The sequence below is a fragment of the Shewanella sp. SR44-4 genome (assembly GCF_014163715.1).
In the GTDB taxonomy this organism is placed as follows: Bacteria; Pseudomonadota; Gammaproteobacteria; order Enterobacterales; family Shewanellaceae; genus Shewanella.
This window is the reverse complement of the sequence record NZ_JACJDU010000005.1, coordinates 1-57,671: the sequence shown is the minus strand read 5'-3', so window position 1 is coordinate 57,671 and position 57,671 is coordinate 1. Positions and strand designations below refer to the sequence as shown.

Annotated in this window: 45 protein-coding genes and 2 tRNA genes (1 of these 47 running past the window's edge); 4 read left to right on the top strand and 43 right to left on the bottom strand. The window is 41.4% G+C overall.

All coding sequences use genetic code 11. The annotated features are described in order from the left end of the window. The 10 genes from deoD to pnp all read right to left on the bottom strand — a co-directional run. Positions 1 to 145 carry the 5' portion of a purine-nucleoside phosphorylase gene (gene deoD / locus H5125_RS04030; protein ID WP_059746461.1) on the bottom strand. The gene continues 566 nt to the left of window position 1, outside the view, so 145 of the gene's 711 nt are visible here — the first part of the coding sequence; its start codon is at positions 143 to 145; the stop codon falls past the left edge of the window. 102 nt (positions 146 to 247) lie between these two features. Continuing rightward, positions 248 to 1,465 carry a phosphopentomutase gene (locus tag H5125_RS04025; protein WP_101085719.1) on the bottom strand — a complete coding sequence of 406 codons (1,218 nt, stop codon included), beginning with the start codon at positions 1,463 to 1,465 and terminating at the stop codon, positions 248 to 250. A gap of 12 nt (positions 1,466 to 1,477) precedes the next feature. After that, positions 1,478 to 2,809, bottom strand: a complete 1,332-nt coding sequence (deoA, locus tag H5125_RS04020) for a thymidine phosphorylase (RefSeq protein ID WP_011636477.1) — start codon at positions 2,807 to 2,809, stop codon at positions 1,478 to 1,480. A 127-nt stretch (positions 2,810 to 2,936) separates the two neighbouring features. Beyond that, on the bottom strand, positions 2,937 to 3,710 hold the full coding sequence (gene deoC / locus H5125_RS04015) for a deoxyribose-phosphate aldolase (protein ID WP_182743608.1): 774 nt from the start codon (positions 3,708 to 3,710) through the stop codon (positions 2,937 to 2,939). A gap of 379 nt (positions 3,711 to 4,089) precedes the next feature. Next, a complete protein-coding gene (locus H5125_RS04010) occupies positions 4,090 to 4,974 on the bottom strand; it encodes an outer membrane protein OmpK (protein WP_162022532.1) in 885 nt (294 codons plus the stop codon). Between the two features lie 359 nt (positions 4,975 to 5,333). Further along, positions 5,334 to 6,596 carry a NupC/NupG family nucleoside CNT transporter gene (locus tag H5125_RS04005; RefSeq protein ID WP_101085726.1) on the bottom strand — a complete coding sequence of 421 codons (1,263 nt, stop codon included), beginning with the start codon at positions 6,594 to 6,596 and terminating at the stop codon, positions 5,334 to 5,336. Between the two features lie 177 nt (positions 6,597 to 6,773). Further along, positions 6,774 to 7,535, bottom strand: coding sequence for a TatD family hydrolase (locus H5125_RS04000; protein ID WP_101085728.1), 762 nt, complete (start codon positions 7,533 to 7,535; stop codon positions 6,774 to 6,776). A gap of 268 nt (positions 7,536 to 7,803) precedes the next feature. Further along, positions 7,804 to 9,384, bottom strand: coding sequence for a peptide chain release factor 3 (prfC, locus tag H5125_RS03995; protein WP_182743607.1), 1,581 nt, complete (start codon positions 9,382 to 9,384; stop codon positions 7,804 to 7,806). Between the two features lie 76 nt (positions 9,385 to 9,460). Further along, positions 9,461 to 10,372, bottom strand: coding sequence for a lipoprotein NlpI (gene nlpI / locus H5125_RS03990; protein ID WP_101085734.1), 912 nt, complete (start codon positions 10,370 to 10,372; stop codon positions 9,461 to 9,463). Positions 10,373 to 10,518: 146 nt separating this feature from the next. Then, positions 10,519 to 12,615, bottom strand: coding sequence for a polyribonucleotide nucleotidyltransferase (pnp, locus tag H5125_RS03985; RefSeq protein ID WP_101085736.1), 2,097 nt, complete (start codon positions 12,613 to 12,615; stop codon positions 10,519 to 10,521). Between the two features lie 398 nt (positions 12,616 to 13,013). On the opposite strand from pnp, the gene H5125_RS03980 reads away from it, so the two are divergent. Then, complete coding sequence (locus tag H5125_RS03980; RefSeq protein ID WP_101085738.1) at positions 13,014 to 15,050, top strand: bifunctional diguanylate cyclase/phosphodiesterase; 2,037 nt, start codon at positions 13,014 to 13,016, stop codon at positions 15,048 to 15,050. Positions 15,051 to 16,167: 1,117 nt separating this feature from the next. On the opposite strand, the gene rpsO is transcribed toward H5125_RS03980, so the two are convergent. The 14 genes from rpsO to rlmE all read right to left on the bottom strand — a co-directional run bounded on the left by rpsO (position 16,168) and on the right by rlmE (position 29,320). Next, entirely contained in the window at positions 16,168 to 16,437 is a 270-nt protein-coding gene (gene rpsO, locus H5125_RS03975) for a 30S ribosomal protein S15 (protein ID WP_011636467.1), read from the bottom strand. Between the two features lie 142 nt (positions 16,438 to 16,579). Further along, on the bottom strand, positions 16,580 to 17,533 hold the full coding sequence (truB, locus tag H5125_RS03970) for a tRNA pseudouridine(55) synthase TruB (RefSeq protein ID WP_101085740.1): 954 nt from the start codon (positions 17,531 to 17,533) through the stop codon (positions 16,580 to 16,582). Next, positions 17,533 to 17,964: a 30S ribosome-binding factor RbfA gene (gene rbfA, locus H5125_RS03965; RefSeq protein WP_101085742.1), complete on the bottom strand. Its 432-nt coding sequence runs from the start codon at positions 17,962 to 17,964 to the stop codon at positions 17,533 to 17,535. Before rbfA ends, truB begins: the two co-directional genes overlap by 1 nt. 66 nt (positions 17,965 to 18,030) lie before the next feature. Beyond that, the gene (gene infB, locus H5125_RS03960; protein ID WP_182743606.1) at positions 18,031 to 20,676 is read right to left on the bottom strand and encodes a translation initiation factor IF-2; all 2,646 of its coding nucleotides are present in this window, start codon (positions 20,674 to 20,676) and stop codon (positions 18,031 to 18,033) included. A 25-nt stretch (positions 20,677 to 20,701) separates the two neighbouring features. After that, complete coding sequence (nusA, locus tag H5125_RS03955) at positions 20,702 to 22,201, bottom strand: transcription termination factor NusA (RefSeq protein ID WP_101085745.1); 1,500 nt, start codon at positions 22,199 to 22,201, stop codon at positions 20,702 to 20,704. A 31-nt stretch (positions 22,202 to 22,232) separates the two neighbouring features. Beyond that, entirely contained in the window at positions 22,233 to 22,688 is a 456-nt protein-coding gene (gene rimP / locus H5125_RS03950) for a ribosome maturation factor RimP (protein WP_041413431.1), read from the bottom strand. 169 nt (positions 22,689 to 22,857) lie between these two features. Continuing rightward, positions 22,858 to 22,933: transfer RNA gene (locus tag H5125_RS03945), tRNA-Met, on the bottom strand. Positions 22,934 to 23,014: 81 nt separating this feature from the next. Beyond that, positions 23,015 to 23,101 (bottom strand) — tRNA-Leu (locus H5125_RS03940). A gap of 13 nt (positions 23,102 to 23,114) precedes the next feature. After that, the gene (gene secG / locus H5125_RS03935) at positions 23,115 to 23,450 is read right to left on the bottom strand and encodes a preprotein translocase subunit SecG (protein ID WP_059746473.1); all 336 of its coding nucleotides are present in this window, start codon (positions 23,448 to 23,450) and stop codon (positions 23,115 to 23,117) included. Between the two features lie 4 nt (positions 23,451 to 23,454). Continuing rightward, complete coding sequence (tpiA, locus tag H5125_RS03930; protein ID WP_011636460.1) at positions 23,455 to 24,237, bottom strand: triose-phosphate isomerase; 783 nt, start codon at positions 24,235 to 24,237, stop codon at positions 23,455 to 23,457. Between the two features lie 139 nt (positions 24,238 to 24,376). Further along, positions 24,377 to 25,714 carry a phosphoglucosamine mutase gene (gene glmM, locus H5125_RS03925; protein ID WP_101085747.1) on the bottom strand — a complete coding sequence of 446 codons (1,338 nt, stop codon included), beginning with the start codon at positions 25,712 to 25,714 and terminating at the stop codon, positions 24,377 to 24,379. A gap of 54 nt (positions 25,715 to 25,768) precedes the next feature. Beyond that, positions 25,769 to 26,548 carry a dihydropteroate synthase gene (folP, locus tag H5125_RS03920; RefSeq protein ID WP_392343409.1) on the bottom strand — a complete coding sequence of 260 codons (780 nt, stop codon included), beginning with the start codon at positions 26,546 to 26,548 and terminating at the stop codon, positions 25,769 to 25,771. A gap of 123 nt (positions 26,549 to 26,671) precedes the next feature. Next, positions 26,672 to 28,645: an ATP-dependent zinc metalloprotease FtsH gene (ftsH, locus tag H5125_RS03915; RefSeq protein WP_101085752.1), complete on the bottom strand. Its 1,974-nt coding sequence runs from the start codon at positions 28,643 to 28,645 to the stop codon at positions 26,672 to 26,674. A 45-nt stretch (positions 28,646 to 28,690) separates the two neighbouring features. Next, the gene (gene rlmE / locus H5125_RS03910) at positions 28,691 to 29,320 is read right to left on the bottom strand and encodes a 23S rRNA (uridine(2552)-2'-O)-methyltransferase RlmE (protein WP_182743605.1); all 630 of its coding nucleotides are present in this window, start codon (positions 29,318 to 29,320) and stop codon (positions 28,691 to 28,693) included. A gap of 90 nt (positions 29,321 to 29,410) precedes the next feature. On the opposite strand from rlmE, the gene yhbY reads away from it, so the two are divergent. Beyond that, positions 29,411 to 29,710, top strand: a complete 300-nt coding sequence (gene yhbY / locus H5125_RS03905; RefSeq protein ID WP_011636455.1) for a ribosome assembly RNA-binding protein YhbY — start codon at positions 29,411 to 29,413, stop codon at positions 29,708 to 29,710. Positions 29,711 to 29,777: 67 nt separating this feature from the next. Here the strand turns inward: yhbY and secF are convergent, their stop codons facing one another. From secF to dnaK, 12 genes are all read right to left on the bottom strand, one after another. Continuing rightward, on the bottom strand, positions 29,778 to 30,701 hold the full coding sequence (gene secF / locus H5125_RS03900; protein WP_182743604.1) for a protein translocase subunit SecF: 924 nt from the start codon (positions 30,699 to 30,701) through the stop codon (positions 29,778 to 29,780). Positions 30,702 to 30,705: 4 nt separating this feature from the next. Beyond that, positions 30,706 to 32,517, bottom strand: coding sequence for a protein translocase subunit SecD (gene secD / locus H5125_RS03895; RefSeq protein ID WP_182743603.1), 1,812 nt, complete (start codon positions 32,515 to 32,517; stop codon positions 30,706 to 30,708). A gap of 136 nt (positions 32,518 to 32,653) precedes the next feature. Further along, the gene (locus H5125_RS03890; RefSeq protein WP_182743602.1) at positions 32,654 to 33,310 is read right to left on the bottom strand and encodes a hypothetical protein; all 657 of its coding nucleotides are present in this window, start codon (positions 33,308 to 33,310) and stop codon (positions 32,654 to 32,656) included. A 458-nt stretch (positions 33,311 to 33,768) separates the two neighbouring features. Continuing rightward, positions 33,769 to 34,245 (bottom strand): transcription elongation factor GreA, encoded by a 477-nt coding sequence (greA, locus tag H5125_RS03885; RefSeq protein ID WP_101085763.1) that lies wholly within the window; start codon positions 34,243 to 34,245, stop codon positions 33,769 to 33,771. Between the two features lie 231 nt (positions 34,246 to 34,476). Beyond that, on the bottom strand, positions 34,477 to 37,698 hold the full coding sequence (carB, locus tag H5125_RS03880) for a carbamoyl-phosphate synthase large subunit (protein WP_059746481.1): 3,222 nt from the start codon (positions 37,696 to 37,698) through the stop codon (positions 34,477 to 34,479). Between the two features lie 23 nt (positions 37,699 to 37,721). Continuing rightward, positions 37,722 to 38,879: a glutamine-hydrolyzing carbamoyl-phosphate synthase small subunit gene (gene carA / locus H5125_RS03875; RefSeq protein WP_101085765.1), complete on the bottom strand. Its 1,158-nt coding sequence runs from the start codon at positions 38,877 to 38,879 to the stop codon at positions 37,722 to 37,724. 174 nt (positions 38,880 to 39,053) lie between these two features. Then, positions 39,054 to 39,866 (bottom strand): 4-hydroxy-tetrahydrodipicolinate reductase, encoded by an 813-nt coding sequence (gene dapB / locus H5125_RS03870; protein ID WP_101085767.1) that lies wholly within the window; start codon positions 39,864 to 39,866, stop codon positions 39,054 to 39,056. An 83-nt stretch (positions 39,867 to 39,949) separates the two neighbouring features. Then, a complete protein-coding gene (locus H5125_RS03865; protein WP_101085769.1) occupies positions 39,950 to 40,567 on the bottom strand; it encodes an FKBP-type peptidyl-prolyl cis-trans isomerase in 618 nt (205 codons plus the stop codon). Between the two features lie 79 nt (positions 40,568 to 40,646). Then, on the bottom strand, positions 40,647 to 41,453 hold the full coding sequence (locus tag H5125_RS03860) for a M48 family metallopeptidase (protein ID WP_182743601.1): 807 nt from the start codon (positions 41,451 to 41,453) through the stop codon (positions 40,647 to 40,649). 122 nt (positions 41,454 to 41,575) lie between these two features. Beyond that, a complete protein-coding gene (locus tag H5125_RS03855; RefSeq protein ID WP_182743600.1) occupies positions 41,576 to 42,808 on the bottom strand; it encodes a DEAD/DEAH box helicase in 1,233 nt (410 codons plus the stop codon). A 103-nt stretch (positions 42,809 to 42,911) separates the two neighbouring features. Continuing rightward, positions 42,912 to 44,042 (bottom strand): molecular chaperone DnaJ, encoded by a 1,131-nt coding sequence (gene dnaJ, locus H5125_RS03850; protein ID WP_182743599.1) that lies wholly within the window; start codon positions 44,040 to 44,042, stop codon positions 42,912 to 42,914. A gap of 111 nt (positions 44,043 to 44,153) precedes the next feature. After that, complete coding sequence (gene dnaK / locus H5125_RS03845; protein WP_101085774.1) at positions 44,154 to 46,070, bottom strand: molecular chaperone DnaK; 1,917 nt, start codon at positions 46,068 to 46,070, stop codon at positions 44,154 to 44,156. Between the two features lie 630 nt (positions 46,071 to 46,700). Between dnaK and H5125_RS03840 the strand changes: the two genes are divergently transcribed. Continuing rightward, positions 46,701 to 47,036, top strand: coding sequence for a hypothetical protein (locus H5125_RS03840; RefSeq protein WP_101085776.1), 336 nt, complete (start codon positions 46,701 to 46,703; stop codon positions 47,034 to 47,036). 82 nt (positions 47,037 to 47,118) lie between these two features. On the opposite strand, the gene H5125_RS03835 is transcribed toward H5125_RS03840, so the two are convergent. The 4 genes from H5125_RS03835 to H5125_RS03820 all read right to left on the bottom strand — a co-directional run bounded on the left by H5125_RS03835 (position 47,119) and on the right by H5125_RS03820 (position 53,553). Next, complete coding sequence (locus tag H5125_RS03835; protein ID WP_182743598.1) at positions 47,119 to 48,393, bottom strand: glutamate-5-semialdehyde dehydrogenase; 1,275 nt, start codon at positions 48,391 to 48,393, stop codon at positions 47,119 to 47,121. A gap of 10 nt (positions 48,394 to 48,403) precedes the next feature. Beyond that, a complete protein-coding gene (gene proB, locus H5125_RS03830; protein WP_162022517.1) occupies positions 48,404 to 49,513 on the bottom strand; it encodes a glutamate 5-kinase in 1,110 nt (369 codons plus the stop codon). A 281-nt stretch (positions 49,514 to 49,794) separates the two neighbouring features. Continuing rightward, the gene (locus tag H5125_RS03825; RefSeq protein WP_101085784.1) at positions 49,795 to 51,084 is read right to left on the bottom strand and encodes an NCS2 family permease; all 1,290 of its coding nucleotides are present in this window, start codon (positions 51,082 to 51,084) and stop codon (positions 49,795 to 49,797) included. Positions 51,085 to 52,011: 927 nt separating this feature from the next. Further along, entirely contained in the window at positions 52,012 to 53,553 is a 1,542-nt protein-coding gene (locus H5125_RS03820; protein WP_182743597.1) for a leucyl aminopeptidase family protein, read from the bottom strand. Positions 53,554 to 53,735: 182 nt separating this feature from the next. On the opposite strand from H5125_RS03820, the gene H5125_RS03815 reads away from it, so the two are divergent. Further along, complete coding sequence (locus H5125_RS03815) at positions 53,736 to 55,199, top strand: aminoacyl-histidine dipeptidase (protein WP_182743596.1); 1,464 nt, start codon at positions 53,736 to 53,738, stop codon at positions 55,197 to 55,199. Positions 55,200 to 55,308: 109 nt separating this feature from the next. On the opposite strand, the gene dinB is transcribed toward H5125_RS03815, so the two are convergent. From dinB to H5125_RS22135, 3 genes are all read right to left on the bottom strand, one after another. Continuing rightward, complete coding sequence (gene dinB, locus H5125_RS03810) at positions 55,309 to 56,388, bottom strand: DNA polymerase IV (protein ID WP_182743595.1); 1,080 nt, start codon at positions 56,386 to 56,388, stop codon at positions 55,309 to 55,311. Between the two features lie 199 nt (positions 56,389 to 56,587). Continuing rightward, positions 56,588 to 57,103, bottom strand: a complete 516-nt coding sequence (locus tag H5125_RS03805) for an ankyrin repeat domain-containing protein (RefSeq protein WP_182743594.1) — start codon at positions 57,101 to 57,103, stop codon at positions 56,588 to 56,590. 1 nt (position 57,104) lies between these two features. After that, positions 57,105 to 57,350, bottom strand: a complete 246-nt coding sequence (locus H5125_RS22135; protein ID WP_259395392.1) for a hypothetical protein — start codon at positions 57,348 to 57,350, stop codon at positions 57,105 to 57,107. Positions 57,351 to 57,671 lie beyond the last annotated feature (321 nt).

Genomic DNA, 57,671 nt, shown 5'->3' with positions numbered 1-57,671 from the left:
AACCTAGCATGTTACGTACATCAGTCACTTGCTCAACATTTTCTAAAAATGTCTCAGCAATATATTTTGCACGTAATGGATCGCCTGGAAAAAGTACCGTTTCAGCAAAAGCACCTTCAACAGCATTAATATGTGGTGTAGCCATGTTATAACCCCTATGTTTCTATTTTATTTTGTATTGCTTAGTCATGTTTACAGTTTAGCAAAGCCATTAAACTTTATATAGAACCGTCGTTTGAAAATGTGACTAATTAATAAAAGATTCACCATAATTCATCGGTTCTAACTCAAAATAACTCGCAATAGACTGGCCAATATCAGCAAAAGACTTACGACGGCCTAGCGAGCCTGCAGATAAACCTGCACCATAAGCGAGTACCGGCACACGTTCACGAGTATGTTCGGTGCCAACCCAAGTAGGATCACAACCATGATCAGCAGTGAAAACCACTAAATCTTCAGGTTGTAAAATCGCTAATAATTCCGGTAAACGAGAATCAAAGTACTCAAGTGCTTTAGCATAACCGGCAGTGTCACGGCGATGACCATAATGAGAGTCAAAATCAACGAAATTGGTAAACACAATCGTGTTATCGCCAGCACGTTTAATTTGCGCTAAGGTTTCGTCAAATAACTCTTCAAGACCAGTCGCTTTAAATTGTTGAGTAATACCGCTGTGCGCATATATATCAGAAATTTTACCGATACTCACCACTTCACCGCCAGCATCTTTAAGCTTATCTAATACCGTAGGCGCTGGTGGTAATACCGCATAATCATGACGGTTACCAGTACGAGCGAAATCAGCAGCGCCAGTGCCAACAAACGGACGAGCAATTACGCGACCAATGTTATAAGGCTCTAACTCTTCACGCGCTATTTTGCACAAGTTGTATAGATTTTCTACACCAAAACTTTCTTCATGACATGCTATTTGGAATACAGAGTCCGCAGAGGTATAGAAAATAGGCTTGCCTGTTTTCATGTGCTCTTCGCCTAACTCTTCAAGAATTTGAGTACCTGACGCATGGCAGTTACCTAAAAACCCATCTAAACCAGCACGTTCAAGAATTTTATCTGTAAGTTCTTTAGGAAATGAGTTGGTTAAGTCACTAAAATAACCCCACTCATAAAGGACAGGAACACCCGCCATTTCCCAGTGACCACTAGGAGTGTCTTTGCCTGAGCTTAATTCGTCAGCATGACCATAAGCACCGATGAGTTCGACATTATCAGCAAATCCAGCAGCAAATTTACCCGTACTTTCAAAACCAGCATGGCCTAGACCAAAGCGAGCAAGATTAGGTAATTTCAATGGACCTTGACGGCCGATATCCGCTTTGCCGTCAGCACAGGCTTGCGCGATGTGACCAAAAGTATCAGAGCCAACGTCACCAAACTTATCGGCGTCGGTAGCAGCACCAACACCAAAAGAGTCGAGCATTAAGATAAAAGTACGTTTCATTATTTGTTTCCTTTATAAATCTGAAGCGCGAATATAACGATATATTTCAGGCGTTTTCTCAGGCGCGCTATCACCAATAATAATGGCTTGCTGAATAGCAGCGGCAGCTTCGGCGAAAGCATCTTCAGATTGAGCATGGATCATCGCTAACGGAACATCTTTGTTAACTTCCTGACCCAATGCGCATACTTGAGTTAATCCAACACTGTAATCCAGTGCATCACCTGGTTTGCGACGTCCACCACCTAAGGTCACTACGGCTAAACCAAGTTCTCGTGTATCCATTTTGTAAGCAAAGCCAGATGTATTGGCATATACAGGTCGTACAATTTTCGCATGAGGTAAATACTTATCATATGCCTCAACAAAATCTGTTGGGCCACCTAAGCCAGACACCATTTTAGCAAATGCCTCTGCTGCTTTACCATTATCTAATACAGTATTTAGTTTATGACGAGCTTCTGCTTCATTCTGTGCAATACCACCCAAAATTAGCATTTCTGCACATAATCCCATGGTGACAGCATATAAACGTGGATTACGATATTGACCAGTCAAAAAGTTTATCGCCTCACGAACCTCAACCGCATTACCGGCACACGAAGCCAATACTTGGTTCATGTCAGTTAACAATGCCGTTGTTTTAGTTCCTGCGCCATTAGCAACAGCAGTAATACTGCGAGCTAATTCTTCAGATGCTTCGTAAGTAGGCATAAATGCACCGCTGCCGACTTTGACATCCATTGCAAGAGCATCAAGCCCCGCGGCTAACTTTTTAGATAAAATAGATGCGGTGATAAGTGAGATAGATTCAACGGTGGCGGTATTATCACGAATCGAATAGAAACGCTTATCAGCAGGGACTAAGTCACCGGTTTGACCAATAATGGCAACACCAGCGTCTTTAACCACTTTGCGGAATAATTCACTTGAAGGCTCAGTTTGATAGCCAGGAATAGCATCAAATTTATCTAACGTACCACCGGTGTGACCTAAGCCACGACCTGAAATCATTGGTACATAACCGCCGCAAGCTGCAGCCATAGGGCCAAGCATTAGGCTGATTACATCGCCAACACCACCAGTGCTATGCTTATCGATAATCGGGCCATTGAGGCCCAGAGAATCCCAATTTAATACGGTTCCGGAATCACGCATCGCAATCGTTAATGCAATCCGTTCGTCCATATTCATATCTTTAAAATATACCGCCATGCCGAACGCAGCAATTTGGCCTTCTGAAACCGTGTTATGAGTAATGCCATCAACAAAGAATTGAATTTCTGCAGTGCTTAATACATCGCCATTACGTTTTTTGCGTATAATTTCTTGAGCTAAAAACATGTTACGTCTCCCTTTAGGCAACCCATCACCTTTAGGGTCGCCTTTAATAATAGGATGCTATCAAGTGATAGCGCCTCAGTACGACAATGATCCAAGGCCATACTGAGATTTTTGACTATCTATGCGATTAGTAACCTGAAGTAGGCTTAGGGGTATCAACTAATTCTAATGTATGTAATAAGCTATTTAATAAGCTAGATGCACCAAAACGGAAAGTTTGTGGGGTAACCCAATCAGCACCCAAAATGCGCGCAGCCAAGTCTAAAAACTCTGCTGTTTGTGCTGCATCACGAACACCGCCGGCAGGCTTAAAGCCTACATTGCGATTTTTCTCACTGATTACAGTTAGCATAATTTCAGCCGCTTCAAGTGTGGCGTTCACCGGTACTTTACCCGTTGATGTTTTAATAAAATCAGCACCGGCATCGATAGCTAATTCTGATGCTTTACGGATCAAAGCTGGATCTTTCAACACACCAGATTCGATGATAACTTTTAAAATCGCATCATCGCCGCACTCTTCCTTACAGGCTTTAACCAATTCAAAACCGACGGTTTCGTTACCTTCCATTAATGCACGGTATGGAAACACAACATCGACTTCATCAGCACCATAGGCAACTGCGGCACGAGTTTCTAGTACTGCGATGGCAATATCATCATTACCGTGTGGAAAATTAGTTACGGTTGCAATTTTAATGTCTTCACAATCAAGATCATTTAGTGTTTTACGTGCAATAGGAATAAAACGAGGATAAATACAAATTGCGGCAGTATTACCTGCTGGAGACTTGGCTTTATGGCACAAATCGATGACCTTTTGATCAGTATCATCGTCATTTAAAGTGGTTAAATCCATTAATTCAATACCACGTTGTGCCGCTTTTTTTAAATCAGTCATAATTGCTCTCCGAAACGATAAATCAAAGTTGATAAATTTTTTTCAGGCAACACTATGTAGCTGGCATATGATTATAATTATGGCCGGGCCTTCAGTATTGCCAGTAAATCTTACTACTATTTACTAACCTAAGTATTCAATCTGATAACGAGTACCACGACTTGAATCCTTGAAGACCGGAAAAGATAAAACAAAGATAATTGTTTCAACTGTTCCGCGAAAAATCCATTTTAGCGCGTAAAAATAAAACTTTGTAGGGTACAAACTTTTATATAAAAACACTCTTATTAGACAATGATTTTAAATGAAAGTTCGATTTGCATATATTGTAAAATTTGGAGCCGCTAAACGCGGCTCCAACAACTCATATACAAAAAAACTAGATTTTGTAAGTTGCGGTTAGGAAGTGAGTCCAACCTGTTGTATTCAAACCATCAAAGAACTGATTCTTAAATGCATTGTCATTTAAGCCGTATGAGTGGTAGAAGTATTTAGCACCATAACCTAAAGCAAAACGGTCTGTATGGTAGTAAAGACCTAAGAAACCAGCGCCACCGTGTTCAGTGTTGTTATAGTTACCATCACTGTTTTGGCCTGAATATTCTTCGTCCATGTCAAATTGGTAATCAACATAACCTTGGAAAGATAAAAAGCTCTTGTCATCGAAGAAAACAAATGGCTTGAACCAGTTAGCTGAGAATTGGTAACCATTCCAGTCTTTACGGTTAATATCATAACTAGCGAACATGTTCATGCCAGTTTTACCTAACCATGGAACCATTACATCCGCACCAACACCCCAGAAAGACATGTTAACATCGCCAGCACCATTACCATCGGTATTGATAGCGCCGCCACCCCAGTTAAATAGAGTAGATAAATATACTTCTTGAACTGGGCCGAAAGATAAATCTTTACCAGTAATAGCATCAAGAGAAAAACGAGGAGCTAACTTCATGAACATTTTGCTCGCGCCGTCAGCTTTATCGCCTGAATCACTGTTGCCTAAGTTGAAAACATCAACATAACCATATAGGTCAACAAAACCAGAACGTCCACCAAACTCCATCTCTAAATAGTTATGGGTAGCTTCATCTTCGTTTGCAATTGGATGCTCATCGATTGCGTACATAATGTTAAACTGCATCCACTTATAATCATTAGCGTGAATGTCACCAGTTTGTTCAGCAGCAGAAACAGTAAATGCAGAGCCCGCTAGTGCAACGGTACTTGCTAATACTAAAGTATTTAATTTTTTCATCATCAACCCCATGTATATTATTTAACTATCTTCTTGGATAGCACTTCTTTTTAATCATTCGTATTTTACCGTTACTGATATAAATCTCAATATTTAATCGATAAAAAACGAATACAAAATTCTTTTTTGTGAACAATGTCGCGACTTTTTGTCCACACATCATTAACAATTTGACATTTCAATCTTGACTAGAGAATTTAATGCATCCTCTTTTGCAATCACTAAAACAGCATAACTTCGTATTGGGAAACGGTGGATTAACACAAAAATCAATAACAACTTTATTACAAAACTGGGTCTCTAATAATTATTAAAGTAAAGACCCAGCTGTAGGAGGTATTCCCCCTGGAATTACTCTTAACTTAGATAGCTAAGAATAAACCGGCTAATGTCGCGCTCATTAAGTTAGCTAATGAACCAGCGATAACAGCACGGATACCTAGTTTTGCAAGGTCATGGCGACGTGAAGGAGCCATAGCACCTAAACCACCAAGTAAGATTGCAATAGAAGATAAGTTAGCGAATCCACACAATGCGAAAGAGATAATCGCTTTAGTACGGTCTGACATCATTGCGCCAGTTTCAGCTACTACTTTAAAGCCTTCAGCAGATGCATCAAGTAGATACGGAGCGAAGTTTAAGTAAGCAACAAATTCGTTAACAACAATCTTTTGACCGATGAAAGAACCAGCAACAAGCGCTTCGTTCCAAGGTACACCGATTAAGAAAGCTAGAGGCATAAAGATATAACCAAGGATAAGTTCTAACGTAATACCCTCTAAACCGAACCAACCTGTTACGCCACCGATGATACCGTTGACCATTGCAATTAATCCAACGAATGCGATCAACATAGCACCAACGTTCAATGCAAGGTGCATACCTGATGCAGCACCTGAAGCAGCAGCATCTAACACGTTTGCTGGCTTATCAGGATCATCTGGTAAATCGTCCATTTCATTGATAGCCGCTTCTGTTTCTGGGTGCATCAGTTTAGCCATTAATAGGCCACCTGGTGCCGCCATGAATGACGCTGCAACTAAGTATGCAATTGGAACACCCATTTGCGCGTAACCCGCTAATACAGAACCAGCGATTGATGCTAAACCACCCACCATGATGGCGAATAACTCTGATTGAGTCATAGTAGCAATAAACGGACGCACAACTAACGGTGCTTCAGTTTGACCAACGAAAATGTTCGCTGTTGCTGACATTGATTCAGTGCGGCTTGTGCCTAATGCTTTTTGTAGACCGCCACCAATAATGCGGATGATCCACTGCATAATGCCTAAATAGTAAAGCACTGCAATTAAAGAAGAGAAGAATATAATGACAGGTAATACGTTGATGGCGAAAATAAAACCAACTTTAAAGTTAGCTAAATCACCAAATAAGAAGCTAGTACCTGCTTGTGCATAACTAATCACACTTGATACTGCGTCAGAAACACCTTTCAGAATGTCTTTACCGATTGGAACATATAATACGAAACCAGCGAAGAATGCTTGAATTGCTAAAGCACCACCAACGGTACGTACACTAATTGCTTTTCTATTATTTGATAGTGCAAAACCTATCAATAGTAAGGTGACCACCCCTACTAAACTCATTACTATATCCATTAATCATCACCCTTTTGTTAACAGTTTTTTTGAATGTTGTTAACTCACCTAATTTCCGCTGATGATTATAACTGAGCGTGAAACGAAAAGCGTCGTTTTGATCAAGTTTTTAAAGTTTAATTTCAAACCCTTACGACATTAAAAACAATTTATGTCTCTATGTTCATTAAAAAACAATTAAAGCTCAAACAGTTGCAATGCATTTTTATTCAACTGTTCTAATATACAAACAGTCGGCTTTTTCTTTAAAAATGCGATTTCGGACACAATTCGAGGAAGAATAAGAGGGGTGTTACGTGATTTAGGATGATCAAAAGGAGGCATACTTGGTGAATCAGTTTCCAATAAAAAGTGTTCTAAAGGTAAATTAACCACTGTTTCTCGAAGCTTTTTCGCACTTGGATTGAGTATTAAAGCACCAACACCTAATTTAAAACCGAGTGAAATATAACGTTTCGCAATTTCACTATTGCCATAGAACCCATGCACTACGCCGCCTTTAGGCAGTCTAATATGTGCCAACATTGACAATAATTCTTGGTGAGCTTTAACAGCATGTAAAATGACGGGTAATTGGTAAATTTGAGCAAGCGATAACTGTTTCTCAAGTAACAACAATTGTTTATCTGACCAATGGTGCAATTTATCCAGCCCACACTCCCCAACAGCAACCAAACGCCTATTCTTGCTATATTGTTGTATCGTTGCTTCAAGCTTAATAATGGCCGCATCAATGTCCTCAGGCACGTACCACGGATGAATACCAAGGGAGAAATAGCAATTAAACTGCTGTGCTATTAGAATTTGCTTTTGCCATTTATCAACCGACACACCAGGTAAAATAGCAGAGCTAATACCATGGCGATGCATGGCATCAAATAATTGTGTTCTATCATCATCGAACTCTGACATGTCGAGATGAGCATGAGTATCAATCATAAGGTTGCTCTTTTTTATTGCCATTCTGATTTATGACGGGCTCAGATGTCGATGCTTCATTTTTAGGTTCGCTCAATCGTGGTACACAGCTGCGTTTATTTTCTAGGGTTAACCCCATCTCATCACACCATAAAATGTACCTTTGCCAGGGTTTTACAATAAATAGCCTAAAAATAGCCTTAATCATCTTAATTCCCTGTTAAAAATAATAATAAAAAAGGCGGCACAGCCACCTTTTTTAACATATCTGTAAAAAACTTCTTAACATTTAATGTTCGCGTGTTTTGGCAAACTCAACATCAGGGTAGCGTTCCATCGATAAGTTTAGATTCACCATAGTAGGAGCAATATAGGTCAAGTTATTACCGCCATCTAGGGCTAAATTTTGACTACATTTACGTCGAAACTCTTCTAATTTACGTTCATCTTTGCAATAGACCCAACGTGCGGTACTCACACTGATACCTTCGTAAATAGCTTCTACGTTATATTCACTTTTTAAGCGTCCAACAACTACTTCAAACTGTAGCACACCAACCGCACCTACGATTAAATCGTTAGAATCAATTGGTCTGAAGACCTGAACGGCTCCCTCTTCAGATAATTGCACTAACCCTTTAAGCAGCTGCTTTTGTTTTAGTGGATCTTTTAAACGAATACGACGGAACATTTCAGGTGCAAAGTTTGGCACCCCAGTAAAGCGAAGTTTTTCGCCTTGAGTAAATGTATCACCAATTCGCATGGTGCCATGATTATGTAATCCAATAATATCGCCTGGGTACGCCACTTCGGCACGACTTCGATCACCAGCCATAAAGGTCAAAGCATCACTGACATTGACATCTTTACCGATGCGAACATGGTGCATTTTCATACCTTGTTCATATCTACCCGAGCAAACACGCATAAAAGCAACACGGTCTCGATGTTTTGGATCCATATTGGCTTGTATCTTAAAAATAAAACCAGAAAACTTTTCTTCATCAGGCGTGACATTTCGTACATCACTTTCACGGGGAAGCGGCTTTGGAGCCCATTCCACGATACCATCCAAAATATGATCCACACCAAAGTTACCTAAGGCGGTACCAAAATATACTGGCGTAAGCTCGCCTTTTAGAAAAGCTTCTTGATTGAATTCATTTGAAGCGCCAGCGACCAGTTCCATTTCATCACGTATTTCAGAGGCATACGATCCAAGAACTTTATCTAATTCAGGATTATGTAATCCTTTGATAATACGCTCATCTTGAATTGTATGACCCATACCGCTCTGGTATAAAATGACTTCATCACGCAGAATATGATACACACCTTTAAATTCCTTACCTGAACCAATTGGCCAAGTAATCGGTGCACAAGCTATTTTTAAGATGTCTTCTACTTCATCCATTAATTCAATGGGATCACGAATATCGCGGTCACATTTGTTCATGAATGTCACAATAGGTGTGTCACGTAAGCGCGTCACTTCCATAAGCTTAATAGTACGATCTTCGACACCTTTAGCGGAGTCGATAACCATTAAACATGAATCTACTGCGGTTAGTGTACGGTAGGTGTCTTCCGAAAAGTCTTCGTGACCAGGCGTATCAAGTAAATTGATGAGCGCGCCACCGTAAGGGAATTGCATCACAGAGGTGGTAATCGAAATACCACGATCTTTTTCCATTTCCATCCAATCAGATTTAGCATGTTGACCAGACTTTTTGCCTTTTACCGTGCCAGCCTTTTGTAAGGCATTTCCGAATAAAAGCACTTTTTCGGTGATGGTGGTTTTACCCGCATCGGGGTGCGAAATGATGGCGAAGGTACGACGCTTGTCGACCTCAACTTTATTGCCTGACATGTTAACCTTGCACTAGCCGCTAAAAAAGGCGCAAATTATAGCGCCTATCGATAGAATTGGCTAGGCAAAGTGTTTTTTAGCTCTTAGATGACAATTCGTTAGATTGTTGAATCATATTTTTCATTCTGGCTAATTCAATTCTCGCATAACGATGCTCAACAAAATCATAAATATTGGTGGCTAACGTTAAACGATAGAAATTAGCCGCTTGCTGATATTGACCATTTTCAGCAGCATGTTTCGCTAAGTAAAAATAGGCTTCACATAAACGTTCTGCATATTCTTTAGGCTGAGACAAACCTTCTTTTGCGGCAGCAAATACTTGTTCTTGATTTATCTTACCTAAGTAAAAATCGACTAACACACTAGACCAGTCTTTATCCTTTAACTGCTGACGCTGTATCGCAAGGTCTGCCAAAGCCGGCTTACTATCGATTGAGGAAGACATCAAATACAGCCATAAAGCTCGATAACCGTCACTTGGGTCACGATCATAGAATGCTTTCATATCATCAACGGCTAATTCGTAACGTTCGCCATAATATAATGCAATACCACGATTTAAAAAGGCATAGTCATAGTTTGGTGACAGTTCGAGTACACCATCAAATGCTTCATAAGCACTATCAAACTCGCCTTCTTGAGTGTAATAAATACCAAGAAAGTTATATGCATCGGCTAGATCAGGCTGTAATTTTAATGCTTGATGAAAATCGATTCTGCCAAGTAGACGTAATCCGACACTGTCATAAATGACCCCTCGATCGTAATGAAAACGTGCACGTTGTTCGTCAGTTAACTCCATGGTAGCTAAAATTTCATTTAGCTTTGCGAGTGTCACTTCTAATTTATAATCAGGCATAACCGGCGCGACAATCATCTGCCCTGCAATATTATCATTTGAACCTAACGTTGCAGCACACCCTGACAACAACATACTTGCACCGACAACAACGGCAACGATTGTGGTGCGTAGTTTACATTCCATCCGCTTTACCTTATCAGGTTCTATTAATATTCAATATCATAGCAATCTGGCAATCTAAGAGCCATGCACATTACAGATTATTTTTTTATAGATAAAAAAAGGAGATCAAATGATCTCCTTTTGTGTCGTTAAGCCTTTAAATTACATTACTCAGCAGTTTCTTTCGCTTGAGCTTCTTTAATTGATAGTCTTACACGACCTTGACGATCCACTTCCATTACTTTAACAGCAACTTCTTGGTTCATCTCTAAATGGTCTGACACGTTAGCAACACGCTCATCGCTAATTTGCGAGATGTGAACTAAACCGTCTTTACCAGGAAGAATGTTAACGAACGCACCAAAATCAACGATACGAATAACTTTACCGTTGTAGATACGGCCCACTTCAACTTCTGCAGTGATTTCTTCAATACGACGGATTGCTTCTTTAGTCGCTTCACCGTTTGAAGAGGCAATCTTCACAGTACCATTATCATCAAGCTCAATTGTAGTACCCGTTTCTTCGGTAAGCGCACGAATTACCGCACCGCCTTTACCAATAACGTCACGGATCTTCTCAGGGTTAATCTTGATGGTAGTGATTCGTGGAGCATGGGCAGAAATATCGTCACGATGTGAACCAATAGCTTGATCCATAACGTTTAGAATATGAACACGAGCACCATAAGCCTGTTGCAGTGCGATATCCATGATTTCTTTAGTGATACCTTCGATTTTGATATCCATCTGCAATGCAGTAATACCATCACGAGTACCGGCTACTTTAAAGTCCATATCGCCTAAGTGATCTTCATCGCCTAAGATGTCAGAAAGCACAACAAAATCGTCGCCTTCTTTAACTAGACCCATTGCAATACCCGCAACAGAAGTCTTGATTGGTACACCTGCATCCATCAATGCTAATGAAGTACCACATACTGAAGCCATTGAGCTTGAACCGTTAGATTCAGTAATTTCAGATACAACACGAATGCTGTACGGGAATTCTTCAGCTGAAGGCATCACGGCATTCATACCACGCCATGCTAACTTACCATGACCGATTTCGCGGCGCTTAGGTGAGCCAACCATACCTGTTTCACCAACAGAATACGGAGGGAAGTTATAATGAAGCATAAAGCGATTAGTACGTTCGCCCATGATGCTATCAATCTTCTGCGCATCACGTTCAGTACCTAAAGTACAGGTTACTAATGCTTGAGTTTCACCACGTGTAAATAATGAACTACCGTGAGTACGTGGAAGTACACCCGCTAAAACACTTAACGCGCGGATCATATCTGGTTCACGACCATCGATACGAGGCTTACCACTGATAATACGGCCGCGAACAACGCTTTTCTCTAAACTACCGAGTAAGTTGTCTACTTCACGAGTATCAACATCTGGATTCTCTGCAACTAGTGCAGCTTTAGCAGTAGATTTAACAATACCGACTTGTACATAGCGGTCTTGTTTAACTTCAATTTGGTAAGCTTCTGTCATGCCAGCTTCTGCAAGATCTTTGATTTTAGCAACTAACACTTGATCTTGAACTGGTGCAGTCCAATCCCATGTTGGTTTGCCAGCTTCAGCCTTGAACTCGGCAATAGCATCAACAACAACTTGTTGTTGATCATGTCCGTAAGTTACCGCACCTAACATGATTTCTTCTGCAAGCGCTTTAGCTTCAGATTCAACCATAAGTACAGCAGCTTTAGTACCCGCAACCACTAGGTTTAGTGAACTTGTTGCAAGCTGATCAACTGTTGGGTTAAGTACATATTCATCGTTGATATAACCAACACGCGCAGCACCTAGTGGGCCACTGAAAGGAATACCAGAAATAGCTAACGCTGCTGAGGTACCAATCATCGAAACAATATCTGGCTCGATTTGTGGATCAACAGAAACCACAGTGATGATAACTTGAACTTCGTTTTTAAAACCGTTAGGGAATAAAGGACGAATAGGACGGTCAATAAGACGCGCAATCAGAGTTTCATCTTCTGATGGACGGCCTTCACGCTTGAAGAAACCACCAGGAATTTTACCTGCAGCATAGGTTTTTTCTTGATAGTTAACAGTTAGCGGGAAGAAGTCACGGCTTAAATCCGCTACTTTTTTACCAACTACAGTAACTAATACTGTGGTATCGCCCATGCTTGCTAAAACTGCAGCATCAGCTTGACGTGCAATAACACCTGTTTCTAAGGTGACTGTATGTTGACCATACTCAAAACTCTTTACAATTGGATTCACGTGACCCATTCCTTAATTTAATGACCTTTAATTACGCGCACAAGTATACTTCAATTAGACCGAATAGTTAAATAGACGCGAGTTACAGAATGTGAAAATCTTTAAAATAATCATTTTCCTACATGAGATCATCGTATTAACAAATAATTTAGACGTTATTAAGCAAAAAACTTTACGATTAAGTGACCTGAGGTTTGCTATTTGATTTGATTATTGATGACAAGACAGATGAATTTGACTAAAGTTGTAGCCAATAGTGTCAATTTTTGTAAGGGTTAACTAATTAATTAGCCACGTTAAGATTGATTTAATAGAACCTATAAATCATGAGTAACTTTAGCATTTAAAAATGCTAAAACCAACGTAGAATTAGTCACTTATATGACATGGAATAATACATGACTGCTCGTTTTAAGTCTCTTACATGGAAACAAACTAACTTAGTGGTATTTACTGCTTTGTTTTTTGCAATTGCCATCTTTATCGTAGAAATTGCGTTAGTTGTTATAACGACTAAACAACAGCTTACAGCAGCACAGCAAGAACTACTCAATTCCGTCGAGCAAACCACTACGAATGCGGTATGGTCGTTAGATGACAAACTTGCTAGTCAAACACTCGAAGGCATCATCAAAGTTGATAACGTTGGTTCAGCGGTCATTGAGCTTGATGATGGTTCGCTATTTGTATCTGTGGCCAATGAATCTGATGAGTTTTCCAATAACTACATATCGTTAAGTAATCGTCTTTTTGGTAATTTGAAAGAAATTTCCCGTTCGCTGTATCGTCCGTTCTACTTTGAAGGCAACAAACAACAGCAACTCATTGGCACATTGACCATTTTTTACGACACCCAAAAACTGACGACTAAACTCTTTAGTCAGCTACAACTTGGGCTAATAGCGACATTGGCTCGCGCACTATTGCTCACTTTAGTATTAACAGTGGTGTTTCATCGTTTTTTAACACAACCCATCGCACGCATTAGTGAAGCTATTGATAAAATTGATCCAGACTATCCTGATGAAAACTTGTTGCCGATGTCTCAAGCCCATAAAGATGATGAATTAGGCCTAGTGACCAGTAAATTTAATCAAATCTTATTACAGTTCAGCCAAACTCAAAATAAACTGCGAAAAATGGCGACGCGTGACCCATTAACAGGGCTACCGAATCGAACCTTATTGTTAGAAACACTCAATGTGACAATTCAACGTTCACGTGTTCATAAGCGAAATTTTGCACTACTTTTTATAGACTTAGATCGTTTTAAAAACGTCAATGACTCTTTAGGTCATGCATTAGGAGATCAATTCCTCGCCCGAATCGCACGTATTTTAGAAAGAGTGGTAGGTGATCGAGGTAGCGTAGCGCGCTTAGGCGGCGATGAATTTGTGATTTTAGCCGATGAAATTCAAACCCCGTCACAAGCAGCTGATTTTGTTGATAAGTTGCTGATCCAATTAAACACTCCAATTCAGCTAAACGAACATGCTATTCACCCAGCAGCGTCTATCGGTATATCGATATATCCCGAAGATGGTAACACCGCAGAGGATTTAATTCGTCATGCAGATATTGCCATGTACAGCGCTAAAGCCGCTGGTTCTAATCAATGGTCGTTCTTTAAACAACAAATGACCGAACGTGCTGCAGTAAGATTACGTACAGAAGCCTCGTTACACGATGCTTTGAAAAACAACGAGTTTTTATTATATTTTCAACCTAAATTTGACTTAAAGACCAATAAAGTCGTCGGATGTGAAGCTCTTATTCGCTGGCAAAAAGACGGCCGATTAATAAGTCCTATGTCATTTATCCCTGTAGCCGAAGAAACCGGTATTATCATCCCTATTGGACGTTGGGTTATCGAGCAAAGCTGTAAAGTCATCAGGGAATGGCAACGTAAATATAATTATGCTATCCCTATTGCTGTGAATGTGGCCTCGCAACAATTTGCAGATGCCAGTTTAGTACCTGATATTAAGCAACTGGCGATCCGTTATCAAATACGTCCGGAATTACTTGAAATAGAAATTACAGAAACGTCACTGATGAATGATGTTGAACAAGCAATTACCAAATTAGAACAACTCAAATCAGCGGGTTTTGGTATTGCGGTCGATGATTTTGGCACAGGATATTCTTCATTATCATATCTACGTCATTTGCCGATTACCACAATGAAAATTGACCGTGCATTTGTTAGCGATCTTCCAGAAGATAGCGCAATTGCGTCAACTATTTTAATGCTCGGGCGCCAGCTTGATTTGACCATTGTTGCTGAAGGTATTGAAAACATTCAACAACTTGAATGGTTAAAAGAAAATCAATGTGAAATCGGTCAAGGTTTTTACTTCAGCCAGCCATTACCTATAGAAGAATTTGAAGAAAAATATATTGCCTGCAATACCGCGAAAATAATGCATGTTTAACGGCAACAAATGCAAGCCTAAATCAGACATGCCAAAGTATTCATTAGCGGCCAATTATGAATAAAGCTTGATCGTAAGAGTTGGGTTGGTCTGTGGCGAGTTCGTCACAATAAAGCGGTATTATCTAAAGGTGGCTGTCTTAACCTTCCGCAGGTTATATTACCTCATCTAAAGAGCTTAATTGTTTCGGCAAAATTGTAAGCATTCTCTATTCTCTATTCTCTATTCTCTATTCTCTAAACAATCCTAGCAGCACTCTATTGAAATGGTCATCAAACTTAGTACATTGCCGTAATTGTTTGAGACAAATGTAGGGTTCAAATTGTTGTTTTATTTACTCACTCACTAGAAGTTGCCGATGGCAGGATATTAAGTTGTCAAAGCCCATGCATTGACTATTAAGTCCCTGAGCAAGTGATTAGCACTTTCTTGGCTACTGCATAATTGTTGGTGTGATTGTACTAGATAACGACTCCTGCGAGCCCTAACGCCTTTAATCCTGCAATCTCTAGTCTACATTCAATGTTAAATCATATAAGAGTGCTCACACCTATGTTTATGGAACAAATTAAGTATTCAATTTACTGTGTTGGGTATGATGTTAAAAGATGTTGCAGATGAATAATAACCTGAAGATTATGCTGAAACGTAAATGCTTAGACAAATAAATAGCTTATATCTTTAATCAAATGGCCATATAGTTTCTGAATCAAGATCTTCTGAAATAATGAAATAAAATATTCAGAAATCATGATGACTATGAAAGATCGAACCGTAAATTAGTCATAGTCAATTAAACGATAAATATCGATGAAATTAGCTAGCAGGGTGGGATTAAGCGAGTATAAACAATGCAAGAACAAAAACAGCGGTTCTCGTCCAGCAAAACATCGTACAACAACTTACATTGGGATATTTAGCCATTAGAATAGCCTGAAGATATAAAAGACTACCAAGATGATACTCCCATATATTGGGGAGATAACGCCAAGACAACTGGTAGGTACGAAATTGGCAATATTTTGAGGCGAGTTCATTATTTTAGGCAATAAAAAAAGGAGGCTTATGGCCTCCCTCTTTACGGTTAAACTACTTACAAAAGTAAGCAGATGTCGAATTAACGACGTAAACCTAACTTCTGGATCATAGCAGTATAACGAGCTACGTCAGTACGCTTTAAGTAAGCAGAAAGCTTACGGCGTGCACTAACCATACGTAATAAACCACGACGAGAGTGGTGATCATGGATGTGCTCTTTAAAGTGACCTTGAAGGTGATTAATTTGAGCAGTTAACAAAGCTACTTGAACTTCAGTTGAACCAGTATCGTTTTCGCAGCGACCAAAATCAGCCAAAATTTTTGCTTTTGTTTCAGCACTTAGTGACATGTGTATCTCCAAAAAAAGTAAATGTATCTCTAGCCGATCACTAACTCAGCCAGAGTGAGCGCGATATTCTAACCAGATTGTTAGTTAACCGCAATAAAATTCGATTATTTATCTGAAAAAGCCAACGACGAAACCGACTCGACTACTCAGCAGTATCATTATCGTGGATTACAATCAAACGTTTTGGCGCTAATAAACCATCATCATTCATGATACCCATACCAACAAATCGACGTTCATCGCCAATAGTGATACGAACTAACTCATCAGGCTTAAGTCCCGCAGCTTGAATTGCTTGTCCTTGCATGACGTAATATAACATCGCCTCAGGCAAGTTAATTTCAGCGAATTTAGCCACTGCAGTGTCCATTGGTAACAATAACGGATCCATTAGGGTCTGAGGAGCAACATCTTGTCTATGAGCTTGCTCAAGTAGTGCTTCTAATTGCGCTAAGGTAACCATTTTTTCATAAGGATATTCGGCAACTTGAGTACGACGCAACATAATAACATGTGCTCCACATCCAAGCATTTCACCTAAATCATCAATAATGGTACGTATGTAAGTCCCTTTAGAACAATGAATGTCTAGGGTTAGTTCATCACCTTCAAGCTTAATAAAATTTAGCTCAAATACGGTAATTGGCCGTGACTCACGTGGAACTTCAATCCCCTCACGAGCATATTTATACAAAGGTTGACCTTGGTATTTTAATGCCGAATACATTGACGGTATTTGCTGAGTAGTTCCTCGAAAAAACGCGAGCTTTTCATCTAGTAATGCTTGAGTCACATTCACAGGGCGCGTTTGCACGACTTCCCCATCAGAGTCACTCGTATCAGTACGTTGACCCAGTTTAGCGGTCACCAGGTAGCGCTTATCCGAATCTAATAGATGCTGAGAGAACTTAGTCGCTTCTCCGAGGCAAATAGGCAACATACCTGTTGCTAACGGGTCTAAAGCACCTGTATGGCCAGCTTTATTGGCATTAAAAAAACGCTTCACTCTTTGCAGGGCAAAATTAGAGCTCATGCCAGTATCTTTATCGAGTAATACGATTCCGTCGATGAAGCGACCTTTAGGGCGACGAGCCATTAATCTTGCTCCTTTTCACCATCAACAGACTCGCTGTTATCAGGTGCGTCAGGCGTAAATTGCTGCTGTTTGGCTTTATCTTTATTTATGACTTGTGTGACTAGGTTAGACATACGCATGCCTTCTACTAGCGAACTATCATAAATAAAACGTAATTCAGGCATAACACGTAATTTCATACGTCCAGCAACTAAAGTACGTACATAAGGCGCGGCTACAGTCAGCGCATCAATTTTTTGTTGAACAAGTTCAGTGTCTTCTTCAAAAAAAGTCACATAAACTTTTGCATAACTTAAATCACGAGAGACGTCGACGTCATTTACTGTGACAAAACCAATGCGAGGATCTTTCATATCGCGTTGCAACACCATTGCCAGTTCTTGCTGGAGTTGTTGTGCAATACGGCGGGTACGACTAAATTCTTTTGCCATGATGATATGCCATATCGTTAGGTCTACAATCAAAAAGGGCGGCTAAAGCCGCCCTTCCATTGGTACTTATAAGCTGCGAGCAATTTCGACTATTTCGAAGACTTCAATTTGATCGCCCACTCGGACGTCATTGTAATTCTTCACACCGATACCACATTCCATACCATTACGAACTTCTTGTGCATCGTCTTTAAAGCGGCGTAATGACTCAAGTTCACCTTCGAAGATAACCACGTTATCACGTAGTACACGAATTGGTGCGCTACGTTTAACAATACCTTCGGTAACCATACAACCAGCGATAGCGCCGATTTTAGGTGACTTAAACACATCACGAACTTCTGCAAGGCCGATAATTTCTTGTCTAAATTCAGGAGCTAACATACCTGTCATTGCAGCACGAACTTCATCAATTAGATTGTAGATGATGCTGTAATAACGTAAATCAACACTTTCTGAATCAATGGTCTTACGAGCCTGTGCATCAGCACGGACGTTGAAACCAACAAGAATCGCATTTGAAGCTGCTGCTAATGTTGCGTCGGTTTCGGTTAATGCACCTACACCACGAGCAATAATATTCACTTTAACTTCATCTGTAGACAGTTTAGCTAAAGATTCACAAATCGCTTCAAGAGAACCTTGAACATCAGCTTTAAGTACGATATTCAGCTCTTGTACTTCGCCTTCTTCCATGTTCGCAAACATGTTTTCTAGCTTAGACTTCTGCTGACGCGCTAACTTAATGTCACGGAATTTACCTTGGCGATACAATGCAACTTCACGAGCTTTACGTTCATCACGTACAACTGTCGCTTCATCACCAGCTAAAGGCACACCAGAAAGACCTAAAATCTCTACTGGAATAGATGGACCAGCTTCGGTAATAGCGTGACCGTTTTCGTCTTTCATCGCACGGATTTTACCGTACTCTAAACCACATAAAACGATATCACCTTGGCGTAACGTACCTTCTTGAACCAAGACAGTAGCCACTGGGCCACGACCTTTATCAAGTTTTGATTCGATAACAACACCCGCTGCCATACCATCACGTATTGCTTTAAGTTCTAATACTTCAGATTGAAGTAAGATACCTTCTAACAATTCGTCAACGCCCATACCCGTTTTGGCTGAAACGTGAACGAACATGTTATCTCCGCCCCAATCATCTGACATGATGCCATGTTGAGACAGTTCGCTCTTAACGCGCTCTGGATCAGCATCTGGCTTATCCATTTTGTTAACAGCTACGATTAACGGTACGTTACCCGCTTTAGCATGTTGAATCGCTTCAATCGTTTGTGGCATTACGCCATCATCGGCAGCAACAACCAAAATAACAATATCAGTCGCCTTAGCACCACGAGCACGCATTGACGTAAACGCCGCGTGACCAGGAGTATCAAGGAAAGTGATCATGCCGTTTTCAGTTTCAACGTGGTATGCACCAATATGCTGAGTAATACCACCGGCTTCGCCAGCAGCAACTTTCGCACGACGGATATAATCAAGTAATGACGTTTTGCCATGGTCAACGTGACCCATGATAGTCACAACTGGAGCACGAGACTCTAGTTGGATATTGTCATCGCGATCTTTCAGTACTTGATGCTCAAGTTCGTTTTCACGAATAAGCACAACTTTATGACCTAATTCTTCAGCAACCATTTGGGCTGTTTCTTGGTCAAGTACTTGGTTAATCGTTACCATAGTGCCCATTTTCATCATTTGCTTGATGATAACAGTGGCTTTAATTGCCATTAAATGCGCTAATTCTGATACGGTTACGGTTTCACCGATACGCACATCACGACTAACAGCTGCAGCAGGTTTATTAAAACCGTGCGCCATAGATTCAGGTGCTGTACTGCGGTTACGCATGTGTTTTTCACGACCGTCACGAGCATCTTTTCCGCCACGTTTTTTGTTGGCGTTTTTGTTGCGCGCACGACGACCACGTTTTTCATCATCAGCATCTGAACTGTCTTCTGCTGCACGAGCAACTTTAGAGGTTGTGATGTGGTGATCGCCATTCTTTTCAGCATCTAAACGTTGGCGTTCTTCTTCAGCCCAACGCTTTGAGTTTACTTCAGCAAGGAGACGTGCAGTTTCAGCTGCTTTAGCGGCTTCATCTTTTTGCTTTTGAGTAAGCACTGCTTCTTGAGTCGCTTTTAAACGATCTGCTTCAACTTTTGCTGCTGCAGTTTCTGGGTCAGCAACTTTAGTTACTTTAGGTTCAGACTTTACTTTTTCTGATTTCAATTTGTCTTCTGCCTCCGCTTTAGTCGTTGCTTCTGCATTCTCTTTCGCTTCTGCAGCTGCTTTTGCTTCAGCTTCCACTTTTGCTTGGGCTTCAGCTTCTGCTTTGGCTTTTGCTTGAGTTTCTAATTCAGCTTGTTTTGCTAATTCTGCATCATCGCGCTTAACAAAAGTACGTTTTTTACGTACTTCTACCTTCACGTCTTTCGACTGACCGCCAGTGCTTGCAACACTTAACGTAGACACCGTTTTACGTTGCAATGTCATTTTAGTCGGAACTGAATCTGCACCATGCTGTTTTTTTAGATAATCAAGAAGTTGTTGCTTCTCTTTTTCTGAAACAGTATCGAGTTGTTTTTTGTTCATACCAGCTTGTGAGAATTGCTCGATTAATCGATCAACCGATTTTCCCACTTCCGCTGCTAATTTTTCTACGCTTGTATCTGCCATCAATTAGATCCCCCTGTTGATCGACTTATGCTTCTTCGCCAAACCAACAGATATTGCGGGCAGCCATGATGAGCTCGCCTGCTTTTTCTTCTGTTAATTCTTCAATATCAATTAAATCGTCAATACCTTGCTCGGCCAAGTCTTCTAAAGTCACTACGCCTTTGCTCGCAAGAACATAAGCTAAATGTCTTTCTAATCCTTCCAATGCTAGTAAATCATCACTTGGCTCTGCACCATCTAACGCTTCTTCCGACGCTAATGCTCTTGTAGAGATTGCCGCCTTTGCACGTTCACGTAATGCTTCAACGATTCCTTCGTCGAAACCTTCTACTGCTAATAGTTCAGATTCTGGGACATAAGCAATCTCTTCTAGCGAAGTGAATCCCTCATCAGCCAATACGGCTGCAAAATCTTTATCTACATCCAGATAAGCTACAAACAAATCAATCACTTTTGCACTTTCGGCTTGGTGTTTTTTGTTCATGTCTTCAACTGTCATTACGTTTAGTTCCCAACCAGTAAGTTGAGTGGCTAAACGTACGTTTTGGCCATTACGACCAATAGCCTGTGCCAAACTGTCAGCTTCTACAGCAATATCCATCGAGTGGTTGTCTTCATCCACAATGATAGATGCAACATCAGCTGGCGCCATGGCATTGATCACATATTGTGCAGGATTATCATCCCACAACACGATATCGACTCGCTCGCCACCTAATTCGTTTGATACGGCTTGTACACGTGCGCCACGCATACCAACACAAGCACCAATAGGGTCAATGCGACGATCATTTGATTTCACAGCGATTTTAGCACGAGCGCCTGGATCACGAGCGGCACCCATTACTTCGATTAATTCGTCGTAAATTTCTGGTACTTCAACCCGAAACAGTTCAATTAACATTTCAGATTTACTGCGGGTTAAAAATAACTGCGCACCACGTGCCTCTGGACGTACTGAGTACAATAATGCACGCACACGGTCACCAGGACGGAAAGATTCACGGCTGATTAAATCTTCTTTAAATAACACGCCATCAGCATTGTTACCTAAATCAACAACTACGCTTTCACGGGTGCTTTTCTTAACAACACCAGTAACAATCTCACCTTCACGTTCAATAAATTGTTCAACAATTTGTGCACGTTCAGCTTCACGTACTTTTTGTACGATAACTTGTTTCGCGGTTTGTGTGGTGATACGGTCAAATGCAACTGAGTCGATTTGATCTTCAATAAACTCACCCACTTGAATCTCTGGTTCTTCATAGCGAGCGGCTTCAAACGTAATTTCGCTGTATGGATTTTCCAGAGCTTCGCCTTTATCGTCAACTACCATCCAACGACGGAAAGTGTCGTAATGGCCTGTTTTACGATCAATAGCAACGCGAACTTCGATATCGCCTTCATATTTTTTCTTTGTTGCGGTAGCCAGTGCAATTTCTAGCGCTTCGAAAATTTTCTCGCGCGGAAGGCCTTTCTCATTGGAAACCGCTTCTGCGACTAGCAGGATCTCTTTATTCATTTGGTCTTGCCTCGTTCTTCACCTGAAACTATCAAAACTTAGCTATAACGTTGCCTTTACGGATATTATCCAAAGCAACAATCAAGTCTTTACCATCAACGGTGATAGTGAGCATTTGCCCATCAACACTACTGATGACGCCTTTTAAATTACGACTACCGGCAACAGGCATAGTCAATTGTACTTTTGTTTCTTCACCTATATAAGCTCTATATTGCTCGGCGGTAAATAACGGTCTATCTACGCCAGGTGAAGATACTTCTAATGTGTATTCTGTAGAAATAGGGTCTTCAACATCCATAACTGCGCTAACTTGACGACTGGCTTCTGCACAATCTTCAATATTGATGCCATTCTCGTGATCAATAAACACACGAAGAATTGAGTGACGACCAGCTTGAATATACTCAATGCCCCATAGTTTAAAGCCTAGAGCTTCAACAGGTACTGTTAACATTTCAACTAGCTTGGATTCTATTGTTGCCAAAAATGACCCCCAAAAAAACAAAAAAAGGGCTAATAGCCCCATTGCAACCCGCATCTAACACGGATATTTAAAAGTTCATATAACAAAAAACCCCGTAATCACGAGGTTATTTTATTATAAAACCTGTAAATTGTGATTTATTTTCTTACGAAATTAAATCACAAGGAGCTGGTTGCGGGGGCCGGATTTGAACCGACGACCTTCGGGTTATGAGCCCGACGAGCTACCAACTGCTCCACCCCGCGTCAACTGATGCAAGTATATTGATTTACACTATATCTTGCAATAACTAATCAAACTCAATCCATGATTTGTTAGTTTAAATCTGGTGCCGAGAGCGGGACTTGAACCCGCACGTCCGTTAAGACACAGCCACCTCAAGGCTGCGCGTCTACCAATTCCACCACCTCGGCGACACCTGGTATACTAGTCAGGAATTTTCGTTTCTGACTGTTCGGTCTGAACAGGCGCATCATCAATGATTTGCTCTGCTGCTGGACCTAAATCTTTCCACTGATCATTTTGCTCAGTGTGATTAGCACTTAAATTACCAATCACTAAACTTAATGCAAAAAAGCCAATGGCTAATACTGCAGTACTGCGAGTCAGGAAATTACCTGAACCACTTGAGCCAAATAAAGTGCCTGAGGCACCGGCTCCGAAAGATGCGCCCATATCGGCACCCTTTCCTTGTTGAATTAAAATTAAGCCAATAAGACCTAAAGCTACCACCAAGTATACAACTATCAGAACTTCGTACATATAATTACGCGCTCATTGCTATGGTACATAAACTTAAAAACTCACTTGAGTTCAAACTTGCACCGCCAATCAGACCACCATCAACATCAGGCTGGGCAAATATATCTGCCGCATTGCTTGGGGTGACGCTACCACCGTATAGAATTCTGATATTCTCACCAATAAAGGGAGATACTTCAGAGAGGCGACTGCGAATAAACGCATGTACTTCTTGTGCCTGTTCTGGTGTTGCGCTTTTACCTGTCCCTACAGCCCATAAAGGTTCGTAGGCGATAATTGCGTTATCAAAAGCCATGGTACCGTTTTTTTCAATTACTATATCAAGCTCTTCCGCAATCACCTCAAAGGTACGTCTTGCTTCACGAGCTGGCCCTGATTCACCTACGCATAAAATCGGTGTCAGACCATATTTTTGTGCTGCGGCAAACTTCTCTGCCACGATATTACTCGTCTCTCCGTACATACGGCGACGTTCGGAATGGCCGATAATAACATATCGACATCCAGAATCTTTTAGCATCTGCCCGGATATTTCGCCGGTATATGCACCAAAATCATGTTGACTAAGATTTTGTGCACCCATTCTAACAAGCGCACCATCTAAGGTTTGCTTATTGGCTTCAAGCAGCTGCCTAACACTTTCAAGATAAATTGAAGGCGGGCATAAAACCACTTCAGCGGAATCATTTTGGAGCTTTGTAGCAAACTTCTTAAATAGTTCTTCTGCTAGTGCTGAATTACCATTCATTTTCCAGTTGCCAGCGACCATAGGACGTCTGAGTGCCATTCACTGTCTCCTCTGAAAGCGGCGTGAATAATAGCGAACCACTTATCAAGTTACAAGAGCTAAAAGGGGAATATTTCACATAAAGTGTCGAAGCGTCTACTTTTTAAGCGAGCAACAACATATCTGAATATTCAAATGATTAACATGCTGCCTTTACCGCGTCAGCAATACGATTTGCATGTGCAAGCACTTGCGGATGATCATCACCTTCAACCATCACTCTGATTAACGGTTCGGTACCCGACTTTCGTAATAAAACCCGTCCGCGAGCACCTAATTGCAACTCAACCTCAGCTTGCGCAGATTTCACCGCATCGGTATCTAACGGATTAGAGTCCCCTTCAAAGCGGACATTAACCAATACTTGAGGCAACATCTTCATCGGCTCTGTTAATTGTTCAAGCGACGCATTTTGACGGCGCATCGCTGCTAACACTAAAATACCTGCAACAATACCATCACCGGTAGTACCATGATCTAGGTTGAGAATATGACCAGAGTTTTCACCACCTATACGCCATTCATTCTCCCTCAGCATTTCCATGACATATCTGTCACCGACTTTAGAGCGAACAAAAGGAATATCAAGTGCTTGCAACGCTAAATCTAAACCTAAATTAGACATTAAGGTGCCGACCACTCCACCTTTTAAAATACCACGTTTTTGAGCATCTACCGCTAAAATATACAGGATCTGATCACCATCGACTACTTCACCATGACGATTAACCATCATAATACGATCACCGTCACCATCTAATGCAATCCCTAAATCAGCTTTTTCAGCCAATACAGTCTCACAAATCTTAGCCATTGATGTTGCGCCAACTTTATCATTGATATTGAGTCCATCGGGTTTATCGCCAATAGCAATCACGTCAGCACCCAATTCACGGAATACATTAGGGGCAATATGATACGTTGCACCATGAGCACAATCGACGACAATTTTTAAGCCCTCAAGAGTTTGGTCGGCAGGAAAGTTCCCTTTGCAATATTCGATGTAACGCCCTGCAGCATCTTCAATTCGACGAGCTTTACCTAATAAGTGCGACTCAACACACACTAACGGCTTTTCAAGTTCAGCCTCAATTTCTAATTCAATTGCATCATCAAGCTTACTGCCATCGGTAGAGAAGAACTTGATACCGTTGTCATAGTAAGGATTATGCGAAGCACTAATTACCACACCAGCTTCTGCACGAAAAGTACGAGTTAAATAAGCCACTGCTGGGGTCGGCATTGGGCCAAGTAATAACACGTTTAATCCAGCAGCTGATAATCCAGCTTCTAACGCCGATTCAAATAGGTAACCTGAAATACGGGTATCCTTACCAATAATCACTTTTTGAGTGCCATTTCGAGACAATACTCGTCCAGCAGCCCAACCGAGCTTCAATGCCAGTTCAGGGGTCATTTTACCCGCCCCGACTCTGCCGCGAATACCATCGGTTCCAAAAAATTTTCTTTGTTTCACAGATCCCTACTTAAGTGATTTCACTGTACTTATAACGTTATTGTGCCGCTGCCACTACAAGTAGGCCATTGTTTCTGACATCACTTTAAGTACATCGACAGTTTCGGGTACATCATGGACACGTATAATATGCGCACCTTGCTGAGCAGCAATCAATGCCCCTGCGAGACTACCCGCAAGACGTTGATCGGTATCACGCGCTAACAGGTCACCCATCATGCTCTTACGTGATAAGCCCACCAGTAAAGGTAAGTGAAACTCATGCAATTTTGGCAACGCAGCTAACAGGCGGTAATTATGCGCTAAAGTTTTGCCAAAGCCAAAACCTGGATCAAGAATTAAGCGTTCGCGCTCAATTCCGGCTGCTTCGCAGTAAGCTATACGCAATTCAAAAAAAGCGGCAACCTCATCAATCACATCCTGATACTCAGGTTTATCTTGCATTGTTTTTGGCTCGCCCTGCATGTGCATCAAGCAAATTGGCACATCTAACGTCGCAGCCATTGCTAAAGCCCCAGGCATTTGTAATGCGCGCACATCATTAATCAAATTAGCACCGGCATTTACCGCCAGTTCCATCACTTCAGGTTTGCTAGTGTCTATCGAAATCCATACGTCGTGTGTTTTTGCAGTATATTCAATAATAGGAATAACCCGTGCGAGCTCTTGCTCAACAGAAACCTCTGCTGCTCCAGGGCGAGTAGACTCACCGCCGACGTCTATAATTAATGCACCTTGTTCAACCATATAATCAACATGTCGACAAGCTTGTTCGAAATCGATGTATTCGCCACCATCAGAAAACGAATCTGGTGTCACGTTTACAATTCCCATTACTACAGGGGCTGACAAGTCGAGCGTTTTATTGGCATGAGTTAATTGAAACAATGGTATTTTCCTACAGTAGATTAAAAACAAGAAAACCCCTTGCGGGGTTTTCTTTATTCACTAAATTATTTATTTAGCTGGTGATTCATCCGCATCATTAGTATCGGCTTTATTATCGACTTTAGCGTCGGTTTTAGCGTCATCCACTGGCGTTTCAATTTCAGATTTAGGCGTGGTATTGCCATTATCTTTATCGTCAGATGATTCATCTTTTTGCCATTCAGCTGGCATACGCACTTCACGGCGATGCATTAAATCGTCAATTTGCAACGAATCAATCGTTTCGTACTTCATCAGTGCGTCTTTCATCGCATGTAAGATATCCATATTTTCTGTCAACATGGTTTGTGCACGTTGATAGTTTTTATCGATAAACATTTTGATTTCTGAATCAATTAATGACGCTGTATCACCTGACATAGCCTTTGATTTACCCATACTGCGACCTAAGAAAACTTCGTTTTCTTCTTCTGCATAGAGTAAAGGACCCAACTTGTCAGAGAAACCCCATTGCGTAACCATGTTACGTGCAATTGATGTCGCGTATTTAATGTCTTGCGAAGCGCCTGTAGAGACTTGTTCGCTTCCGTAAATAAGCTCTTCGGCTAAACGTCCACCGTAAGCAACTGAAATCTGTGATTCCAATTTGCGACGGCTTTGACTAACAGCATCAGCTTCAGGTAAGAAGAACGTCACACCTAATGCACGACCACGCGGAATAATGGTTACTTTATGTACAGGATCGTGCTCTGGTACTAAGCAACCAACAATAGCATGTCCGGCTTCATGATAAGCCGTCATCTCTTTATCCGATTCAGACATCACCATAGAACGGCGCTCAGCACCCATCATGATTTTATCTTTAGCACGCTCGAACTCTTCCATACCGACTACACGACGATTACCACGAGCAGCAAACAACGCAGCTTCGTTAACAAGGTTTGCTAAGTCTGCACCAGAAAATCCTGGGGTACCACGGGCAATAACACTTGCTTTAACATCGTCTGACAAAGGTACTTTACGCATGTGTACTTTAAGGATTTGTTCACGACCACGCACGTCTGGTAAACCGACGACGACTTGGCGGTCAAATCGACCTGGACGAAGTAATGCAGAGTCGAGTACGTCTGGACGGTTAGTTGCCGCAATGACAATAACGCCTTCATTACCTTCGAAACCATCCATCTCAACCAGTAACTGGTTTAATGTTTGCTCACGCTCATCGTGACCACCACCAACACCTGCGCCACGTTGGCGGCCTACAGCATCAATTTCATCGATAAAGATGATACAAGGAGAAGATTTTTTAGCTTGTTCAAACATGTCACGCACACGAGATGCACCAACACCGACAAACATTTCCACAAAATCAGAACCTGAAATAGTAAAGAATGGCACCTTAGATTCACCAGCAATAGCCTTCGCTAGCAAGGTTTTACCTGTACCTGGTTGCCCAACCATTAACACGCCCGTAGGAATACGGCCGCCTAATTTTTGGAACTTAGTTGGGTCACGCAAATAATCAACCAGTTCTTTCACTTCTTCTTTTGCTTCATCACAACCAGCGACGTCTGCAAAAGTGGTTTTAATTTGATCTTCGCTCATCAATTTGGCTTTACTCTTACCAAATGACATTGCGCCCTTACCGCCACCACCTTGCATTTGACGCATGAAGAATATCCATACTCCAATTAGCAGTAACATTGGGAACCATGAAATAAAGATTTGAGTTAAGAAACCAGATTCTTCAGCTTCTTGGCCTTTATAGTCAATACCTTTAGTTTGAAGATCATTAATTAAATCTTGATCATATATAGGCATAATTGTGGTGAACTTCTCGCCGGTACGTTTAGTCCCTTCAATAGTTCGTTGATCGCTTTTTATTTCGACCTTGTTAACTTGACCATTTCGAACATTGTCCAAAAAGGCGGAATAATCCATCTTCTGCGAATTCGAAGAAGAGGGGGAATAACCCTGGAAAACTGACATCAGCACAACAGCGATGACAACCCAGAGTATTAAATTTTTAGCCATGTCACTCAAATTACTCGACCTCTTAACAGTCCTGCGATTATTAACTTTAGACTACTACAACTTGTAACCAGTCGCCACTAGATAGACTTCTCGAGAGCGCGCTCTAGAGGAGTCTGGTTTACGGGTTTTTACTACTTTGAATGCCTGTTTGACTGTTTTTATGTAGTCGTCAAAGCCCTCCCCCTGAAAGACTTTAACAGCAAAACAGCCGTTAGGCGTCAACACTTGATGACACATATCTAGCGCTAATTCAACTAAATACATAGCTCTTGGCTGATCTACAGCACCCGAACCACTCATGTTCGGAGCCATATCTGATAGTACCACATCCACTTTATCTTGACCTACTCGCTCAAGCAATGCCTGCAGCACTTTATCCTCTCTAAAATCACCTTGAAGAAAATCAACGCCAACAATAGGATCCATCGATAAAATGTCACAAGCAATCACTTTACCTTTGTCGCCAGTAAGTTTAACAGCCACTTGTGACCAACCACCAGGAGCAGCACCTAAGTCAACTACTGTCATACCCTGTTTTATTAAGTGATCTTTTTGTTGGATCTCTTCTAACTTGAATGCTGCTCGTGAACGTAAGCCTCGTTTTTGGGCTAATTTCACATAGTGATCATCAAAGTGTTCTTGCATCCAGCGAGTTGAGCTCGCCGTACGTTTTTTGGTTGTCATTTAAATTCCGCAACGATTCAGAGTTACATAAGCTCTATATAAGGGTAGAATACCCGTTTTTCAACAGTAACTCAGCAAAAGTTGGTACAAATGAACTTAACAACCAAACAAAAACAGCATTTAAAAGGTCTGGCGCACAGTCTAAAACCAGTGGTGCTGCTTGGTGGCAATGGACTAACTGAAGGTGTTCTGGCTGAAATTGATAGCGCTCTTACACATCATGAATTGATTAAAGTGAAAGTAGCCTCTGCAGACAGAGAGCTAAAAAATGCCATCGTTGACGCCATTGTACGTGAAACCCAGTCTACGAAAGTGCAACTTATCGGTCATGTGTTAGTTATTTTCCGTCATTCGGCTGAAATGAAAATTGCTTTGCCTAAAGCCAAATAATTTCGCACCCTTTTATAAAAAGCCGCTGAATACAGCGGCTTTTTTATTGGAGATGAATTATCGTTAATCAGGGATGATCAGGTATTGGGATAACTTGATAATGCTCTGCCTTTAAGCCTAGAAACTCAGGCAAGGTAGCACCAATTGAAATCGATGACCAAGTACCGGTTAAAATACCAATAAACATCGCGATAGAAAAACCTTCAAGCGGTGCCCCACCCAGAATCCATAAAGCCACTACCGTTATCAATGTAGTTCCTGAAGTGACCATAGTTCTGGAAAAGGTTGATTTAATTGCTAAGTTGTTAATGTCAGTTATATTCCACTGTGGTTTAGCCACTAACTGCTCCCGGATCCTGTCCGCAATAATAATTGAATCATTGAGTGAATACCCCAAAATCGCCATTATTGCGGCTAATACAGTTAAATTAAATTCCATTTGGCTTAACGCAAAAAAAGCCAACACAAATACCACATCATGTACCAAAGCAAACAGTGCACCTGACGCTAAACGCCATTCAAAGCGAAAACTTAGATACCCCATAATACATAGCATGGCGACTAATAACGCTAAACTGCCTTGTTCAACCAACTCTTGGCCTACTTGTGGTCCGACAATACTGCTATTTAACACGTTGATGTCAGTATTTAATGGCGCCAATACTTCAGCCAGTTCTGGGCGTTGATTCTCATCAGGTATATTGGCATATCGTAATACCCAACGGCCTGGTTCACTAGCTGAAATAACACTGACCTCTTGTTGATATGCTGCAGTCATTAATGGCTGTATTTCACTGGCAGTGATGTGATGCTCCACTTGAATCTCTGTGACCACACCGCCGGTAAAATCTAAGCCCCAATTAAACCCTTTTATTCCTATCGCGGTTAACGATAACAGCATTAATACAATCGAAATCAGACTCGATGCATAACGCCACTTAGTTAAGTATTTCAGCTTGTCTGTTGAATAATTTGTTTGAGTTGAGTTCATAAAATTACACCTTAATAGCGCGACGAGTGTCACGACCATAAACTAAGTTGATTAATGCGCGTGAAGCAAAAATACCGGTAAACATACTGGTTAATAACCCCAAACCTAAGGTCAACGCAAAGCCTTGAATAGGGCCATTACCAATCGAAAATAACACCACTGCGGTGATCATCGTGGTGAAGTTAGCATCAAAAATGGTTGAAAACGCACTATAAAATCCCACATCAATCGCATTGGCAAAGCTACGACCTTCCGCAAGCTTTTCTTTTATTCGCTCAAAAATAAGTACGTTAGTATCGACTGCCATACCGACAGTAAGCACTAACCCGGCAATACCTGGTAAGGTCAATACCGCTCCAGGAATGAGCGCTAACAATCCAAATAACATCACCAAATTGGCGATTAACGCTACATTTGCAACCCAACCTAAACGGCGATACCAACAAGCCATAAACAGTAATGTAGCCGATAAACCTAAGGCTAGAGCAGCAAAACCATTAACAATATTCTCGGCCCCTAAACTAGGCCCAATAGTACGTTCTTCCACTATGGTTACAGGTGCAGTCATAGAGCCAGCTCTTAATAACAAAGCTAATTGCTGCGCCTCTTGATGGCTACCTGCTCCAGTGATTTCAAAGCGGTTACCGAGTTGACTCTGAATGGTTGCAACACTGATAATTTTAGTGGTTTGTTTGGCTTTACCTTGTTCATCACGGCTGTATTCGCTATAAGCTGTTGCCATAGGTTTACCGATATTATCTCGCGAAAAATCTGACATTAACTTGCCACCTGCCGCATCAAGACTGATATTGACTTTCGCCATACCAAAATCGCCAGTAGTGGCTCGAGCATCAATAATGTGATCACCACCAAGTACTGGTTTTTTTGACACATAGACAGGCTTATTCTGCTCATCATTCATCACAACAGCATAAAGAGAGTCAGCTTGCACCACTGGATAAAATGCCAAACTAGCGGTTGCACCGATAACATTTTTAGCGGTGGCAGGATCTTGCACTCCTGGTAACTCAATTCGAATACGATGCTCTCCTTGACGTTGAACTAACGCTTCGGTAATACCAAGCTCTTCTATACGACTGCGCATGATATGTAAGTTTTGTTGTACCGTTAAATTGGTTAATTTGAGCTGTTCACTTTGGGAAAGATTGATACTCAAAGTTTGTTGATGGCCTGTGACTTGCCATTGAGGGTACTGCTGACCAATAAATTGTCTTATTTGACCACGAGCATCATCACTGGCGCTGTTAACCGTCAGTTCCGCTCCAGTGCCAAAACGCACCATTACACCGCTGATATGCTGCTCTCTGACAAATTGCTTTACAGCATCACTCACTAATACTGCTTGGTTTTGAAACACTAAATCAAGATCCACATCCAGTAGAAACTGCACTCCGCCGCGTAAATCTAAACCTAGCTTAATCGGTTTAACGCCTAAATTTAATAACCAATCTGGGGCCGCTGGAGCTAACGCTAAGGTCACTTGAGCCTGATGTTCAAACTGTTGTGCTAAGGTCTTTTTAGCTTGGGTTTGCATATCGGGATCATCTAACACCACAAGTAAATTATCTTGTTGTTGTTCGATACGCTTACTGTTTATGCCCGCTTGTTGTAGCACATGGTGAATTTGTTCCACTGTTAATGATTGGGTCGGTTTAACGGCAAGTTGTACGGCAGGATCTTCACCATACCAAGATGGCAATGCACTCATAAATAAGATGATGAGTGTGCAAATTAATAGCCAGTATTTCCACTGAGCATATTGATTTAACGGTTTGGTATTCGATTTTGATTTCATAACACTTGATCTCACTACATCGGGGTAAAACCTCGATAAAAATGTATGTGAGTGATGATAGGCATTGACCTAATTCATCTACCCACAGCAAAACTCATTAGCAAGGCTAATGACATTTTTAATCAATATAATGTAGTTAACAGGTGTGAGCGTGAACGAAAAGTAAATTAGACTCTTTCCAAGCGGAAAGTCTTGAAGGGGCTGAAGCTGTTGATAATACCCAGTCCAATTGCGGACTAAAGTTAATTTGATAACCTATGGTTAAACTCGGTACTGGCGGAGATACAAATTCATAGGCCAATAGATAATTAGGTTTTGATTCATCCGATTGATATTGAACAATACTGAGGTAACGCGCTGAATAGGTAGGAACAAAATGAATATCGTTTGAACTAGAATTCTCAGAAACCGAACGTTCAGAGACAGATTTTTCAGAGAGTGGGTTTGTTGATGAAGGTTCGCCGACGTAGCCCAACAATGTGCTATTAACATCAATAAGCGTATTGGTTAACGCAGTTAGTTGATTTGAATCTACTGGACTGTTAACTAATGTGTCTTTTGAGCTGTCTACTGATTTAACTGACGCCAAGGTGATATCAATAGGGGTTGAACTTATTGGTTGTTCACAAATTCGATCATCTGTCAGCGAATCCACATTATATGAACAAGAATAAGAAGTAGACGCAGCAAATGGCATCGATGCTAAAACTAACACACGGCTATTGAGGAGGAAGATTGAACACAACCCCACAATTACCAGCATTAGTAGTATACGAGCCCATGGAAACGTCATAATGACCTTATTTAATCAAGCTACACAATTTCTAAAATTCAAAATTCTAAAATTAACATGTCAAAAACACTATCTAATAAAATCATCTAACAACACTGTCTAATAAAGTAATCTAACAAATTAGTTTTTAAACGATTTTCTAACAGATTGTTCAAATAATATTGTTGTTCATACGGTAAAATGTAACAACAATGTAAACTTAAACGATAATATCTATTGCACCTTTAATCTGCAAATGAATTTTTTTACATGTTCTATCATATCTAGCACATGCATTAACTCTACGATGGATATAAAAAAGCACTAAACAGTATTCTATTTAGTGCGATGTCTGGCTAGTGGCCATTATATCGGTATTGGGTTGTGCATAAAAGTATGATAAATGCTTAAGCAGTTAGTTTAATACAATAACTAAAAAAAATGGTTAAGAAAAAGACACACTCGATTATTCACAATACTTAAAGATATTTAACCGTTATGATTTCATAATCAGTCAATCCACCTGGAGTGGTAATCGATACTTCATCGCCTTCACTTTTACCAATTAATCCACGTGCAATCGGTGAATTAACAGAAATTAAATTTTGCTTAATATCCGCCTCGTCATCACCGACTATGCGATACGTCACTTCAGCATCAGTATCTATGTTCAAAATAGTTACTGTTGTACCAAAAATGACTCGGCCAGTATTTTCTAACTTTGTGACGTCAATAATTTGAGCGTTAGATAACTTGCCTTCGATGTCACGAATACGTGCTTCACAAATTCCTTGATCTTCACGGGCTGCATGATATTCAGCATTTTCTTTTAAATCGCCTAATTCGCGTGCTGAAGCAATTGCTTCAGTAATTTTTGGACGGCGATCGAACTTTAACAATTCAAGTTCTTTACGTAATTGATCAGCGCCAACTACAGTCATTGGGACCTTACTCATAATGTCTTTGTCTCCTTTAAAAACAAAAGCATCCCGTGCTGACGATAAGTCAACACAGTAAAAATTCAGTTGGAAGTACGCAATCGACTTAGCGTGCGTATCTAGGATGCATCTTTTCGATGATGGCAGACAGCTTACCTAAGCTTTTACAGACTTGCTAGTCATCCATCATCAAAATGTCATAAAAAAGGTCGCCAAAAGGCGACCTTAATCGTTAACGCACCATAAAAATTAACTTTTGATGCGTTTGTGTAACTCTTGTAAAGACGTCACCTTGATACGATCATCTGCAGAATGCGCTAAACACGTCGCAAAGGCAGCATTTAATGTCGTAGTGTAATTCACTTTATAGCGCAATGCTCCACGACGGATCTGACGTGAGTCTTCAATTGCTTGACGACCTTCAGTGGTGTTAACAATGTAGGTATATTCACCATTTTTAATACGATCAAGAATGTGTGGACGACCTTCATGCACTTTGTTAACTAAGCGAGGATTAATCCCTGCTTCACCTAAAATAATCGCGGTACCATGAGTGGCATCAATTTCATAACCTAGCTCAATCAACTTAGAAGCTAAATCGGCAACGCGTTTTTTATCACTGTTACGCACAGATAATAACGCACGGCCCGATTTAGGCACTTCAGATGTAGCACCAAGCTGTGCTTTGGCATAGGCTTCAGCAAAAGTATCACCCACGCCCATGACTTCACCGGTTGAGCGCATTTCTGGGCCTAATAGCGGGTCAACACCTGGGAACTTATTAAACGGTAATACCACTTCTTTTACCGAGAAATATGGTGGAATCACTTCTTTAGTAAAGTTTTGCGAAATTAAGCTTTGGCCAGCCATCACTCGAGCTGCAATTTTAGCTAACGGCACGCCTGTCGCTTTAGACACAAATGGTACTGTACGAGCGGCACGCGGGTTAACTTCAATCATATAGATTTCGTTATCTTTTACCGCAAACTGCACGTTCATTAAACCGATCACGCCTAATTCAAAAGCCAGTTTAGACACTTGGTCACGCATTCTGGCCTGAATATCAGCACTCAAGGTGTAAGGTGGTAATGAACAACCTGAGTCACCAGAGTGAACTCCTGCTTGTTCAATATGCTCCATAATGGCGCCAACCACCACAGTTTCACCGTCACACACTGCATCGATATCCACTTCAATCGCATCATCTAAGAAGTGATCAAGTAATACTGGTGATGCATTAGATACTTTAACCGCTTCATTGAAGTAGCGTAGTAAATCTTGCTTGTCGTATACGATTTCCATCGCACGTCCACCCAACACATAAGACGGACGTACAACCAACGGATAACCTATTTTTTCCGCTTCTATCACAGCACTTTCAACTGTTGTCACTGTCGCATTTTCTGGCTGCTTCATGTTCAAACGTTGAATGGCTTGTTGGAAACGTTCGCGGTCTTCTGCACGGTCAATCGCATCAGGGCTGGTACCAATAATCGGTACGCCTGCGGCTTCTAATTCGCGCGCGAGTTTAAGCGGAGTTTGGCCACCGTATTGGACGATTACACCTTTTGGCTTTTCGATACGCACAATCTCGAGTACGTCTTCTAACGTTACAGGTTCAAAGTATAAGCGGTCAGATGTATCGTAGTCGGTTGATACCGTTTCAGGGTTACAGTTAACCATGATGGTTTCATAACCGTCTTCACGTAATGCTAATGCAGCATGGACACAGCAATAATCGAACTCAATACCTTGGCCAATTCGGTTAGGGCCACCACCCAAAATCATGATTTTGTCACGGTTCGATGGGTTAGATTCACATTCTTCTTCGTACGTTGAGTACATGTAAGCCGTGTCAGTTGAGAATTCAGCAGCACATGTATCTACACGCTTGTATACCGGATGAATTTCATGGCGATGACGTAGTTTACGAATTTCGCCTTCACTCACACCTAACACATCAGCTAAACGTAAATCAGAGAAACCTTTACGCTTTAATTGACGTAAGTAGTTTTGCTCTAAACCTGACATACCAAGCTCAGCGACTTTCGCTTCTTGGGTAACCAAATCTTCGATTTGAACGAGGAACCAGTGATCAACGTTAGTCAGAGTGAAGATATCATCACGACTTAAACCAGCACGGAATGCATCGGCTATATACCAAATACGGTCACAACCTGGCTCTTTTAATTCATGACGGATACGTTGCATCGCTTCTGGTGATTGTAAATCAACTAGAGAATCAAAACCGTTACGACCCACTTCAAGGCCACGTAACGCTTTTTGTAATGACTCTTGGAAAGTACGGCCAATGGCCATTACTTCACCCACAGATTTCATTTGGGTTGTTAGACGGTCATTTGCACCGGCAAACTTTTCAAAGTTAAAACGGGGGATTTTAGTCACAACGTAATCGATTGCAGGCTCGAACGACGCTGGTGTTTTACCGCCAGTAATGTCGTTGCTAAGCTCATCAAGCGTAAAACCAACCGCTAACTTAGCAGCAATTTTAGCTATCGGGAAACCGGTTGCTTTAGAGGCTAAAGCAGATGAACGTGATACACGTGGGTTCATCTCAATAATAACCATACGGCCAGTATTAGGACAAATACCAAATTGTACGTTTGAGCCACCGGTTTCAACGCCAATTTCACGCAGTACCGCTAAAGAAGCGTTACGCATTAATTGATATTCTTTATCGGTTAGCGTTTGTGCCGGTGCAACGGTAATTGAGTCACCGGTGTGAACACCCATCGCATCGAAGTTTTCGATAGTACACACGATAATACAGTTATCGTTGCGATCACGAACCACTTCCATTTCATATTCTTTCCAACCAATTAATGATTCATCGATCAATAATTCGTTAGTTGGCGACAAGTCCAAGCCTTGAGAACAAATCTCTTCAAACTCTTCTTTGTTGTAGGCAATACCACCGCCGCTGCCACCCATGGTGAAAGACGGACGAATGATACAGGGGAAGCCCACCATATCTAATACGCCATACGCTTCATCCATGTTATGAGCAATACCCGCACGCGGGCAGTCTAAACCAATGGATTTCATCGCTTTGTCGAAACGACTACGGTCTTCAGCTTTATCAATCGCATCCGCTGTCGCACCAATCATTTCAACATTAAACTCTTTTAGTACGCCTTGTGCTTCAAGCTGAAGCGCACAGTTCAGTGCAGTTTGTCCACCCATCGTCGGTAGAATTGCATCTGGACGTTCTTTGGCGATGATGTTGCGTACCACTTCCCAATGAATAGGCTCGATATAGGTTGCATCGGCCATTTCAGGGTCGGTCATAATCGTTGCTGGATTAGAGTTGACCAGAATAACGCGATAGCCTTCTTCACGAAGTGCTTTACAAGCTTGCGCACCTGAATAATCAAACTCACACGCCTGACCAATAACAATTGGACCGGCACCTAGGATAAGAATACTTTTTATATCTGTACGTTTTGGCATTGCTTCTGTCTTCTCCCAGATAACTACTTGGCGTGCTGACGGTATTGTTCAATTAGCTCGATGAAATGATCGAACAGCGGTGCGGCATCGGTTGGCCCAGGACTCGCTTCAGGGTGTCCCTGGAAGCTAAATGCTGGCTTATCCGTTAGGTGAATACCTTGTAACGAACCATCAAATAACGACTTATGCGTCACCTTGATGTTTGCTGGCAATGTGGTTTCATCAGCAGCAAAACCGTGGTTTTGACTGGTGATCATCACGCGACCATTTTCAACATTGCTCACTGGATGGTTTGCACCATGGTGACCAAACTTCATTTTTAAGGTTTTCGCACCAGAGGCTAATGCAAGTAACTGGTGACCTAAACAAATACCAAACACTGGAATATCAGTTGTTAATATTTGCTGGATAGCAGTAATAGCATAATCACATGGCTCAGGGTCGCCAGGACCATTTGATAGGAAGACCCCATCAGGGTTCATGGCAAGGACATCTGCAGCAGATGTTTGAGCAGGCACTACCGTCACATCACAACCACGGTCAACCAACATACGTAAAATATTACGTTTCACACCGTAATCGTACGCGACAATTTTATATTTGAGTTCCGCTGCTGGTGTTTCAGACGGTAAACCACCGACTAATTTCCAGCTACCGTTACGCCATGTATAAGCTTTATCGGTGGTCACTTCTTTGGCTAAATCCATGCCTTTTAGACCTGGGAACGCTTTCGCAGCTGCCAGAGCTTTCGCTTCATCTAGGTCGCCGACCATAATACAACCGGCTTGGGCGCCTTTTTCACGCAAAATTCGAGTTAGTTTGCGGGTATCAATATCAGCAATACCAACCACATTATTCGCTTTTAAATAATCGCTTAATGATTGTTGGTTGCGGAAATTACTCGCCATAAGCGGTAAGTCACGAATAATTAAGCCACATGCATGAACCGAATCCGATTCTGTGTCTTCATCATTAGTACCTGTGTTACCGATGTGAGGATAGGTTAATGTTACTATTTGGCGTGAATATGAAGGATCTGTAAGGATCTCTTGATAACCTGTCATTGAAGTATTAAATACCACTTCACCAACAGAGATACCGGTAGCACCAATTGCGGTGCCAGAGAATACTGATCCATCTTCGAGTACGAGTAAGGCAGACTGTGTCAACGCGACCTCCAGAAAAGAGCCAAGCCACTTAAAATTATGTGTTTTTATTTTGCACTAAAATACCAATTTTCGATAAATTACGAAATTTTGACAAATTCTAGCGATTGTATAAGAAATTCGTTTTTACGTCTATATTTTGTAGGATTGTTTTCAAAAAAAAACACCAACGAATGGTGTTTTTATTATCTAGTTCAATCCTAATACTTGTTGCATGTCATACAGACCTGCATTTTGATCGGAGAGCCAAAAAGCCGCCCTCATTGCCCCATTAGCAAAGGTCATTCTACTCGATGCTTTATGGGTTATTTCCAGCCGTTCGCCTATGTCAGCGAACATTGCGGTGTGTTCACCGACAATGTCACCAGCACGAACCGTTGCAAAACCTATGGTATTAGGATCACGTTCACCGGTAATACCTTCACGCCCAAATACCGCACATTGGTCTAAATCACGACCTAATGTTTGGGCTATAATTTCACCCATTTTAAGTGCAGTACCTGACGGTGCATCCTTTTTATGCCGATGATGCGCTTCGATTATTTCGATATCGGTATAATCACCCATCACTTCTGTAGCCAGTGCGAGCAACTTCCACATCACGTTAACACCGACAGACATATTAGGCGCTAATACCACTGGCACTTGTTCTGAATAGGCACCAATTTGCTCTTTTTGAGCATGATTAAAACCTGTGGTACCAATGACAATAGCTTTGTGATTTTTTGCGCACCAATCGAGATGAATAATGGAAGATTCAGGTGACGTAAAATCAATTAATACGTCAAAGTCGTCAACCACTTTATCCAGTGAATCGGTAATGGCAACATTCATCGCGCCAACACCAGCAAGTACACCAGCATCAATACCGATTAAACTTGAACCTGTACGTTCAATAGCTGCGCCAAGTATTATGACTTGTTGCTGTTTAGCAGATTCAATCAGTGTACGGCCCATACGGCCACTGGCACCAACTACAGCAATTCTCACTTTTGCAGTCATTTCATTCTCCCAGTGTTAACTAAAGGTAAACACACAAACAGCATATACAAAAACGCCTAAGTTAACTTAGGCGTTTTTAACAACTAGATAATTTCTAACAATTCAACTTCGAAGACCAAAGCTGAATAAGGCGGGATTGAAGCACCCGCGCCACGCTCACCGTAAGCCAAGTGATGCGGGACATATAATTTTAGCTTAGTGCCAACTGGCATTAACTGTAATGCTTCAGTCCAACCGGCGATAACACCAGATACTGGGAATTCAGCAGGTTGGCCACGAGCAACAGAGCTGTCGAACACATCACCACTGATGAAAGTACCATGGTAATGAGTACGTACAGTTGAATCATACGTTGGTGTTTCACCGTCGCCTTGTACAAGCACTTCGTATTGAAGACCAGACTCAGTTATCGTAATACCGTCACGCTTAGCGTTTTCAGCTAGGAATGTATCACCTTCAGCGGCAGCAGCTTCTGCAGCAGCTTCTTGTGCTTCTTGTAAACGACGACTAATTTCAGTAAATGCAACTTGAAGCTCTTCCATTGATACTGCGCTTTCTTTACCGGCAAATGCATCAGCAAGACCAGCTTGAACAGCAGGGATATCAATACCTTCAAAAGAGTTTGCTGCTAGTTGCTCGCCCATTTGACGACCTACACCGTAGCTAGCATGCTGTTCCATAGTGCTGAACAAATCTGACATAATAATTTTCTCTCAATAAACATAAAAAATTCGCACAAGAGTTTATCACAATAAACCCCGTAAATGTTGGCAAAAAACGCTATTTAACTTGAGCAATTTTACACTCAGCCAAAGACTGTTTTCTTGCCTGTGTATAAAGCGGCATCACTTGATTCTGTGCCGCTTGCAAGTCTTCAATTCGGTGACTGTGTGACGGGTGAGTCGATAACAGTTCAGGGCCTTGGGCTCCGCCCGCTTTAGCCATGTTTTGCCACAAATTAACACTTTGAGCTGGATTAAAACCTGCTTTGGCCATTAGCTCAAGACCAACAATATCAGCTTCAGATTCCTGACTGCGGCCAAAAGGTAAAATAATGCCCACATTCGCCCCTAGCCCCAGTCCGGCCATGTACAAGTCTTTATTGGCAATACCCGATGCTCCTAATGCGGCATCCGCAGCTTGCATGCCAAGACCCGTTATCTGCGCTCGAGATACTTGCTCGTTTCCATGTTGTGCTAAAACGTGCGCCACTTCATGTCCCATAACCGTAGCCAACTGATCTTGATTCGTCGCCACATTTAGTAAACCGGTATAGACACCAATATGGCCACCAGGTAGCGCAAACGCATTGACTTGATCTGATTCAAACAACACGACATCCCATTGCTGCGATTGGTCGGGCAACACCGCAGTGATACGTTTGGCAACACAGTTCACATATTGAGTTTGCGCTTGGTTTTGACTTATTTTTTCACTTTGCTTCATTGTCTCAAACGACTGAGCACCCATTTGCTGCATCTGGGTATCAGAAAACAACAAGGTTTGCCCTCGCCCTGTTGGCGATTGACTATTAACACAGCCAACTAATAAAGCAGAAGCGAGTAGGGTTAGCGCGAGAGGTTTCATGTTGTCATCCCTTAAAATTCATTTAGCCAAAAAGCTAATCGATCATTCATTTATTTTATACCAATCAACTGGACCAATGCACCATTTGCGATATTAAACATCAGCCAGCATTCATGTGTTGATTAACGTGTTGATTTACGTTTAGCGAAATCACTAATACTGCGTTTATTGGCGGTACGACGATTAGCTTGCTTATCGCGCGGCGCTCGCTTACTGTTTTCGCTAATCGGTTTGTCTGTTACCGCAAAACCAGCTAATTCAACTAATGGTAATGCCTGTCCGGTTAATTCTCGAATAGCCTCTAAACTGAGTAATTCAGAATGACCGACTAATGATAATGCCACGCCGCTTAATCCCGCCCGTGCAGTACGTCCAATACGATGAACATATACTGCTGCTTGGGCAGGCAAATCAACATTAATGACTACTGGCAATGCGTCGACATGAATACCGCGCGCTAATACATCGGTTGCGACTAATACAGTAAGTTGTGCCGTTTTGAATTGCTCTAAGGTCTTACTTCGCAGCGCTTGTTCTTTATCACCATGAAGCGCCGCAGCGTTAATACCCGCTTTAATTAACTTTTTACACAATGCATCTGCATCATCTTTAGCATTCACAAACACCAATACTTGCGACCATTGATGTAAAGCAATTAAATGAATCAGCGCTTTGGCTTTGCTGCCTTTATTGACGTGATAGAGAGTTTGATCAATATCAGCCACGGTACTATTTAAAGCATGCGCTTCAATTCGTACGCAAGATGCAGACTGTACCTTTTGAGCTAATGCGACCAAAGATTCGGGTAACGTCGCCGAAAATAATAACCGTTGGCCACTTGGCATTAATGTAATCAGCGCATTAATATCAGCGATAAATCCCATGTCCAGTAATCGGTCTGCTTCATCAAGGACCAAACTCTGCAGATGTTCAAAATCAATAACACCTTGTTGTGCTAATGCGAGTAAACGGCCCGGTGTAGCAACGACGATGTTAACCGGTTGAGCTAAGCGATCAATTTGAAGCTCTATTGCTTCACCGCCACACAGTACCTCTACGCGCAAATTAAGCGATTGTGCCAGTGGCACTAAGTTTTGCGATACTTGTGATGCTAACTCTCTGGTCGGTACGATGATCACGGCAGACAAATGAGCCGTTGGAAGCAGACTAATGCGTTGCAATACAGGCAAACCATAAGCATAGGTTTTACCGCTGCCGGTTTGGGCTAATGCCAACACATCTTGCCCCGCCAATATAGTTGGAATAGCCAGTTGCTGAATACGACTCGGCTGATTCACTGTCGGCGGTAATGCGGCTAATAAACTTGAATCGAGTGATAACGCTGAAAATGACATGTTAACGCCTAATGTTAATAGGTTAAATTGACGATATTCGCCAATAAAAAAGGCTGCTTACCCAAAGTAAACAGCCTTTAACGAGCTCGCTAGATCATCGCGATTAACTGTTTAAATCCTGAAAGAACTTTTTAACGCCATCAAAGAAGCCTTCAGCTTTAGGGCTGTGCTTTTTTGATTCGCCAGTTAACGTTGCTTCAAACTCACGCAATAACTCTTTTTGTTTTTCATTCAAGTTAACCGGTGTTTCCATTACCACTTTACACAGTAAGTCACCTACTGCATGGCTACGGACCGACTTAACCCCTTTGCCGCGTAGGCGGAACATGCGCCCTGTTTGGGTTTCTGTTGGGATTTTAAGGCTAACTTTACCGTCTAATGTCGGTACTTCAATCTCGCCGCCTAATGCTGCTTTACTGAATGAAATAGGTACTTCACAGTAAAGGTTATTGGCGTCACGGGTAAAGATAGCGTGTTCTCGCACACTAACTTGAACGTATAAATCACCTGGTGGAGCACCAAACTCGCCTGCTTCACCTTCGCCAGTAAGACGAATACGATCGCCTGTATCGACACCGGCAGGAATTTTAACTGATAAGGTTTTGCTTTTCTCAACGCGACCTTCACCATGGCACTTGCCGCAAGGATCTTTAATGATTTTACCGCGACCATGACAAGTAGGACACGCTTGCTGAACAGCAAAGAAACCTTGACGCATTTGCACTTGGCCTTGGCCATGACACGTACCACATGTGGTTGCAGATGTGCCTTTTTTAGCGCCACTCCCGTCACATAAATCACAGGCAGCTAAAGTAGGAATTCGCAGTTCTTTGGTTAAGCCGCGTACGGCTTCTTCTAAAGACAATTCAAGGTTGTATCGTAAGTCACTACCGCGCGCAGCTTGACGTTGACCACCACCACGGCGACCACCACCAAAAATATCACCGAATACATCACCAAAGATATCGCCAAAATCACCTTGGCCACCGCCGTGTCCACCACGATTAGGGTCGACGCCAGCATGACCAAATTGATCGTAAGCCGCTTTTTTGTCGCTGTCGGTTAAAATTTCGTACGCTTCTTTAATTTCTTTAAAGTTAGCTTCTGCGGCTTTGTCACCCGGATTACGGTCTGGGTGAAACTTCATCGCTAAGCGTTTGTACGCTTTTTTAATTTCGCGTTCACTGGTGTCACGTCCAACACCGAGAACTTCGTAATAATCACGCTTTGACATAGTGTTCTGTTTCTCGAAGGTGTGAGTAAATTGTTAAACTTAAATTATACAAACGGGCGTTTGAGGATAACCCCAACGCCCGCTTTAACGGTAACTAGCTGAAATTGCTAATTACTTTTTGTCGTCTTTAACTTCTTCGAACTCAGCATCAACAACATCATCAGCAGGCTTTTCTTGGCCAGCATCGTGCGCTTGACCTTCTGCTTCACCTTGAGCTTTAGCTTGAGCAATTTCCATTAACTTAGCAGACGCTTCGATTAGCGCTTGAGTTGCTGTATCAATGGCTTCTTTATCTTTGCCTTTTATGGCAGTTTCTAAAGTTGCGATTGCTGCTTCAATCTTTTCTTTTTCGTCACTAGCTAGTGCATCGCCAGCTTCTTCAACTTGTTTTTTAGTTGAATGAGCTAAACCATCTGCTTGATTACGCGCTTTAACTAACTCTTCAAATTTAGCATCTTCATCAGCATGAGCTTCTGCATCACGTACCATTTGTTCAACTTCTTCATCAGATAAACCTGAAGAGGCTTTGATAGTAATGTTTTGTTTCTTACCTGTTTTCTTGTCTGTTGCAGACACATGTAAGATACCATCAGCATCAATGTCGAACATCACTTCAACCTGTGGTTGGCCACGTGGTGCTGGCTCAATACCTTCAAGGTTAAATTGACCTAATGACTTGTTAGCACTCGCTTGCTTACGTTCACCCTGAAGTACGTGAATAGTCACGGCACTTTGGTTGTCATCAGCTGTTGAGAATACTTGCTGAGCTTTAGTCGGGATAGTGGTGTTCTTCTCGATAAGCTTTGTCATCACACTGCCCATGGTTTCAATACCAAGAGATAGTGGGGTAACGTCAAGTAGAAGTACGTCTTTCACTTCACCAGAAAGTACGCCAGCCTGAATCGCCGCGCCAACAGCAACCGCTTCATCAGGGTTAACATCTTTACGAGGCTCTTTGCCAAAGAAGTTAGTGACTGCTTCTTGTACTTTAGGCATACGAGTCTGGCCACCCACAAGAATCACTTCATTGATATCTGATATTGATAAATCAGCATCAGCTAGTGCAACTTTAAGCGGCTCTAGAGTACGTTGAATTAAATCTTCAACTAATGACTCTAACTTAGCACGAGTAATTTTAACCACTAAATGCTTAGGACCTGATGCATCAGCAGTGATGTAAGGCAAGTTAACTTCAGTGTGGTTAGTACTTGAAAGCTCGATTTTTGCTTTTTCAGCGGCTTCTTTCAAACGTTGCATTGCTAAAGGATCTCTACGAAGATCTAAGCCTTGGTCTTTTTTGAATTCATCAGCTAAATAGTTAATCATACGGTTATCAAAGTCTTCACCACCTAAGTGAGTATCACCATTGGTTGCTAGTACTTCAAATGTTTGGTCGCCATCGTTGCTGTCAATTTCGATGATAGAGATATCGAATGTACCACCACCTAAATCGTATACAGCAACAATGTTGTCGCCTTGTTTCTTGTCGATACCGTATGCAAGTGCAGCAGCAGTAGGTTCGTTGATAATACGCTTAACATCAAGACCTGCGATACGACCAGCATCTTTAGTGGCTTGACGTTGTGAATCGTTAAAGTAAGCAGGAACGGTAATAACCGCTTCAGTCACTTCTTCACCTAAAAAGTCTTCAGCAGTCTTTTTCATCTTTTTCAAGATTTCAGCTGAAACTTGTGGTGGTGCCATTTTGTTACCACGTGACTCAACCCATGCATCACCATTATCAGCTGCGATAATTTTGAATGGCATGATGTTCACATCACGTTGAACTTCGTCATCTTTAAAACGACGACCGATTAAACGCTTGATGGCAAAGAATGTGTTTGTTGGGTTGGTTACAGCCTGACGCTTTGCTGGCTGGCCTACAATAATTTCATCATCGGTATAAGCGATAATTGATGGGGTTGTGCGATCACCCTCTGCGTTTTCAATTACGCGTGCTTTGCCGCCATCAAGGACTGCTACACACGAGTTTGTTGTGCCTAAATCGATACCAATAATTTTGCCCATGGGGTCCTCCGAAATTGACGTTAGTCGTCACAAATATGTTATTTGATGTTGATATGGGGATGAACAACAAGTATTTCAAGCATTTTGTTGCTTAACTTGAGATTCAAAATTAACCACTCATATCAGCCTTGATACCTATATTGGGACAACAAAGTGAATTACAAGGGGATAAGTAAATATTTATCCTGTTTTATGGGTTTTTTTATGCGGGCCATACCAATAAGGTAAGATGGATGAACAATAAATCACAACCACTGCCAAAATAAGCGAAATAGTGAAAAAAACAGTAAAACCAGCCGGAATAGTGCAGTAACAAAGCGTAGACACGTTAATACTTTACCGAAAGTCACCCACTCTAATGATGAGTTAGATTGTAATAGCGATATAATCGTTACTCATACCAGTATTGAGTTTATTAAGCACATCGTTCATTTTCAATCGACATTGGTTTATATCATATTAACCTGCTTGGCATTTCAGCGGTGTTAGTCGTATTTTGCTGTCACACTGCAAACAAAAGCATTAAATAACGCTAATCATTTGATAAAAAATACAACTAGCGTTATAAAAGTATATATAGATGTTTAAAAAAGTACTAAAAATTCAAATGATTGTAGAGGAAGTAAGGCAATGGGACTGCCAAGATGGAATTTCAGTGATAATACCGAACGTAAGATACGCATTGTTACCTTAGCAATTGTTATGGTAATTCTAGTTTATGAAAAGTTTTATGGCGTAAGTACCACACAATATCCAGCTATGTATTTGTGTGTATTTTCACTTATCGCCACTTTTATGACCAATGCAGTACAACGTCGATATTTCACTTATGTGATGGAATACGCGCAAGCATTTAGAATTGTGGCGATATTAATGACTTGTGCCTTTTTTGCAATTTGGTTATTAACCACCTATGAACGTTTGGTTGAGCCAGTAACGCCCAGTCATCTTATTTATAATTTATAGCGCTCTGTTATAGCGTCTCTCAGCACAAACAATAAAGGGCGCTTATTTGCGCCCTTTATTGTTATAAGTACAACAAAATGCATTATTGCCTACAGGTGTAATCACCCCAAGCTAGCCACTTGTATGTGGTCAGTGCATCTAACGCCATTGGACCACGGGCATGTAATTTCTGGGTGCTCACGGCCACTTCAGCGCCAAGACCAAATTGTGAACCATCGGTGAAACGAGTACTGGCATTCACATACACTGCGGCGGAATCAACTTGATTCATAAATTCACTCGCTGTGTGAATGTTATCCGTTAAAATGGCTTCAGAATGTCCTGTAGAATAATGACGGATATGCTCCACGGCTTCGTCAATATCATTAACCACTTTGATCCCTAACGTGAGCGATAACCACTCTGTTGAAAACGATTCATCATGTGCAGGTGTAACATCAAAACCTAACCCATCGAGATAAGGTAAAGTTATTGCACAAGCATGGAAATGAACCCCAAGTGAGTGTAAATGTGAGGCAATATTAGGAATAAATTCGGCAGCAACCTGTTGATGTATTAATAATGTATCTAAGGCATTACACACAGTCGGGCGTTGAACTTTAGCGTTGGCAATTACATCGATTGCACGCACTAAATCGGCTTGTTTATCGACAAATAAATGACAGATGCCAATGCCGCCTAAAATGACAGGAATACTCGATTGCTCAGCACACAATCGCTGCAGGTTTTGTCCACCACGAGGGATAATCATATCAACATATTTGTCGAGTCTTAGTAAGCCACTGACAAGACTCCGCTCTGGTGAATCAATGAGCTGCACGGTATCTTTAGGTAAATCTAAACTCACCAATGCATCACGGATAACTTCACTTAGCACTTTATTTGAGGTTAGGGTTTCTTTACCGCCACGCAAAATCACTGCATTACCGGTCTTTAACGCCAACACGGCAATATCAACGGTGACATTTGGCCGAGCCTCATAAATAACCCCCACCACACCTAATGGGACACTGCGACGAGTTAAGCGTAAGCCGTTATCCAATACCCGACTGTCAGCTTCTTTGCCGACAGGGTCGGCTAGTGCGATGACATTATCAATGTCAGCTATAATTCCGCCTAGCCGCCCTTCGTCCAGCATCAACCTATCGATCATGGCTTCGGTTAAACCACTTTGCTTCGCTGCAATGATATCTTGTGCATTCGCTTGTAAAATATCATTTTTCCGCTGCGCTAAGTGGTCTGCAATCGTAGCTAACAATAAGTTTTTTTGTTTCGCTGTTAAACTCGCTAAAATAAAACTTGCAGCCTTAGCACGTTGCCCTAATTGAGTTAAATATTCTGTTTCTGTGGCTGACATATGTTTATCCTTAATTATCAAGTACGACCATATCATTGCGATGAACCACGGCATCGCCGTAGTTATAGCCCAGTAGACTTTCTATATCATCAGAATGTTTACCGCTAATTTTGGTTAAATCATTGGCGCAATATCGGCTAATGCCTTTAGCCAAAATCTTACCGGTTTGATTCACAATCAGTAAGGTCGCCCCGCGCTCAAAATTGCCTTCAACATCAACAATGCCTTTAGATAATAAACTACGACCATTAGCAACAACGGCAACCGATGCTCCAGCATCTACAACTAATTTACCTTGTGAAGCAGGACCAGCCAAGATCCATTGTTTGCGACTTTCTAATGGATTTTCGATTGCACTAAAATGAGTACCGACAGACTCCCTCGCCGCCACTTTGGCAATAACATCAGGGTGATGACCGGAAGCGATGACAACTTCTATGCCCGCTCGTCGAGCCACATCCGCCGCTTCAAGTTTAGTCGCCATTCCGCCCGTTCCAAGTCCTGACACTGAACCGCCAGCCAATAAACGTAAACTGTCGTCAATATTGACAACTTGTTTAATTAACTGTGCGTCGGGATGGGTGCGTGGGTCGGCATCAAATAAGCCTTTTTGGTCGGTCAGTAAGATAAGTAAATCAGCATCGCAAAGTAAGGCTGCACGGGCTGATAAATTATCATTATCACCCACTTTAATCTCATTGGTTGCAACTGCATCATTTTCATTAATTATCGGGATAATATTATGAGCTAATAATGCATTTAAGGTGTCGCGCGCATTAAGGTAACGTTCACGATCTTGTAAATCAGCACGAGTTAACAATAACTGGCCAACATGCAACCCGTAAATACTGAACAATTGTGACCAAGCCAAAATTAACTGACTTTGACCCACAGCTGCAAGTAACTGTTTATTGGCCATAGTGTCTGGCAACACTGGATATTGTAAATGCTCTCGCCCAGCAGCTATAGCGCCTGATGTACACAATACGACTTCAACGCCTGAACGCATAAGCGAGGCCATTTGCCTGGCTAATTCAACCATATGTGCTTTATCAAGCTTTTTACTGCCCGATGTCAGCACGCTGGTGCCTAACTTAACTACTACGCGGCGATAACCCATTTGTATTACTCAGCTTACAAAAAATATTCAGTTCATTTTTATACCCAATTCACTCGATAATTCATAGTGAAAGCCGCTAATACTGGAATATTTGTCTAGATTAACCATTTTCAGGTTAATAAATAGTTATCAAACAGTCCTTAATTCTGCTAACTCAGTTGCATTGAGCTGCAATAGGGTAGTTATTGGCGCCTTTTTAGAAAAACAAAAAAAGGGCTAATAGCCCTTTTTTATATTGGCTTTAGCCAATTTATTAACTCACTGTACTCATGGACAGCTAATTAACCGTAAATAAACTTGGCAATAAACAATGCGGCCACCACTAAAATACCTGGATTTAAATCTTTAAAACGCCCTGTCATCAATTTGATCGCAGCATAAGAAATAAACCCAAGCCCAATAGCATTGGCAATAGAAAAGGTTAACGGCATTAATAAGCAAGTCACGACAACAGGAGCGGCTTCAGTTAAGTCTTCCCAATCAACATTGACTAGGCCAGACATCATTAAAATAGCAACATAAAACAAGGTTCCAGTTGTGGCATACGCTGGCACCATACCCGCTAATGGCGACACAAATAACGCCGCTAAAAACAGTAATCCAACTACAACGGCAGTTAAACCTGTGCGACCACCTGCACTCACCCCTGCGATACTTTCAATATAGCTAGTGGTAGTTGATGTACCCAATGCAGCACCAGTGATCGTGGCGACGCTGTCTGCGGTTAAGGCACGTTTTACTCGAGGTAAACGGCCTTTTTCATCAAGCAGTCCGCCACGTTGAGCAACAGCGACTAAGGTACCTGATGTATCAAATAAATCGACAAACAAGAAGGCAAAAACCACCGATAACATGCTCACTTCTAATACACTAGACAAGTCCATCTTCATAAATGTCGGTGCAATAGACGGTGGCATTGAAATTAAGCCTTGGTATTGCACATCGCCAAATATCATTCCCAGAACAGTCACAATTAGGATACTGAAAATAACAGCACCCTTTAAGCCACGTTGAACCATAGCAATAATTAAGAAGAAACCTAACGCAGCCATCAATGCAGGAAATGAGGTGATATCGCCCATAGTCACTAATGTTGCAGGGCTAGCCACTACAATACCGGCATTTTTTAAGCCAATTAAGGCTAAAAATAATCCAATACCAGCTGCGATACCAAAACGTAACGACATTGGAATACTGTTGACTATCCACTCGCGGATCCTAACTAAGGATAAAATTAAGAAACACACTCCTGACATAAAGACCGCGCCAAGTGCTGTTTCCCAGCTATAACCCATTTCACCAACAACGGTGTAAGTAAAAAAAGCATTCAGTCCCATACCCGGAGCCAATGCAATCGGGTAATTAGCTAATAACCCCATAACTAAGCAACCGATGGCAGCAGCTAAACATGTGGCAACAAATACTGCACCATGATCCATCCCTGCATCAGCAAGCATCATAGGGTTAACAAAAATGATGTAGGCCATCGTTAAAAAAGTAGTCAGACCGGCCACAGCCTCTTGCTTAAGACTGGTGTTGTTCTGTTTAAGTTTAAATAGTTTTTCTAACATGGAACGGGGTTCCTTGGGCAAAGGTTAACATTGGATTAATGGTTAAATTGCTACAGATGAGGATGCGGTAAGCCTTGTGCTACTGACCATACTCGCTGAGTCGACATCATTACAGAGGGCTTACTTTATTGCGGGGAATTATAAATACTTACGACCTTGATAGCTATCAATAGCCTTTTTGTTGAAAGATTTCAGTTTTTTATATAGCGCACTAATCAATTAGCGACTAACCAATTAGCTACTAACCAATTAGCTACTAACCAATTAGCTTGAATCTAACTAAAAGCTAGCTGAATTTAAGACAAAAAAAAGCCTACTCAATAGAGTAGGCAGACATGTTACAAGCATCCCATATGGGGAAAGGAAAGCTAGCACCACTTAACGTGATGTGGCGATAAATTAATTAATTTACCACCCTGTCTAAAACCGTCAAACGAGACGAACAAAAGGTTGATGGATATTAACACTACGTAAAGAGGGTCAATTCTTAACGTTTCATGGCGAATATACCGCCACGTAAAACTGTTACGTCGGCAAACCAAGTGTTCTGCCAATAAAATTTGCTGTTACCTGTATAAGACATAGTCATGCTCCTGATTAAAGTAAAGTTGTATAAACCTAGTAAAGCTTGGCTCGGTTCCCTGGAACGTACATTTCTCAAATCCATTGAGACAACTTGTCACTCAGATCCTTGGAGGTTATATCCATCCTGGATTAACTAGAGTCGACAAACACATTGCTTGTCGACGAAGTGAATTATACAAAACTGTAATTTAATTACAAGTATTATTTGCTTTAATTCACAAAAACATCATTAAAAGTGATTTAATTACAATTACTTCGTATTAAAACTATGTATAACTATTGTTATCAACATGTAAACTACAAATAAAATCATTATAAAACAAATAATTAGATATGATATGACTACAACCTTGAAAACTGTAATAAAGCAACCAAAGGGCTTGCAGTTGGCTTTCCATACAGAGGATCGCCCTCCACCGCACTACCTGCAATATCAATATGGGTAAATGCCAGCTCTGTTTGAGCTAATCCAGAGGCTTTTATCAAGAAAGCGGCAGGATATTGATGCCCACGAGCCGTAATTGAAGACGGACCATTATTCGATGACACCACATCTGCAGCGCCATTTTTATCGGCAACTTTATCAAAGTCTTCTGGACGTAATCGTGAAACCTCAAATGGTTCACCCCATAACTGACCCACTTCAGCGAGTGTTGCTGCAACCCCTTGTTTTTTAGCCGCGCTATTTTCAACTAATGCAGGGTAACCACCGTAGGCTCGCACAACATGACCGGTTAACGTCGCCACCGAAAATAATTGTGGATTCACTGCGGTTTGAGCCTGTATTCGCAAATGCGATAATAAGTCAGCCAATACTAAGCGACCTTCTGCATCAGTATTACCAATACGGACTCGCACACCTGCGTGGCTAGTAATGATCTCATCTGTGACAAATGCATCACTGCCAATACTGTTTCTTACTAATCCGAGTTCAGCAATGACTTTAATACCTTTAGGTTTCAGTATTGATAGTGCTTTCATTAAACCGGCAACTGCTGCCGCGCCACCTTTATCACGGCTCATACCAGCCATAGAACCTGCAACTTTAATATCAGCGCCGCCTGTGTCGTAAACAACACCTTTGCCAGCAAAGAATAAGGTTTTTGTAATAGGGCCTTCACCAACATATTCAAGCTTTACCACTCGAGGATGATGACGTGCAACATCAAAAGAGCTTCTGCCCACCGCACTGAGTAATGGGTATTGCGCTTTTAACTGCTCGACTTGATCAACCACAGATACAGCCAAACCGCTATCAGCAAAAGCATCAACACAATATTGTGCAAACCCAATAGCCGACATACGCTCAGGTTCTGTACCACAAAGATCGCGCGCCAATACTCGTCCAGATTCTGCCGCATTAATTAACCTATTGTGCGCGGCGGTATTCAATAATCCAATAGCCTCTAAACTCGGTTGCAAAGACTTTGCTTCTCGCGCCTCTAACGGTTGCCAAAGCTCTTGTCCACACGCCAGTGCGGCAACTTGTTCTGCATTGGCAAAGCGATTGTCAGTTACCCTTGGAACAACACGTAAAGGTTTAGTGGCACCTGCGGCTTTAGCAATGGCAATACCTTCTCGAGCGGCTTTGGCAAAAATCCTGACATCGCTATACTGATTGTCGCTATCTGTCACTGGGGAGATAATCAAACGACCACCGGCTAACCCTGGCGCAAAAAGGAGCGTGGCACTTTTACCGACACGGAAATCTATTTGACTAGCGTGTGCAGCAAGCAAACTCACTTCATCTTGTTTGATCTCAGCTAAACTCGTCGCTATCACAACAACAGCGTCCCAACCTTCGCCTTCAAAAATAGCCTCATCACTTGAGACATCAATAATTGGCACTTGGTACGCGGTAACCGCTTTATTCACTTGGGTCATACAAGATCCTTACTCTTTAGGAATATAGATAAATTAGTGGGTTCATAATTATTTACAGATTTGTGGACTAAACCTTGGCAAATCGCTATCGCAATATCAAGTAACTGCGCAGAATATGTTAAAATAATGGCAGTAATATTTTGTGTCGTATATCGACTTGATTTCATCTTAGAGGGCGTTTCGTGACTGCATTAACTCAATTATATCCTCAGCCTCTATGGCAATGGTTTGAACAAATTTGTGCTATTCCACATCCATCAAAACATGAACATGCGTTATCACAACATATTCAACAATGGGCAAAAGCTCAAGGCCTTGCGGTTGTTGAAGACAAAGTGGGTAATTTAATCATCCGTAAGCCTGCTACTGCAGGAATGGAAAACTGCAAAATAGTGGTGTTACAAGCGCACATTGATATGGTGCCGCAAAAAAATGCCGACAAAGTACATAACTTTGAAACCGATCCGATAGAAGCCTATGTAGACGGTGATTGGGTTAAAGCCAAAGGCACAACCTTAGGTTCAGATAACGGTATTGGTATGTCTTCGGCGCTGGCCGTTTTAGGCAGTAAAGACATTAAGCACGGGCCACTCGAAGTGCTGCTCACCATTGATGAAGAAGCCGGCATGACTGGCGCCTTTGGTTTAGAAGCCGGTTACCTTGATGCTGAAATTTTAATTAATACTGATTCAGAGCAAGAAGGTGAAATCTACATGGGTTGCGCCGGCGGTGTTGATGCACAGATAAGTATACCAATGTCTTGGCAAGCACCAGAACAAAGCAACGCCAGCTTTTCACTGACTATGTCGGGTTTAAAAGGCGGCCATTCTGGTGTCAATATTCATCTTGGTCGTGGTAACGCTAACAAGTTATTAGCGCGATTTTTGTTTAAATACAGTGACGAATTAGCCCTAGAGCTGGTCAGCTTTAGTGGTGGTTCGCTGCGTAATGCTATTCCACGTGAAGCTAACGTTCAATTGATGTTGCCAGCTGAAAATGTTGAAGCATTAAAACAAGCTATTGAGTTATTCCAAGCGTTAGTGCGTGAAGAGTTAGCCGTAGCTGACCCATCGATGTTACTCACATTAGCCGCTATTGATGCACCAACAAAAGTCATGGGCGAAGAAGCGCAAAATACCTTAATCGACTTATTACATGCTTGCCCTAACGGCGTAATGCGCATGAGTGATGAAGTGGAGGGTGTGACTGAAACATCACTAAATATAGGCGTGATCAGTACTGAAGATGAAAGCGTAGAAATATTATGCCTTATTCGTTCATTAATCGATTCGGGGCGTGAAGAAGTCACCGGTATGCTAACCGCACTATCAAATCTATCGGGTGCTAGCATTGATTTAAGCGGTGCTTATCCAGGTTGGAAACCAGACACTAGCTCATCTGTTATGGCAATTGTGCGTGACACCTATAACGATATTTATAAAAAAGATCCTACTGTGATGGTTATTCATGCGGGTCTTGAATGTGGTTTATTTAAAGAACCTTATCCACATATGGACATGGTATCGATTGGTCCGACGATTCGCTATCCGCACAGCCCAGATGAAATGGTTAACATCACCACGGTTGGTCAATATTGGGAATTACTGCTAGCTGTATTAGAGCGTATTCCTGCTAAAGAGGCGTAATCAATCAAGTGATTATGGCCAAGATTATAATTGGCGGATAAGCTATAAATCAAAGGCGACAGCAATGTCGCCTTTTTGCTCTCTATGGTTTCCGTTATAAAATGGGCGCCTAAAATTGTAAATCGAGTTGAGTAATTTGATCGGCACTATTCTCGGAAGAAACCAACGTCACATCCGCTAGGCCAACGCTCACACCGAGTAACCGAATCCCTCGCCCTTGGCTTCGTTGTAATGCTTGCAGCAATAATTCATGAAACAGGTTAATTGAAATCTCATCACTGCGATGCTCGATGGTGGTCTGCTTAAAATCATTAAATTTCAGTTTTACAACCTGCTTATGGATCTGTCTATCTTTCGCACTCCGATGAACCCGAGCACTCAGCTCTTGAATAAGCTGTGGTAATACTTGATGACATTGCTCTAACGTAAAAATGTCTTTGGCTAACGTGGTTTCAACCCCTACGGACTTACGCACTCGGTGCGGGCTAATTTGCCTTGAATCGATACCTTGTGCACGCTCAGCCAACACATGGCCAAACTTACCAAAGGCCTCAATTAATTGCACTTTAGGGTATTGTTGCACGTCATAACAAGTGGTTAAGCCAATATCGGCTAACTTTTTTGAAGTGACTTTACCGACGCCAGGAATTTTACTCAGAGGTAGGTCTTTTACAAAATCAGCAATTTGATTTGGGGTGATAACATATTGTCCATTAGGCTTATTTAAATCGGATGCAATTTTGGCTAAAAACTTAATGGGTGCAATACCTGCTGAAGCCGTTAATCCAGTGACCTCATAAATGTCATCACGTATCGCTTTGGCAATTAATGTCGCACTGCCTTGATGAGAATCGCAATCTGTGACATCAAGATAAGCTTCGTCTAAAGACAAGGGTTCGACAAGATCAGTATATCGATGAAAAATCTCACGTATTTGGAGTGACACTGATTTATACACTTCCATCCGTCCAGGCACTAAAATTAACTGCGGACATAACTGCAACGCATGATAACTGGACATAGCACTTCGCACCCCAAATTTGCGGGCTTCATAACTGCAAGTACTTATCACACCACGGCGATCACTTCTGCCGCCAACAGCAATGGGCTTTCCTCTTAACTCAGGAAAATCACGCATTTCTACCGCAGCAAAATAACAATCCATATCGATGTGAATGATTTTACGCATTCTATAACCATTATCATTAACTCAATTACAATGATGGTACTGTATATATAAACAGTATTCAATCGTTGCTTATTATTAATATAATGAATAAATGTGACTCAAGATATTTTTAAATGTCAAAAGCTAGCTTCAAGCCATCCTAAAACGCAATAAAATATTATTCTGAAAAAAAGCTAAATCATCTAGCAAATTATTCAATTTATAAATTGATTGTAGACAACATTCTTATGACTTCAATTCGATTTATTGAGTCATTCTTTCTTTTCAAAAGCAGTACAAAATCATAAGCATTTAACCGTAATTGACTATCTAGCAGTTGAGGGTCACTGCCTTTGCTCAGTAAGTATTCAACTAATTTTTTATCATTGAGTAAGATTGCGGCATGAAGAGGCGGTAGTCCATCAATCTTACTTTTAGTATTAACGGAGGCACCATTGTCGATAAATTTATCTAAATAAACATATCTTTTTTTCTGATTAGAAATGCCAAATAAAAATGCTATACCACCTACAGACTGAAGATCATCTAAGTCTTGTTTCGTTAATCTAAAATTAAACAAATAAAATTCACAGAACGAATTTGGTATGTAATGCGTATTATCTTCGACACTGCATAATACAACATCTTCAACACGGCTATTTTCAAGAGAATAAATAGCACCTAATGAATACATAATAATAGTAAAAGCGCATCCAATTAGTAACTTAAGTTTCATTTTAACTCCATATAACTTTCTTATTTAGGTTAAAAGCTAAAACACCAAAATGTCGACTGTTTGTTTTTGCTATTCCATTTAAATACAACACTAAAACACGACCGAAGCTATATGATAGTTGTTCTCTCACTCTGTCATAGATTTTTATTTGCATTAAGTCTTTAGCTGTTGCATGACTAAACCAATGTTTTGCAGCGCTGCGCCCAAATTTTATTATGACTTTTTTAGCACCATCTTGAGGATTCATTGTTGATCGAAATAAAGAGTCGATAAATCCCATCGCATAAGATGCATCGACAGCCTCAACTAACAAACCTTGAGCAAACTCACGAACTTCATCAGTAATATCTAACTCATCTATAATCGAATGTTGACTGGAAAATATGAACTTTAAAATAATTATAGTTTCATCATTATCAAATATGAGTTCACTACTTTTGAAGTTTCGGCGTTTTTCAAGACAGTTGTCGCCTAAATTGTTAAGCAGCTTCTTTATGTTGCTCTGGATTTAACTCCACAGCGCCTATTGGCTGCCAGTTTCGCTCTTCTTTTGACCATCGCTCTGGAT

Excerpts from the sequence above, each read along its gene's own strand:
- H5125_RS04025 (WP_101085719.1), bottom strand. The coding sequence starts at position 1,465 with ATGAAACGTACTTTTATCTTAATGCTCGACTCTTTTGGTGTTGGTGCT.
- deoA (WP_011636477.1), bottom strand. The coding sequence starts at position 2,809 with ATGTTTTTAGCTCAAGAAATTATACGCAAAAAACGTAATGGCGATGTA.
- deoC (WP_182743608.1), bottom strand. The coding sequence starts at position 3,710 with ATGACTGATTTAAAAAAAGCGGCACAACGTGGTATTGAATTAATGGAT.
- H5125_RS04010 (WP_162022532.1), bottom strand. The coding sequence starts at position 4,974 with ATGATGAAAAAATTAAATACTTTAGTATTAGCAAGTACCGTTGCACTA.
- H5125_RS04005 (WP_101085726.1), bottom strand. The coding sequence starts at position 6,596 with ATGGATATAGTAATGAGTTTAGTAGGGGTGGTCACCTTACTATTGATA.
- H5125_RS04000 (WP_101085728.1), bottom strand. The coding sequence starts at position 7,535 with ATGATTGATACTCATGCTCATCTCGACATGTCAGAGTTCGATGATGAT.
- prfC (WP_182743607.1), bottom strand. The coding sequence starts at position 9,384 with ATGTCAGGCAATAAAGTTGAGGTCGACAAGCGTCGTACCTTCGCCATC.
- nlpI (WP_101085734.1), bottom strand. The coding sequence starts at position 10,372 with ATGGAATGTAAACTACGCACCACAATCGTTGCCGTTGTTGTCGGTGCA.
- H5125_RS03980 (WP_101085738.1), top strand. The coding sequence starts at position 13,014 with ATGACTGCTCGTTTTAAGTCTCTTACATGGAAACAAACTAACTTAGTG.
- rpsO (WP_011636467.1), bottom strand. The coding sequence starts at position 16,437 with ATGTCACTAAGTGCTGAAACAAAAGCAAAAATTTTGGCTGATTTTGGT.
- truB (WP_101085740.1), bottom strand. The coding sequence starts at position 17,533 with ATGGCTCGTCGCCCTAAAGGTCGCTTCATCGACGGAATCGTATTACTC.
- rbfA (WP_101085742.1), bottom strand. The coding sequence starts at position 17,964 with ATGGCAAAAGAATTTAGTCGTACCCGCCGTATTGCACAACAACTCCAG.
- infB (WP_182743606.1), bottom strand. The coding sequence starts at position 20,676 with ATGGCAGATACAAGCGTAGAAAAATTAGCAGCGGAAGTGGGAAAATCG.
- nusA (WP_101085745.1), bottom strand. The coding sequence starts at position 22,201 with ATGAATAAAGAGATCCTGCTAGTCGCAGAAGCGGTTTCCAATGAGAAA.
- secG (WP_059746473.1), bottom strand. The coding sequence starts at position 23,450 with ATGTACGAAGTTCTGATAGTTGTATACTTGGTGGTAGCTTTAGGTCTT.
- tpiA (WP_011636460.1), bottom strand. The coding sequence starts at position 24,237 with ATGGCACTCAGACGTCCTATGGTCGCTGGCAACTGGAAAATGAATGGT.
- folP (WP_392343409.1), bottom strand. The coding sequence starts at position 26,548 with ATGGGAATTGTAAACGTGACACCAGATTCGTTTTCTGATGGTGGCGAA.
- rlmE (WP_182743605.1), bottom strand. The coding sequence starts at position 29,320 with ATGACAACCAAAAAACGTACGGCGAGCTCAACTCGCTGGATGCAAGAA.
- yhbY (WP_011636455.1), top strand. The coding sequence starts at position 29,411 with ATGAACTTAACAACCAAACAAAAACAGCATTTAAAAGGTCTGGCGCAC.
- secF (WP_182743604.1), bottom strand. The coding sequence starts at position 30,701 with ATGAACTCAACTCAAACAAATTATTCAACAGACAAGCTGAAATACTTA.
- secD (WP_182743603.1), bottom strand. The coding sequence starts at position 32,517 with ATGAAATCAAAATCGAATACCAAACCGTTAAATCAATATGCTCAGTGG.
- H5125_RS03890 (WP_182743602.1), bottom strand. The coding sequence starts at position 33,310 with ATGACGTTTCCATGGGCTCGTATACTACTAATGCTGGTAATTGTGGGG.
- greA (WP_101085763.1), bottom strand. The coding sequence starts at position 34,245 with ATGAGTAAGGTCCCAATGACTGTAGTTGGCGCTGATCAATTACGTAAA.
- carB (WP_059746481.1), bottom strand. The coding sequence starts at position 37,698 with ATGCCAAAACGTACAGATATAAAAAGTATTCTTATCCTAGGTGCCGGT.
- dapB (WP_101085767.1), bottom strand. The coding sequence starts at position 39,866 with ATGACTGCAAAAGTGAGAATTGCTGTAGTTGGTGCCAGTGGCCGTATG.
- H5125_RS03865 (WP_101085769.1), bottom strand. The coding sequence starts at position 40,567 with ATGTCAGATTTGTTCAGCACTATGGAACAGCATGCTAGCTACGGTGTA.
- H5125_RS03860 (WP_182743601.1), bottom strand. The coding sequence starts at position 41,453 with ATGAAACCTCTCGCGCTAACCCTACTCGCTTCTGCTTTATTAGTTGGC.
- H5125_RS03855 (WP_182743600.1), bottom strand. The coding sequence starts at position 42,808 with ATGTCATTTTCAGCGTTATCACTCGATTCAAGTTTATTAGCCGCATTA.
- dnaJ (WP_182743599.1), bottom strand. The coding sequence starts at position 44,042 with ATGTCAAAGCGTGATTATTACGAAGTTCTCGGTGTTGGACGTGACACC.
- dnaK (WP_101085774.1), bottom strand. The coding sequence starts at position 46,070 with ATGGGCAAAATTATTGGTATCGATTTAGGCACAACAAACTCGTGTGTA.
- H5125_RS03840 (WP_101085776.1), top strand. The coding sequence starts at position 46,701 with ATGGGACTGCCAAGATGGAATTTCAGTGATAATACCGAACGTAAGATA.
- H5125_RS03835 (WP_182743598.1), bottom strand. The coding sequence starts at position 48,393 with ATGTCAGCCACAGAAACAGAATATTTAACTCAATTAGGGCAACGTGCT.
- proB (WP_162022517.1), bottom strand. The coding sequence starts at position 49,513 with ATGGGTTATCGCCGCGTAGTAGTTAAGTTAGGCACCAGCGTGCTGACA.
- H5125_RS03825 (WP_101085784.1), bottom strand. The coding sequence starts at position 51,084 with ATGTTAGAAAAACTATTTAAACTTAAACAGAACAACACCAGTCTTAAG.
- H5125_RS03820 (WP_182743597.1), bottom strand. The coding sequence starts at position 53,553 with ATGACCCAAGTGAATAAAGCGGTTACCGCGTACCAAGTGCCAATTATT.
- dinB (WP_182743595.1), bottom strand. The coding sequence starts at position 56,388 with ATGCGTAAAATCATTCACATCGATATGGATTGTTATTTTGCTGCGGTA.
- H5125_RS03805 (WP_182743594.1), bottom strand. The coding sequence starts at position 57,103 with ATGAAACTTAAGTTACTAATTGGATGCGCTTTTACTATTATTATGTAT.
- H5125_RS22135 (WP_259395392.1), bottom strand. The coding sequence starts at position 57,350 with ATGAATCCTCAAGATGGTGCTAAAAAAGTCATAATAAAATTTGGGCGC.